Consider the following 57058-nt stretch of genomic DNA (forward strand, 5'->3'; position numbering starts at 1 on the left):
CGCTGACGACTGTGCAGGCACGGTTGCTCGAGCATTCGCAGGTGGAGGACGCTGCGGTGCTGGGGGTTCCGGACGCGGAGTGGGGGACGCGGGTGGTGGCGTTCGTGGTCGCCAAGCCCGGCGGTCCAGGTCGGGACGAGGTACGGGATTTCGTGGCGGAGGTGCTGCCGCGGACCTGGGCGCCGCGGGACGTGATCCGGCTGGACGCGTTGCCGATGCTTGCCTCGGGCAAGGTTGATCGCCAGGCGCTGCTGGAGGGCGTGCGGTGATCACGTACTCGATCGGGCTGAAGAACAAGTTCCGGGGCATCACCGTCCGCGAGGGCATGCTGTTCGAGGGACCCGCGGGCTGGGCCGAGTGGAGCCCGTTCCTGGACTACGACGACGCGACCTGCGTGGCCTGGTTGCGGGCGGCGCGGGAGGCGGCTGTCGACGGGTGGCCGGCACCGGTGCGGGACGTCGTACCGGTGAACTGCACTGTGCCGGCGGTCGGCCCGGTGAAGGCGGCGGAGATCGTGAGAGCGTCCGGCTGTGGCACTGCGAAGGTGAAGGTGGCCGAGCCGGGCCAGACCCTCGCGGACGATGTGGAGCGCCTCGAAGCGGTCCGGGACGCCATCGGATCGGGTCGGGTGCGGATCGACGCCAATGGTGCGTGGTCGGTCGACGAGGCCGTGCGGTGCCTCAAGGAACTCAAGCGCTTCGACCTGGAGTACGTCGAGCAGCCGTGCGCGACCGTGGAGGAGTTGGCTGCGGTCCGGCGACGCACCGACGTGCCGGTTGCTGCGGACGAGTCGATCCGCCGAGCCGAAGACCCCTTGCTGGTAAAGAAGCTGGACGCGGCGGACATCGCTGTTCTGAAGGTGCAGCCCATCGGTGGAGTCCGTGCGTGTTTGGAGATCGCTGAGCAGATCGGACTGCCCGTCGTGGTGTCGTCCGCGCTGGAGACCTCGGTAGGGATCGCTGCCGGCGTCGCCCTCGCCGCTGCGCTGCCGGAACTGCCCTACGCCTGCGGTCTGGCCACAGTGTCGATGTTCACCCAAGAGGTCGTGGCTGAGCCGATGCTGCCGGTGGACGGCTTGCTGTCGGTCAAACGGGTGCAGCCAGACCCGGCACTGCTGGAAGCGGCCCGCGCATCAGAGTCCAGGACCGCGGTGTGGGAAGAGCGCATGACCCGAGTGCAGAAGAGGAGTGCTGGATGAACCCGTCCACAGCGTTCGCGACGGTGGTCGTCGACGAGCTGATCCGGAACGGCGTCCGCGAGGCCGTGGTGGCTCCGGGCTCGCGGAGCGCCCCCCTGGCGTTGGCCTTCGCCGCTGCGGACCGGGACGGCAGGCTCCGGCTACACGTCCGGATCGACGAGCGTACGGCGGGATTCCTTGCCATCGGCCTGATCCGGGGGACCGGACTGCCAGTGCCTGTGGTGACAACGTCCGGTACTGCGGTGGCCAACCTGCACCCGGCTGTGCTGGAGGCGTCGCACAGTGGACTGCCGTTGATCGTGCTGAGCGCAGACCGCCCGCCGGCGTTGCGGGGGAGCGGTGCCAACCAGACGACAGACCAGCTGAAGGTGTTCGGCTCCGCGGTCCGGCTGTTCCACGAGATGGGTACGCCGGTCCGCGAGATCGGTCAGGTCGCATACTGGCGCTCACAGGTTGCACGGGCCGTGGCCAACGCGGTGGGCGCACGGTCCGCCGATCCAGGGCCGGTGCAGCTCAACTGCCCGTTGTCGGAGCCACTGGTGCCGACGGACGGTCCTGAGTGGCCGGAGTCGCTGTCTGGACGCAGTACCGGGCCGTGGACCGCCGTACATGCCGCAGCCGGGCCGCCGTCGGCGGTGGCGCCGGGCCCGAAGACCGTGGTGGTCGCGGGGGACGGCGCGTCGCAGGCCGCGCGGTTGGTGGCCGAGGCGGGTCACTGGCCGCTGTTCGCGGAGCCGTCCAGCCGGGCCCGGATCGGCCCGTCGGTGATCTCGGCGTACCGCTTGTTGCTGCAGGCAAGCTCTATGGCGGACGAGATCGAGCGGGTGCTGGTGTTCGGGCACCCGACGCTGTCGCGGCCGATCTCCAAGTTGCTGGCCCGGCCGGACGTCGAGGTGGTGGTGGTCTCGCCGACCGGGCTGTGGCCGGATCCGGCCCGCCGGGCGAAGGCCGTCGTCACCGGGCTGGAGGTCACCGCGGCCGATGCAACCAACTGGTTGGATAGGTGGCAGCAGGCGGATCAGTTGGCGCGTCCGACGATCGACAAGGTGCTCGCCGACACCCTGAGCGGACCGCGCGTCGCGGCGATCGTCGGCGAGGCGGTCGGTGCCGACGGCATGCTCGTGGTCGCCTCGTCGAACCCGGTGCGCGACCTCGATCTCGCCCCGGTCGTCCCGATCCGGACCATCGCCAACCGCGGCCTGGCCGGGATCGACGGCACCATCTCGACCGCGATCGGCGCCGCGCTGGCGAACGCCGGCCCGACGCACGCGCTGATCGGCGACCTGGCGTTCCTGCACGACAGCAACGGGCTCGTCATCGGTCCCGACGAAGCCCGGCCCGACCTGCGCATCGTGGTCGTGAACGACAACGGCGGCGGCATCTTCTCCACCCTCGAGCAGGGCGACCCGACCCACTCGACCCATTTCGAGCGCGTCTTCGGCACTCCGCACAACGTGGACCTCGCCGCGCTCTGCGCCGCCACGGGTACGCCATACCAGTTGGTGGAGACGCCCGACGCACTCCGGGCTGCGCTCACGCCAACGGTCGCCGGTCTGGACGTTGTGGAAGCGCGCATTCCGCGCAGCAGTCATCGGCCTCTGAACGAGGCGCTCGTGGCCGCACTCAGCCAGTCGTAACCGGGCTGCTGGGCGGCACCTCCGCCGTCGCCACTTTCCGCGCCGGATGCAGCGTGCGGAGGTGGTTGAGCAATGGCAGGACCGAGGCGATCACCAGCGCTGTCGTGGTGAGGATCGGGATCGTCGCGCCGCGCAAGGACGAGTTGAGTGGCGCGGCGATGGTGAAGATGAGGCTGACCGCGGTCATCGTCGTGATCAGCCGGCGGCCCGGCCGGGCGACGGCCAGGAACGGCAGACACCACAGGAAGTACCAGTCGTGCGCGCTCGGACCCAGCAGGACCACGGCCAGCAATGCGATGCCCACAGCCCGGGCGGCGTGGTGGATGGACGAGCGCAAACTCAGTACGGCGATCAGGCTGACCGCCACGACCATTCCGACCAGGCGGACGACCTGCAGCGCCTGCTGAGCCGCCGAGTCGTCGCCCAACCACTGCAGTACGCCGGAAGCCGCCATGCCGATCAGGTTGGCGATGGAGAACGGCGAACGGACCAGTCCGGGTACGTCGAGCGCACCCATCCAGCCCGAGCCCACGCCGGTCAGTTCGCCGATGGTGACGAGGGTGACCACCGAGACTGCTCCCGCGATCACCAGACTGGCGAACCGCAATGCTCGTCCGGCCAGCGGGCTCATCACTGCGGCGATAGCGATCACCACCAGCCCGCCCGGCAGTTTCACCGCAGCCGCAGCACCCGCTACGACCGCCGCCGTACCCCATCTGCCCGTGAGGGCCAGAGCGAACGCGCTGCAGGCCAGTCCGAGCATCAGTACGTCGTTGTGGGCGGCGCCAATGCCATGGGTGATCAGCATCGGGTTCAACACCACCAGCCAGGTCGCGAAGGTCGGATCCACGCGGCAGGCGGTCGCGAGCCGGGGTACGGCCCAGGCGATCAGCACGATGCCCAGTACGGCGAGGAGCCGGTGGGCCAGCATCAGGAGGTACGGGTCCATGGTCAGATGCGCGACCAGACCGCCGTACGCGAGTGGCAGTGGGCCGTACGGCGCGGGTGTCTGCATCCACATCGGGTCGACGGCCTCGACGATGTGGCCGGACAGTACGCCGGGGCCTACGTCGTACGGGTTGTAGCCCTCGGCGACCAGCGCGCCTTGTGCCGCGTAGCTCCAGGCGTCGCGGCTGAACAGTGGCGGAATGAGGAGCAGCGGTGCACTCCAGTACGCCGCCATCCGCAGCAGCGGCGTCCGTTGCCCGGTCATCATCTGGCGGCCCACGGTCAGCCAGGCCCAGGCCATCAAGCCGAGTCCTGCCACCATGAACGTCAGTCCGACCATCCGGCCTGGCAAGGAGTGCCGTAGGTCGCCGGTGATCGGCAGGGCGGCGACCCATGAGGAAGGCGGCACCACCGACGTCACCAGACTCGCGAGGGCGACTACGACGGAGCCGACGAGCCCACGGACCATCGGCGAGCGCATGGCCGGACGTTAACCCGGCCATGCAACCCGCCGATGAACAACGGCTTACCTAAGCGGATTCCTTCCGGAAGGTTCGCGCACCGACCGCCAGGCCGATGACTGTCAGCAGGACCACCCAGAAGAGGCCCCACAGCGATGCGCTGCTGCTGATGTCGCCGCGGAACAGTGCCCGGACACCGGTCACGACGTGCTTGAGCGGGCTGATGTCGGACAGCCGCTGCAACCAGGTCGGCCCGATCTGCATCGGCAGCAGGATGCCGGACAGCAGCAGCAACGGCATGGCGATCCCGTTCAGCAGCGGCGCCAATGCGTCCTCGCTCTTGGTGATGAGCGCGACCGAGTACGACAGCGAGGCGAACGTCGCGCCGAGCAGGGCCACGATCACCAGCGACAGCAGTACGCCGTCCCACGGGGCGCGCAGGCCGAGCGGGAGAGCGGCGAGCAGCAGCAGGATCGACTGGACCACGAGTACGACGACATCGCGCAGTACTCGCCCGGCCATCAGGGCGATCCGGGACGCCGGGGTGACGCGGTCGGCCTCGATCACGCCGGCCCGGTACTCCGCGATCAGGCCGAAGCCGACGAACATCGCGCCGAACATGCCGAGCTGGACGATCAGGCCCGGGATGAACACCTGGTAGGCGTTCGTGGTCGTGCCCTGGCTGATCTGTGCGGTGATCGGCTTCAGCAGCGGGCCGAACAGGAACAGGTACATCAGCGGCTGGCTGAGCATCAGGATGGACCACATCGGGTTGCGCAGCGACAACCGCATCGCCCGGTGGAACACGATCCAGGTCTCGCGGAGCACGTTGCCGGGGTAGTGGGGTCGGGTCAGGGCTTGCGCGGTCATGCCACGGCCTCCTTCTCGGCGTCCTTCTCAGCTGCGGGCGCGGGGGCGTCCTCGTCCCGCAGGGAGCGACCGGTCATGGTCAGGAACACGTCGTCCAGGGTCGGGCGGTGCACCTCGACGCCGTGCAGTTCGATGCCCTGGGCATCGATCGAGCGGAGCAGCCCGGGCAGCACCGAACCGCCCTGCGGGATCCGGAAGCCGACCACGTCGCCGTCGGTCTCGACCTCGACCGCGCCCTGGAGATCGGCCGCGATCTTGCTCACCGCGGGAGCCTGGCTGGCATCGGCCAGGCTGAGCCGGACCGCGTCGCCGGAGACCTGCTGCTTCAGTGTCTCCGGGGTGCCGGAGGCAACGATCTTGCCGTGGTCGATGACCAGGATCCGGTCGCAGAGCGCGTCCGCCTCGTCCAGGTAGTGGGTGGTGAGGAAGATCGTCGCGCCGCGGTCGCGCAGGCCGCGGATGTGTTCCCACAGGTTCGCCCGCGCCTGCGGGTCGAGGCCGGTGGTCGGCTCGTCCAGGAAGATCAGCTTCGGATCGTGGACCAAGCCCATCACGATGTCCAGCCGTCGTCGCTGGCCGCCGGACAGCGTCTTGCACTGCCGCCGCCACAGGCCGGGCAGGTCGAGCTCGTCGAACAGCCGTTGCCCGTCCGCGATCGCCTTGGCCTTCGGTACGCCGTACAGGCGGGCGTGGTCGACGACCTCGTCGCCGGCGACCGCCTCGGGCAGCGTCGACCCGCTCTGCGGCACGTAACCGATGCCGCGGCGGACGCCGACCGGATCCCTGGCCAGGTCGCAGCCCGCCACCGTCGCGGACCCGCTGGTCGGCTTGATCAGGGTTGCCAGCATCCGCAGCGTGGTGGTCTTGCCGGCCCCGTTCGGGCCGAGAAAGCCGACGATCTCCCCGTCGGCGACATCCAGGTCTACCCCCTGCACGGCCTGCACCGGCCCGCGCTTGGTCTTGAAGGTGCGGACAAGTCCGCGAGCTTCGATCATCATGCCGCCAGTCTGGAATACTCAACCTTGACTAGTCAATGTTGATTAATTCCTCCCCCAGCCTGCTACGGATGCGGCCAGAGGCTGGCTCCCACTGCTCTCCCGTGGATCCGGGGCGGCTGTGGATATGCGCCGGCCGAGTGGTCGACTGCACGCGGGGGAAGAACCTCATTCAGGTGGTGGGTCGGGGATTTCGCCCCAGTGGGTGACCATGCCGGGGTAGGGTTTCCAGTCGGCTGGTTCGCCGGCGAAGGCGTAGGCGCCGTCGAGGACGCGGCGGCGGAAGCTGCGGGTCCATTCGAGTTCGCCGTTGTCGCGGGCGGTGCTGATGCGGAACATCTCCACCACGTGGTTCGGCGTACCGGGGTCCTCCTGGATCTGGCGTTCCGCGAACGGCTCGGCCTTCAGGCGTTGCTCCATCTGCACGATCCGCGCCTCGAGCGCGGCCAGCACCTCGTCCCGCCGCAGCGACCACAGGAAGCTCAGCGCCGCCTGCATCCGGTCCGGGTGGAAGCCGTCCACGGTCCACAGCATCTGCCGCAGCAGCGAGAAGTACTCCGTCTCACCGTCGGTCGTCAGCTTGTACGACGTACGCCCGGGCCGGTGGGCGCCGTCCTGCTCGAGCTCCTGCAGGTACCCGTGCTTGGCCAGGGTGCGGAGGCCGGTGTAGACCGAGCCGGGGTTGATGTTCGCCCAGTCCTGTACGTTCCAGGTGAGCAGCTCGCGGCGCAGCTGGTAGCCGTAGGCGGGCTGGAAGATCCGCACGACCCCGAGCAGCAGCAACCGCGTGGTGGACATGTTCGCAGTGTAAATCCGGGCGACGGCTCAAGCTCGAAGGCGTACTCTCCGGGGGCATGGACGTGCGTGTGACGAGCGACCCGCGGGCTTTCGAGCGGACGGTGTTTCCTTTCCTGCAACAGGATCCGGTGCTGCACACGATCATCATGAGCAACGTCCATGAGCGCGCGAACGGGACCGCCCGCGCCGAGGACGAGCCGTCGTACTTCGTTTCTGTCCACGACGGCGACGTGGTCGGCGTCGCGATGCGGACCCCGGGCCGCGGGGTGTACCTCGGCGCTCTGCGGGAGGACCTCGCGGAGGTGGTCGCCGATGCGTACGTCGACGTACTGCCGCAGCTGAGCGGTGTCGCGGGGGATCGCCCGGCCGCCCGGCGGTTCGCGGCGCGGTGGTGCGAGCGGCGGGGTGGCCAGGCGACCGAGACGAAGGGGACCCGGCTGCACAAGCTGGGCGAACTCACGCCGCTGCCGGCGGACGGGGGCAGTCCACGGCCGATGCGCGCGGACGAGGTCGACCTGGTCAGCAGGTGGGGGATCGACGGGTTCGCCGAGGAGCTGGGGTCCGGCTACCGGGAATGGGCGGAGCGGCAGCTGCGGCAGCAGACCATGTGGATCTGGGCGGCGGACGGTGAGCCGGTGAGCATGGTCGGGTACCACCTACCGATCTTCGGGGTCTGCCGGGTCGGGCCGGTCTACACCCCGCCCGAGCGGCGGCGGCACGGGTACGCCGGAGCCCTGACCAGTCACGTCTCCGCCGAGATCCTTGCGCAGGGCAACCAAGCCTGCCTCTACACCGACCTCGCCAACCCGACCTCGAACAAGATCTACCACCAGGCCGGTTACCGCCCGCTGGCCGACTTCGTCGATGTGGAGTTCACCGCATGATCGTCCGCACCACCAGTGATCCGGCTGTGTTCAAGGACCTCGCTTTCCCTTTCCTGCAACGCGATCCGGTGCTCAACACCGCCATCCTGAGCAACACCGCCGACCGGATCCGCGGCATCCTGAACGATCCCGAGCCGCCGGTGTTCGTCTCGGTGCAGGACGGTGACGAGGTCGTCGGCACGGCCCTGAGTACGGCGTTGCGCGGTGTCAACCTGGGCAGTCTGCCGACCGCGCTGGTGCCGCTCGTGGTCGATGTGCTGGCCGAGGCCGCGCCGCGAGCCGACGGTGTGGCCGGCTCGGCGGACGCGGCGCGCTCGTTCGCCGAGCTGTACTCGGCGCGGACGGCCCGAAGCTTCCGCGAGGCCCAGCGCGTTCGCCTGCACAAGCTCGAGGAGTTCGTCGAGCAGAAGGCCGAAGGCTCGCCACGGCCGGCGACGGACGCGGACCTGGCCGTCCTCACGCCGATGGTCGGCGCCTACCTGGCCGACGTCGGCCACCCTGGCGGAGGTGGCGCGGAAGACCGCCGCTGGCTGGAGCAACGGATCGCGCGGGAACGCCAGTGGGTGTGGGAGGACAACGACCGCATCGTCAGCATGGTCGCCCACCAAAGCCCCGTCTTCGGCGCGGTCCGCGTCGGTCCGGTCTACACCCCACCGGACTTCCGCGGCCACGGCTACGCCAGCGCCCTGACCGCCGAGGTGACTCGTCGCCTCCACGAAGCAGGCAATCAGGTCTGCCTCCACACCGACCTCGCCAACCCCACCTCGAACAAGATCTACGCGGCGATCGGCTACCGCCCCGTCCAGGACTTCGTCGGCTACGCCTTCGCCTGATCGCCTGCGGCACGACCATCAGGTATGCGGGTGGAGTCCGTGGCGGGAGGTGATGCCGAGCTTGGTGTAGACGTTGCCGAGGTGGTACTCGACGGTGCGTGGGCTGAGGAACAGCCGGCTGCCGATCTCGGGATTGGAGAATCCGTCGCCGGCCAGGCGGGCGATCTGGCTCTCGCGGGCGGTGAGTTGGGTGGTTGCGGCCGGAGTGCGCTTGCGGGCGGTTTCGCCGGTGGCGAGGAGTTCCCGGCGGGCGCGTTCGGCGAAGGCTTCGGCTCCGATCTCGGTGAACAGGTCGTGGGCGGTGTGGAGTTGTTCGCGGGCGTCGTGGCGGCGGCGTCGCCGGCGGAGCCATTCGCCGTACAGGAGGACCGCACGGGCGAGTTCGGTGCGGATCCGGGTCCTGGCGAGTCGGTCGATCGCTTCACGGTAGAGAGGTTCGGCCGTACGGTCGTCGCTGACCAGGGCGCGTGAGCGGGCCTCGATTCCGAGTGCCCAGTCCGTACCGCTCGCGCTGGTCATCGCGGTGATCCAGCCCAGGGTTTCCTTCGCCGCCTCGATCTTCCCGCTGCGTACGGCCGCCTCGACGAACTCGGTTGCCGCCCAGTTCACCGCGCCCGGGGTCCGCACCTCGGGCGCGTTCACGTCGCCGAGTGCGCGGTGGGCAGCCGCCATCGCCTCGCGGTAGCGGCCGAGGCCGTTGTTGAGCACCGCGTTCGCTCGTTCGGCGACGACGACGCCGATGCCCTCGCCCCGGTGGGTGGCGTCCGCGATGGTGGCCTCGATCCGGGCGGACGCCTCAGCGTGCTCACCGCGCAGAGCGGCGACGGCGAGTACGCCGTACGGCGCCGGATTGCTTCCCGTCGCCTCGGTCACGGCCTGGATCTCGTCGACGAGTGCTCCCGCAGCGCCGAGATCGCCGCCGAACAGCAGCAGATAGGCGCGCATGCTGAGCGCGAGCGGTAGCTCACTCAAGGCGCCGGTCGTGCGGGCGAGCTCGAGGTACCGGGCGGACAGACCGTCCCAGCACTCGTCGGCCCACAAATGCAGGGCCGCGACGCAGGCCAGCCACGACCAGCGCAGCTCCTCCGCCGCAGACATGTCCTCGCCGAACGAGGTGACCGCTCGCCGCAGCAGCGGTACGCCGGCCGCGTAGCCCTCGGTGAAGTTGGCGGCCAGGCCGGCCAGGAGGAGGTCCGGCGGGGTAGGCGCAGGCGGCCGGGGCGTCGTACTGGCGGCGCGCGCCACGGCCAGCGAGTTGCCGTCCGGACCGGCCAGCCGGTCCGCGAACATGGCTGCCGTCAGTGCGTCCAGGTACGTCTCCCGGGACAGCGCAGTGTCGATCGGCTCGAGGCGCTTCGCGGCCTTGAGCAGCAGCGGCGCGGCGTCCCGGCCCCGGTTGGTGGCGAAGGCGACCTGCGCGCGTACGAGGTCGACGCGAGCCTGTTGCAGTTCGCTGAGCGGTCCGGCTTCGGCCATCGCCACCAGGTCGAGCGCCGCCTCGAACGCCCCGGCCAGGCTCTTGGTCTGCGCCGCCGCCAGCGCCCGGGTGGCCCGCTGCGCCGGATCGAGGGTCAGCCGTGCGGAGCGTTCGAGGAATGCGGCTGCCGCGGCCAGGCCGCCGCGGGCCTGGGCACGGTCGGCGGACTGTTCCAGTTCCGCGGCGACGGTGTCGTCGGGGCCACTCGCCGCGTGGGCGAGGTGCCAGGCGCGGCGGTCGGCGTCGCGTGCTGGATCGGTGACCTCGGCCAGTGCGCGGTGCGCCTCCCAGCGTTCCTCGGGCGTCGCCTCCCGATGGATCGCCGAGCGCACCAGCGGATGCCGGAAGGTGACCCGCTCGTGGAACCGCACCAGGCCGGCGAACTCCGCTGGATCGACGGTGTCGATGGCAATGCCCAGTCGTTGCGCGGCACGACGGACCAGGGCCGCGTCCCCGGCCGGTTCGACCGCGGCGACAAGGAGCAGCCGGCGGGTGTCGGACGGCAAGGGTGCGAGCCGGCGCTGGAAGGTGTCTTCGATCCGATGGGTGAGTTGCTGTGCGTCGGGCAAGCCGAAGCCACCGGCGAGTTCGGCGTAGCTGAAGTCCTGAGGGAGTTCCAGCAGTGCGAGTGGGTTTCCGCGAGTCTCGGCGATGATGCGGTCGCGGACCCGCTCGTCGAGGGGTCCGGGGATCGCCGCGCTGAGGAGCTCTCGTGCGTGTTGCGGCGGGAGGCCGCCGAGGTCGAGCCGGCTCATGCCGGAGAAGGGCCCGTCGTCGGCCGAGTCGCGGAGGGCGAAGACCAGGGCGACGGATTCGGCCATCAGCCTGCGCGCCACGAACGTGAGAGTTCGTGCGGAGGTGTCGTCGAGCCATTGCGCGTCGTCCACGGTGCAGAGCAGTGGTTCGTCGGCCGCGGCGTCGGCCACCAGGCTGAGGACGGCCAGGCCGACCAGGAAGCGATCCGGTGGCGGACCGGTCCGAAGGCCGAAGGCGGTGCCGAGCGCGTCACGTTGCGGGGACGGAATGTGGTCGAGCCGTTCCAGCAGTGGTGAGCACAGCTGGTGCAGGCCGGCGAAGGCGAGTTCGGCTTCGGCCTGCACGCCCGCCGCGCGGATGACTCGGCACCCGGACGCCTCGGTCACCAGGTACTCGAGCAACGCCGACTTGCCGATCCCCGCCTCCCCGCGGATCACCAGGGCCTGGCTCAGACCGCTTCGGACGTGATCGAGAAGCTCGTCGAGCTGCCGGCGCTCGGCGAACCGATCAACCAGCCGATCAACCAGCATGGTCCGAAACTAACCCGGTTCGATCCCAGGGACCAGGCTGCCTGAGTGTCCCGGGCCAGGTAGTCCGGCCCCGGGACTCACGGATACGAACAGCGCTACGACGCGGGAAGCTTCGGCACACCACCAGGCAGGGAGGTACGTCGCGCCATGACGAGTGTCGAAGAAGCAGTGACGAGAGTACCGGTGCCGCTCCAGATCAACGGCCGACAGCACGTCGTCGTACTCGAGCCACGCGTCAGCCTGCTGGACGCCCTGCGTGAGCACCTGGATCTGACCGGCAGCAAGAAGGGTTGCGACCAGGGCACGTGCGGGTCGTGCACCGTGTGGATCGACGGCCGGCGGGTGCTCGCCTGCCTGACGCTGGCGGTCGCCGCCTCGGGCCACGAGATCGTCACGATCGAGGGGCTCGCCGACGGCGACCAGCTGCATCCGATGCAGCGCGCGTTCATCGAGTACGACGCCTTCCAGTGCGGCTACTGCACGTCCGGCCAGATCATGTCCGCGATCAAGGTGATCGAGGAGGGCAATGCCGGCACCGATGAGGACATCGGCGAGTTCATGAGCGGCAACATCTGCCGGTGTGCGGCCTATCCGAACATCCGGGCGGCCATCCGGCACGTCCGCGACGAAGCGGGAGGAAGGTCATGAGGCCGCTGACCTACAGCCGGGCCGCGGATGTGCAGGACGCGATCGCGCTGGCGACGGCGAACCCGGCGAGCGCGTTCCTCGCGGGCGGAACCACCGAGGTGGACCTGATCCGGGCCGGCATCTCCCGCTCCGAGCACCTCGTGGACATCAACGAGCTGCCGCTGCGCGGTGTCGAGGACCTGCCTGACGGCGGCTTGCGCATCGGTGCCCTCGCGCGGATGAGCGACGTCGCGCGAACGCCCGGTGTCGTCGAGCGTTACCCGGCGATCTCCCGGGCCTTGCTGCTGGGCGCCTCGGAGCAACTGCGCAACATGGCGTCGATGGGAGGCAACCTCCGCCAGCGCACCCGCTGTGCCTACCTGCGCGACGGCGTCTCGCCGTGCAACAAGCGCGAGCCGGGGTCCGGCTGCGCGGCGCTCGACGGGCTCAACCGCGGCCACGCGATCCTCGGCACCAGTGCGCACTGTATCGCCACGCATCCGTCCGATGTCGCCGTCGCGCTGGTGGCGTTCGACGCCGTCATCCGGACGGTCGGGCCGGCCGGCGAGCGCACGATCCCGTTCGACGACTTCTTCCTGCTCCCCGGCGACACGCCGGAGCTCGAGCATCCGATCGCCCCGGGCGAGCTGATCGTCGGCATCGACGTTCCCGGAGCGCCGATCGCCCGCGGTTCGGTCTACCTCAAGTTCCGCGACCGGCAGTCGTACGAGTTCGCCCTGGTATCGGTCGCGGCCGCGATCGAGGTGGACGACGACAGGGTCGCGGGCGTGCGGATCGCCATGGGCGGTGTCGGTACCAAGCCCTGGCGGGCGCGCCGGGCCGAGACCGCTCTCGTCGGAAGCCCGGCGAACGAGACGTCGTTCCGGCACGCCGCCGCGGTCGAGCTGGCGGAGGCCGTCGTACGGGAGCACAACGCGTTCAAGGTCGAGCTCGCCCAGCGAGCCATGGTGCGCGGTCTCGTCCGCAGCTTGAACGGGCGGCAGTCATGAGCGCCGTCGGTACGCCGGTCACCCGGGTGGACGGCCCGGCCAAAGTCACCGGCGCGGCGCGCTACTCCGCCGAGATCAGCCTGCCCGGTATGACCTATCTGGCCGTGGTCGGGGCCACTATCGCCAGCGGGCGGGTGACGGCGATCGAGGCCGGCGCCGCGCGCGCTGCCGAAGGCGTGCTGGCCGTGCTCACCCCGGAGGATCTGCCGAAGATCGCCGCCGAGCCACACCTGCTGCCCTCGCTGGTCGGCGGCCCGGCTCCGGGCGAGAGCTTCTTCCCGATGCAGGACGACGTCGTCCAGTACGCCGGACAGCCCGTCGCCCTGGTGATCGCGGAGGAGTACGAACAGGCGCACCACGCGGCGTCGTTGGTGCGGATCTCGTACCAACCGGCCAAGTCGATCACCACGATCGAGGAGGGCCGCGACCAGGCTTACGAAGCGCAGCGGCTCTTCGGCGGCCTGATGCCGGCGCGCAACGAGCGGGGCGATGTCGAGGCCGCCCTGGCCGGAGCGGATGTGCGGGTCGAGGTCGCCTACACGATGGCGGCCAACCATCACAATCCGATCGAGGCCCCGTCGACGGTGGCGACCTGGGACGGCGGCAACCTGACGCTGTACGAGTCGACCCAGGGCATTCGCGCCACCCAGCAGACCGTGGCCCTCCTGCTCGGTCTGCCGATCGCCCGCGTCCGCGTGATCACCCGGTTCGTCGGCGGCGGTTTCGGCGCCAAGGCGATGGTGTGGCCGAACGTGACGCTCACCGCGATGGCCGCGCGGTACGTCGGCCGGCCGGTGAAGCTGATGCTCACCCGGCCGCAGATGTTCACGTCGAACGGTCACCGTGAGGAGCAGGAGCAGCGGATCGCGATCGGTGCCGCGCGGGACGGGCGGCTGACCGCGATCCGGCACGAGAAGTTGTCGATCACCTCGCCCTTCGACGACTGGGCCGAGCCGGCGACCGGTGTCTCGTCGCAGCTCTACGGCTGCGAGAACTTCCTCGGCGTCCACCGGCTGATCAAGGGCAACACGATGACGCCCACGTTCACCCGCGGCCCGGGCGAGTCGCTCGGCGTGTTCACCCTCGAGACGGCGATGGACGAGCTCGCCTACGAGTTGGCGATCGACCCGGTCGAGTTGCGGGTGCGCAACCACACTCCGGTCGACCCGTTCGGCAATCCCTGGTCCAGCGACGGGCTGGTGGAGTGTCTTCGCCTCGGCGCCGAGCGGTTCGGGTGGTCCGAACGGAACCCCGCTCCACGGACGACCCGCGACGGCGAGTGGCTGGTCGGCACCGGCGTGGCGGCCGCGGCGTACCCGATCGCGTTCTTCATGCCACCGCAACGTGCGCGGGCCCGGATCTTCGCCGACGGCAGCGCGATCGTGCAGACCTCGACGCAGGAGTTCGGCACCGGCGTACTCACCATGGCCACCCAGGTCGGCGCCGACGCCCTCGGCGTCGCCCTCCGCGAGATGGAGTTCCAGGCCGGCGACAGCGACCTGCCGAACAGTACGGCCGCCGTCGGCTCGGCCGGTGCCGGCATGGTCAGCTCCGCGGTCCACGCGGCCGGTACGGCGCTGCGCGAGCAGCTGATCGCGTTGGCCGTCAGCGATGAACAGTCACCGCTGCACGGAGCCGGACCAGGCTCGGTGAAAGTGGCGGAGGGGCACCTCACGTCCGCCGAACGTCCGGGCGCTGTCGACACGTACCGTGAGCTGCTGTCGCGCAATCACCTGTCCGACGCCGAGGCGCTCGGCATGTGGCGGCCGCCACCCCTGGACACGCCGCACGGGCTGCTCACGTTCGGCGCGCAGTTCGCCGAGGTCGCCGTCGATCCCGAGCTCGGCCTGGTCCGCGTGCGCCGGCTGAACGGCGCGTTCGCGCCTGGGCGGGTGCTCAACCCGCTGCTGGCCCACAGCCAGCTGATGGGCGGCATGCTGTGGGGGATGAGCCAGGCGCTCCTCGAGGGCAACCACATGGATCCTCGCTACGGCCGGTGGGCGGAGACGAACCTGGCGGAGTACCTCGTGCCGGTCAACGCCGACGCCCCCGAGGTCCGCGTCGACTTCGTCGATGTCGACGACGAACTGGTCGGCCCACTCGGCGCCAAGGGCGTGGGCGAGATCGGTCAGGTCGGTGTCGCGGCGGCCATCGCGAACGCGGTCTTCCATGCGACCGGCCGACGGATCCGCAGCCTGCCGATGGCGCCGGAGCTCGTGATGGATCCGCCCGTCGGCGGGCGATGAGTGACCTCGGGCCGGCGGGCTCCGCCTTGCCCGCCGGCCGGTCCCGGCTCCCCGAACGACCGCCACTCTCGCAACCACGCCGTACCGGAGCGCGATCGTCCCACCAACCCGCACTCGGGCTGCTCGGCCTGCTGCTCGTCATCCCGGTCGCGGTGGCGCTGGCGATCGGCGCGGGCGGCGACGGGTCGATCCGCGTCCTCGCACCACTCGTCACGTTCTCCCTGCCAATCGTCGTGATGATCGCGTTCTGGTGGGAGGACTGGCCGGGCACCCGGCTGCGAAGTAGCTGGGCCGGCTGGGCCGACACCGTGCTGATCGCTGTGGGCGCGATCGTCCTGACCGGTGCCGGCCAGATCCTGGCCGGTGGTCTCGATCCCGGGGCCCTGTTCGATCCCGCACCCGGTCCAGGCCACGTACCGACGTTTCCCGCGACCATGCCGCTCGCCGGCCTGGCTTTCGTCGCCACGCTCGAGATCACGCTGGTCGGTGAGGGATGGCCGTTTCGGCGCCTTCACCCGCTGGTCGCCGGTCCGATCGTGGTCGCGATCGCCTGGGCCATCGCCATCGCCGGCTATCTGACCGTCGTACAGGTCGAGTCACCGGCTGGGTCGGACGTGATCGCGCGGGACGGGCCGGTGCCAGGCGCCGTACTCGGGGCGACGCTGGTGCTGATCGGCGCCTGGCAGGTGCTTTGTTTCGTCGTCTGGCGCGGTTGGCCGTTCGTGACTGTTACGCGCCGAGCGGCTCGCCTCACCATCGCCCACGTGACGGTGATCGGGGGCGGGATCGTCAGCTACCTCTTCCTGCGTGAACTGCTGGGGCTGGCTCCTTCGCGAATCGCAGCGCTCAGCGGCTGCTTCATCGCCGCGGGCTTGTTGTTCGGCATGCTGCTCGAGGGCTGGCTCGGCAACCTCGGTGCCACCGCCGAACGCATCACACTCCTGCTGGCCACCGTCGCCCTCGCGGCCCTGCTGGCGGTCGCGTTGCAGGCGATCGCCAGCAGAGCCCTGCACCTGACGCCGAGCAGAGCGGACGATTGGGTGGGCCACGCCACCCTCAACGCCCTCGCCCTCTCGATCATCCTTCACGTCGCCGTCGGACGCCGCTGGCCCTTCCCGAACCCGCCGACTAGCGACGGGTCAGCGTCAGTTGATGTCTAGCGTGTCGCCAGGCGCGAGGCCCTTGTACGGACGGTCGTCGGAGTTGAGGAAACGAGAGAACATGCTCAGGCCGATCTGGCTGAGCAGGGCGTCGTGGATGCCGACGAGTTGCTCGGACTTCACCGAGCGGGCGTACTCGACCGCCGGCGGGAGCGAGAACCACGGGCCGGAAATCGGGACCAGGTTGGTGTGGACGGCGCGATCGGGCTGGGTGAAGGAATCACCGGGGTGGTAGACGGCGTCGTCGATCAGGAATCCGATGTTCTCGCACGGAACACCCCACTCGGGCAGGATCACCGCGTGGTCCTTGCCGTAGGCACTGATCGAGAAGCCGGCCGTCTCGAACGACTGGCCGCCGGCGATCACGTGCACCCGGTCGCCCAGCTCGGTCAGCTGCGCGGCGACACCGGCGTTCGTGTAGACGGGGACGTCGAGCGCCTGGACCCGCTCGATGTCCAGGTGGTCCTGGTGCTCGTGCGTGACCAGGATCGCGTCGGCGCGCTCGAACGCGGCCGCCTCGCTGAACGTGCCCGGATCGACCAGCAGGACCTTGCCGTCCTTCTCCAGCCGGACACAGGCATGTGCGAACTTCGTGAGCTTCACTGTCAGTCTCCCAACGCATCTCTCATCGGAACCAGCTTGGCATTCGTCTCGGCCAGCTCAGCCTCAGGGTTGGAGCCCGCCACGATCCCGGCGCCGGCGAAGAGCCGCATCCGGCGTGGGTCGTCGGGGTCGGCCTGACCGCAGCGGAGCGCGATGCACCACTCGCCGTCCCCGGCCGCGTCCATCCAGCCGACCGGTCCGCTGAACCGGCCGCGCTGCATGCCCTCGACCTCACCGATCAGGTCGCGCGCGACGGATGTCGGCGTACCGCAGATCGCGGCGGACGGGTGCAGCGCGGCGGCCAGGCCGAGCGCGTTCGCGCCGTTCGCGGCGACGCCGGCGACGTCGGTGGCCAGATGCATCACGTTCGGCAGGTGCAGCACGAACGGCGTCTCGGGCACGTTCATCGACTTGCAGTGCGGCTTGAGCGCGTCGGCCACCGACCGTACGGCGTACTCGTGCTCCTCCAGGTCCTTGCTCGACCGGGCCAGCGACGCGGCCAGCGCCAGGTCGTGCGCGTCGTCGCCGGTACGGCGGATGGTCCCGGCCAGCACGCGGGACGTGATCAGGCCCTTCTCCCGCCGGACCAGCAGCTCCGGGGTGGCGCCGATCAGCCCGTCGACGGAGAACGTCCAGCAGTTCGGGTACGACGTCGACAGCCGGCGCAACGGCCAGCGCAGGTCGATCGGCTGCTCGGCGATCGCGATCAGGTCGCGGGCCAGCACCACCTTGTCCAGCTCGCCGGCGGTGATCCGCTGCACCGCGTCCGCGACGATGCTCGACCAGTCCGTGCCGGACCGGGCCCCGTCCGCGAACGTCACGTCGTACACCGGGGACGGCTCGTTGATGACCAGATCGGGAAGGGCGGGCAACGAGCTGGCGAGCGAGATCGTGGTCACCCAGGTGGTGCCGCCGCGGCGGCCGACGATCACCTCCGGGACGACCAGCTCACTCGGGTCCTGATCGGTGAAGCCGAAGGACCCGAAGCAGACCAGTCCCGAACCTGGTACGCCGACCTCGTCGCGGATCACCGCGGCCGCGGTCAGCTCGTTCCACCAGTCCACCGCCTCCTGGAAGCGGTTGCCACCGGCAACGTCGAGCCGGGCGGCGACGCCCCAGCCGACCTGACCGTCGCCACGTCGTACCCAGGCCAGTCCGCCGTCCGGCGGAAGGTGGTCCATCAGCTGCGCCGACACTCCGTCGGCGGGCTGGCTGCGGATCACTAGATGGGGAGCGGGCTGATGACCGGATCGGACCGGGTCAGACAAGGCCACGACACCCCTCCTCGCTCGCGCTCCGGCCCCGGGTCACGATGGCCGGCCGACACCCTGGAGATGCACTCACGAGATGCAAGCGTATGCCTGTCCGATGTCCAGCGAATTTCGGTGCCTCTCGGCCCCGTGATGAACTAGACATGTGACCCGCGCAGATCTCAGCAAGGAACCGCATGCCGTGGCGGCCATGTTCGACAACGTGGCCGAGGGGTACGACCGGACCAACGCGGTGGCCACGATGGGGCTGGAGAAGCTGCACTGGCGGCCGGAGACCTTCAAGGAGATCGCGCCGCGCAAGGGGCTGAAGATCCTCGACCTGGCCGCCGGGACCGGCGCCTCCAGCATCAAGTTGCGGGAGGCCGGCGCCGAGGTGGTGTCGTGCGACTTCTCGGTCGGCATGCTCCGGGTCGGCAAGCGCCGCTACCCCGAGCTCGACCTGATCGCGGGGGACGCGCTGCGGCTCCCGTTCGCCGACGCCACGTTCGACGTGGTGACGATCTCGTGGGCGCTGCGGAACGTGAACGACGTCACGGTCGCGCTGCGCGAGATGCTCCGGGTGACCCGGCCCGGCGGGCGGCTCGTCGTCCTGGAGAACTCGCATCCGACCTGGAAGCCGTTCCGGGTCGCCTACCTGGAGTACATGATGCGTGCCGTGCCGGTAGTCGCGAAGGCGGTGTCGACGAACCCCGAGGCCTACGAGTACCTGGCCGAGTCGGTCCGTGCCTGGCCGGGCCAGGAACCGCTGGCCCGCACCATCGAGGACGCCGGCTGGACCCGCGTCCAGTGGCGCAACCTGACCGGTGGTCTGGTGGCCATCCACCGCGCGGTGAAGCCGGTCTAAATTTCGCAAGGAAAACCGCGCGTAAATCGGTTGCTACCAAGGGATTCCGGGCCGGTTTCGTGTCCAAGTCAGGCAGTTCTAGACTGTCGGGTGACGAGCATTCGTGAATCGCTTCACGAGCGCGTCGGAAGGTACAGCCCCCAACTTCCAGGCCGGGATCGAGATGAGCCAGAGCGTGCCGAACGGGCAGCAGGCGGAGACCGCTGATGTGATCGTCGTCGGCGCCGGACCCGCAGGCTCGGCCGCGGCGTACCACCTGGCCAACGCCGGACTCGACGTCCTGTTGCTGGAGAAGACCGCGTTCCCGCGGGAGAAGGTCTGCGGCGACGGGCTCACGCCGCGGGGCACCAAGCAACTCATCAACATGGGCATCGACATCTCCGAAGAGGCGGGCTGGATCCGCAACTACGGTCTGCGGATCCAGGGCGCCGGGCACGTCCTGCAGCTCGACTGGCCGGACCTGGCCAGCCACCCGAACTACGGCCTGACCCGGAACCGGATGGACTTCGACGACATGCTCGCCCGGCAGGCCGTGAAGGCCGGGGCGCGGCTGCGCGAGCGGACCAACGTGAGCGGCCCGATCCTGGACGACCGGGGCCACATCGTCGGCGTCACCGCGAAGCCGGTCGACGACAACGGCCGCCGGGCCGGGGCCGACGTGGAGTTCCGGGCGCCATTGGTGATGGCCGCCGACGGCAACTCGTCGCGGCTCAGCATCGCGATGGGCCTGCACAAGCGCGACGACCGGCCGATGGGTGTCGCCGTACGGACGTACTTCACCAGCCCGCGGACCGACGACGACTACCTCGAGTCCTGGCTCGAGCTGTGGGCCGACGACCCCAAGCAGCCGGGCCAGCGGGTGCTGCTGCCCGGGTACGGCTGGATCTTCGGGATGGGCGACGGCACCGTCAACGTCGGGCTCGGCATCCTGAACACCTCCGACGCGTTCGGCAAGGTCGACTACGCCGACCTGCTCAAGCAGTGGCTGAAGAACACGCCGGAGGAGTGGCAGTTCCGCGACGAGTTCCAGACCATCCCGATCCGTGGGGCGGCGCTGCCGATGGGCTTCAACCGGCAGCCGCATTACACCCGCGGACTCATGCTGCTGGGTGATGCCGGCGGCATGGTCAACCCGTTCAATGGCGAAGGCATCCCGTACGCGATGGAGTCCGGGGCGTTCGCCGCCGAGGTCGCCGCCCAGGCCCTGCACCGGCAGCCGAACCAGCGGGAGCGCGCGTTGTCGGCGTACCCGAAGGCGCTGAAGCAGGAGTACGGCGGTTATTACACGCTCGGCCGGATCTTCGTGAAGCTGATCGGAAATCCGGAGGTGATGCGGCTGTGCACGAAGTACGGTCTGCCGCGCACCACTTTGATGAAGTTCACCTTGAAGTTGCTGGCCAACCTCACCGACCCGCGCGACGGCGACGTGATGGACAAGATCATCAACGGTCTCACCAAGCTCGCACCGGCGGCCTGACCGGCGGGGCGAGTGAGCTGACCCACAGCGGTACTGATAACACAGTGCTGTTCCGAAACACAGACAGACAAGACCACCGGCTGAAGGAGAGGGAGCACGAGAACGATGCACCCTTACGTACCGATCCTCGTTCTCGGTGTGCTCGCGGCGATCTTCGTGGCGGGCACTCTGGTGACGAGCGCGCTGGTCGGACCCAAGCGCTACAACCGGGCCAAGCTCGACTCCTACGAGTGTGGGATCGAGCCGACCCCGCAGCCGGTCGGTGGCGGGCGGTTCCCGGTCAAGTACTACATCACCGCGATGCTCTTCATCGTGTTCGACATCGAGATCATCTTCCTCTACCCCTGGGCGGTCGCCTTCGACCAGATGGCGCTGTTCGGGCTGATCGAGATGGTCATCTTCATCGTCACCGTCTTCGTCGCGTACGCCTACGTGTGGCGTCGTGGCGGACTGGAGTGGGACTGAACTATGGGTGTTGAGGAACAGCTTCCGGCCGGCGTCCTGCTGACCACCATCGAGGGCCTGTCCGGCTACATGCGGAAGGCGTCGTTGTGGCCGGCAACCTTCGGGCTCGCCTGCTGCGCGATCGAGATGATGACGACCGGCGCGCCGCGGTACGACGCCGCCCGGTTCGGCATGGAGGTCTTCCGGGCGTCGCCCCGGCAGGCCGACCTGATGATCGTGGCCGGCCGGGTGAGCCAGAAGATGGCCCCGGTACTGCGCCAGATCTACGACCAGATGCCGAACCCGAAGTGGGTGCTGGCGATGGGTGTCTGCGCGTCGTCCGGCGGCATGTTCAACAACTACGCGATCGTGCAGGGCGTGGACCACGTCGTACCGGTCGACATGTACCTGCCCGGTTGCCCGCCGCGGCCGGAGATGCTGCTGGACGCGTTCCTGAAGCTGCACGACAACATCCAGCACAGCAAGCTCGGCGCCAACAAGCGCGCGGAGCTGCAGGAGCGGGAGGTCGCCGCACTGGCGGCCGCGCCCACGATCGAGATGAAGGGGCTTCTCCGGTGAGCGACACGCAACCCGAGAACCTGCCGGCGACGTCGGCGGCCGGTGACGCTCAGACCCCGGCGGCCGAGGTGGTGGACCAGCGCGAGGGCATGTTCGGTGTCCGCGGCACCGGTGACACCTCCGGCTTCGGCGGCCTGCGCCGCCAGGTCGCACTGCCCGGCGGTACGCCGAAGCCGTACGGCTCCTGGTTCGACGGCGCGACCGAGCGGCTCGAGGGCCTGACCGGCGACGGCGCGATCGAGAAGGTCGTGGTCGACCGCACCGAGCTGACCCTGCACATCAAGCGCGAGCATCTGGTCGATGTCTGCCGGCACCTGCGCGACGACGAGGCGCTGCGGTTCGAGTTCTGCTCCGGTGTCAGTGGGGTGCACTACCCGCACGAGACCGACCGCGAACTGCACGCCGTCTACCACTTGCTGTCGATCACCCACAACCGCCGGATCCGGCTCGAGGTGTCGGTGCCCGACAGCGACCCGCACATCCCGTCCATCGTCTCGGTCTACCCGGCCAACGACTGGCACGAGCGCGAGACCTGGGACTTCTTCGGCATCGTCTTCGACGGTCACCCGGCGCTGACCCGGATCCAGATGCCCGACGACTGGCCGGGTCACCCGCAACGCAAGGACTACCCGCTCGGCGGGATCGACGTCGAGTACAAGGGCGCCGTCATCCCACCGCCCGACACGCGGAGGTCGTACAACTGATGACCACTACAGACCCGTACGCGACCACTCGCGACACCACCGAGGGCAAGGTCTTCACCGTCACCGGTCAGGACTGGGACGCGGTCGTGGCCGGCCTCGGCGACGAGCCCGAAGAGCGCATCGTCGTCAACATGGGCCCGCAGCACCCGTCCACCCACGGCGTACTCCGGCTGATCCTCGAGATCGAGGGCGAGACGGTGACCGAGGCCCGCTGCGGCATCGGCTACCTGCACACCGGTATCGAGAAGAACATGGAGTTCCGCTCCTGGGTGCAGGGCGTCACGTTCTGCACCCGGATGGACTACCTGTCGCCGTTCTACAACGAGGCGGCGTACAGCCTCGCGGTCGAGCGGCTGCTCGGGATCGAGGACCAGATCCCCGAGAAGGCGAACGTGATGCGGGTGCTCCTGATGGAGCTCAACCGGATCAGCAGCCACCTGGTCTGCATCGCCACCGGTGGGATGGAGATCGGCGCGCTGACCGTGATGACGATCGGCTTCCGCGAGCGGGAGATGACGCTCGACCTGTTCGAGCTGATCACCGGCCTGCGGATGAACCACGCGTTCATCCGGCCGGGCGGCGTCGCCCAGGACCTGCCGCCGGGTGCGCTGGACAAGATCCGCGAGTACATCACCTGGATGAACAAGCACCTGCCCGAGTACGCCGAGCTCTGCAACGCGAACCCGATCTTCAAGGCCCGGCTGCAGAACGTCGGCTACCTGGATCTGGCCGGCTGCATGGCGCTGGGCATCAGCGGCCCGCCGCTGCGCTCGACCGGCTACGCGATGGACCTGCGCAAGTCCCAGCCGTACTGCGGCTACGAGACGTACGACTTCGACGTACCGACCTGGGACTCCGCGGACTCCTACGGGCGGTTCCGGGTCCGGCTGCAGGAGATGCACGAGTCGCTGAAGATCGTCGAGCAGTGCGCCGACCGGCTGGCGAAGATGGAAGGCGAGCCGGTGATGGTGGCCGACAAGAAGATCGGCTGGCCGAGCCAGCTGGCGGTCGGCTCCGACGGGATGGGCAACTCCCTCGACCACATCAAGCACATCATGGGCGAGTCGATGGAAGCGCTGATCCATCACTTCAAGCTGGTCACCGAGGGCTTCCGGGTGCCGGCCGGCCAGGCGTACGTCGCCCTCGAGTCGCCGCGCGGTGAGCTCGGCTGCCACCTGGTCTCCGACGGCGGCACCAAGCCGTACCGGGCGCACTTCCGTGACCCGTCCTTCGCAAACCTGCAGGCGATGCCGATCATGTGCGAGGGCGCACAGGTCGCCGACGTGATCGTCGCCGTCGCCAGCCTTGACCCGGTGATGGGTGGAGTGGACCGATAGATGGCCGAGAACCACGCGACCGCAACCGACAAGCCGGTGCCGTACAGCACCGGTGACTCGAAGATCACCGACGCGACGATCGCAGAGATGCGCGAGATCATGGCGCGGTACCCGCAGGCCCGGTCGGCGCTGCTACCGATGCTGCACCTGGTGCAGTCGGTGGAGGGCCGGGTCACCCCGGAGGGCATCGAGATCTGCGCCGACCTGCTCGAGCTGACCGGCGCCGAGGTGTCCGCGGTGGCGACCTTCTACACGATGTACAAGCGCCGCCCGGTCGGCGACTACCACGTCGGGGTCTGCACCAACACGCTCTGCGCCGTGATGGGTGGCGACCTGATCTTCGACCGGCTCAAGCAGCACCTCGACGTCGGCAACGACGAGACCACCGAGGACGGCAAGATCACCCTCGAGCACCTGGAGTGCAACGCCGCCTGCGACTACGCGCCGGTGATGATGGTGAACTGGGAGTTCTTCGACGACATGACGCCGGAGTCGGCCACCCAGCTGGTCGACGACCTGCGCGAGGGCAACGAGGTGAAGTCGCCGCGCGGTGCGACGATCTGCACCTGGCGCGAGGCCGAGCGAGTGCTGGCCGGCTTCCCCGACGGCCGGGCCGACGAGGGTCCGACCGGCGGCAAGGCGACGCTGGCCGGCCTCCGGCTGGCCCGCGAGCGCAACTGGACCGCTCCCGGCGGCCGCGCCAGCGGTTCCCGGGCTCCGCTCGACGCGGCTCCTGGCCCGCGGCCGGAAGACCAGCCGGGCAAGGAATCCCAGGCCGTCCACACCGACGACTCCCGGAAGGAGGACTGACCATGCTGACCCCGGTACTGTCCGACAACTGGGACCAGATCCGTTCCTGGCAGCTCTCGTCGTACCAGCGGTCCGGCGGGTACGAGGCCCTCCGTACGGCGCTGCAGATGCAGCCGGCCGACGTGGTCACCGCCGTCAAGGACTCCGGTCTGCGCGGCCGTGGTGGCGCGGGCTTCCCGACCGGGATGAAGTGGTCGTTCATCCCGCAGGACAACCCGAAGCCGAAGTACCTGGTGGTGAACGCGGACGAGTCCGAGCCGGGCACCTGCAAGGACATCCCGCTGATGCTCGCCTCGCCGCACACGCTGGTCGAAGGCGTCATCATCGCGTCCTACGCGATCCGCGCGAGTGCCGCGTTCATCTACGTCCGCGGCGAGGTCCTGCACGTTGTCCGCCGGCTGCAGCAGGCGGTCGCCGAGGCCAAGGAAGCCGGCTTCATCGGCCAGAACATCCTCGGCAGCGGCTACGACCTGGACGTGATCGTGCACGCCGGCGCCGGCGCCTACATCTGCGGCGAGGAGACGGCGCTGCTGGACTCGCTGGAAGGACGTCGCGGTCAACCTCGGCTGCGTCCTCCGTTCCCGGCGGTGGCGGGTCTCTACGGCTCGCCCACTGTTATCAACAACGTCGAGTCGATCGCGTCGGTTCCCGTCATCCTCAAGAACGGCGCCGACTGGTTCTCCTCGATGGGCACCGAGAAGTCCAAGGGCATGACGCTGTACTCGCTGTCCGGGCACGTCACCCGCCCGGGGCAGTACGAGGCGCCGATGGGCATCACGCTGCGGGAGCTGATCGACCTGGCCGGAGGTGTCCGTCAGGGCCATCAGCTGAAGTTCTGGACGCCGGGTGGTTCGTCCACGCCGCTGCTGACCTCGGAGCACCTCGACGTCCCGCTGGACTACGAGGGCGTCGGCTCGGTCGGCTCGATGCTGGGCACCAAGGCGCTGCAGATCTTCGACGACAGCACCTGCGTGGTCCGCTCGGTGCTGCGCTGGACCGAGTTCTATAAGCACGAGTCCTGCGGCAAGTGCACGCCGTGCCGCGAGGGCACCTGGTGGCTGGTGCAGATCCTCGAGCGGCTGGAGCACGGCAAGGGCACCGAGGAGGACCTGGTCACCCTGCTCGACCTGTGCGAGAACATCACCGGCCGTTCGTTCTGCGCGCTGGCCGACGGTGCGACCGCGCCGATCACCAGCTCGATCCAGTACTTCAAGGACGAGTACCTGGCGCACTTCGAGAACGGCGGCTGCCCGTTCGACCCGATGGCAAGCACTGTCTTCGCTACCGCTGGAGCAAGCGCATGACGATCCAAGCGAACCCGCCGGCCGGGTCGGAGGTGGAGCGCACCGATCTGGTGACGGTCACCATCGACGACATCGAGGTGAAGGTTCCGAAGAACACCCTGCTGATCCGGGCCGCGGAGCAGATCGGGATCCAGATCCCGCGGTTCTGCGACCACCCGCTGCTCGACCCGGTCGGGGCCTGCCGGCAATGTCTGGTCGAGATCACCGACGCCGGGAACGGCCGGGGGATGCCGAAGCCGCAGGCCTCCTGCACGATCACCGTCGCCGACGGCATGGTGGTCCGGACCCAGGTGTCCTCGCCGGTGGCGGACAAGGCCCAGCACGGGAACATGGAGTTCCTGCTGATCAACCACCCGCTGGACTGCCCGGTCTGCGACAAGGGCGGCGAGTGCCCGCTGCAGAACCAGGCGATGAGCAACGGCCGCGGCGAAAGCCGGTTCCACGAGATCAAGCGGACCTACCCGAAGCCGATCAACATTTCCGCCGAGGTGCTGCTGGACCGCGAGCGCTGCATCCTCTGCGCGCGCTGCACCCGGTTCTCCGAGCAGATCGCCGGTGACCCGTTCATCGCGCTGATCGAGCGCGGCGCACTGCAGCAGGTCGGCATCTACGAGAAGGAGCCGTTCGAGAGCTACTTCTCCGGCAACACGATCCAGATCTGCCCGGTCGGTGCGCTGACGAGTGCGGCGTACCGGTTCCGGTCCCGGCCGTTCGACCTGGTGTCGGTGCCGTCGGTGGCGGAGCACGACTCCTCCGGTGCGGCGATCCGGGTCGACTACCGGCGCGGCAAGGTGATGCGCCGGCTCGCCGGCGACGACCCGCAGGTCAACGAGGAGTGGATCTCCGACAAGGACCGGTTCGCGTTCAACTACGCGATCACCGGCGACCGGCTGACCCACCCGATGATCCGCGAGGACGGCGAGCTGCGGCCGGCGTCCTGGCCGGAGGCACTGTCCTTCGCGGCGGAGAACCTGACCGCGGCCCGCGGCAACGCGGCCGTGCTGACCGGCGGCCGGCTGACCGTCGAGGACGCCTACGCGTACTCGAAGTTCGCCCGGGTCGCCCTCGGCACCAACGACATCGACTTCCGGGCCCGGCCGCACTCCGCGGAGGAGGCGGACTTCCTCGCCGCCGCGGTGGCCGGCACCGGTCTCGGTACGACGTTCCGAGACCTGGAGCAGGCCGGATCCGTGCTGCTCGTCGGGTTCGAGCCGGAAGAGGAAGCGCCGTCGGTGTTCCTCCGGCTGCGCAAGGGCGTCCGTGCCCACGGCACCAAGGTCTTCACGGTCGCGGCCTACGGGTCCCGCGGCATCGAGAAGCTGGACGGCGTCGTCGTACCGGCATCGCCGGGCACCGAGGCCGCCGTACTGGCCGACCTCAATGCCGCCGGTGCGGCCGGGGCCGCGGCGCGGGCCGCGCTCGGTGCGGACTCGATCATCGTCGTGGGTGAGCGGCTCGCGAGCGCGCCGGGTGGTTACTCGGCCGCGCTGCGGCTGGCGCTCGACACGGGTGCGCAGCTGGCCTGGATCCCGCGGCGTGCGGGTGACCGCAGCGCGCTCGAGGCCGGCTGCCTGCCGGGGCTGCTGCCCGGTGGCCGGCTGGTGTCCGACCCGCAGGCGCGCGTCGACATGCAGGCCGCGTGGGGTGTGGAGCACCTGCCGGCGAACGTCGGCAAGGACCTGACCGAGATCCTGGCTTCGGCCGGGTCCCTGGCCGCCCTGGTGGTCGCCGGGGTCGAGATCGACGATCTGCCCGACCCGGCGGCGGCCCTGGCCGCGCTCGAGGCCGCGCCGTTCGTGGTCAGCTTCGAGGTCCGCAACTCGCAGGTGACCGAGCACGCCGACGTCGTCTTCCCGGTGGTTCCGCCGGCGGAGAAGGACGGCACCTTCGTCAACTGGGAAGGCCGCGAGCGGTCGTTCCCGGTGGTGCTGCCGGTCCCGGCCGCGATGCCCGACGTCCGGGCGCTGGCCGCGCTGGCGCAGGAGATGGACCGGTCGCTCGGGTTCGCCACTCCGGCCGGGGCGAAGAAGGAGTACGACGAGCTCGGCCGCTGGGACGGGGATCGCGCGCAGGAGCCGACGTACCAGGCCGGTCCGTCGCTCGGCGCGTTCGACTCCACCCGGCTGGCGACCTGGCGGATGCTGATCGACGACAGCCGGGCGAACGACGGTGAGCCGCACCTGACCGCCACCGCGCGTACGCCGGTCGCGCGGATCTCGCTCACCACCGCGCGGCGGCTCGGAGTCGCCGACGGGGACGAGTTGGCGGTCAGCACCGACGCCGGCTCGATCCGGCTGCCGGTGGTGATCACCACGATGACCGACAACGTGGTCTGGCTGCCGACGAACTCGGCCGACTCCCATGTCCGCCGGTCTCTGCACGCCGACCATGGCTCGATCGTCACGATCGCCGGAGGGAACGCATGATCAACATCCCGCTCGCGGTGCCGGACGCAGGGGTCGGGAACGACGACTGGTGGGTCGTCGGCCTCAAGGTGCTGCTGGTCTTCGTCTTCCTGATCGTGCTGACGCTGTTCAACATCTGGTGGGAGCGCCGGGTCGTGGCCCGGATGCAGCAGCGGATCGGCCCGAACGTGCACGGTCCGCAGGGCCTGCTGCAGTCGCTCGCCGACGGTATGAAGCTGATGTTCAAGGAAGACCTGATGCCGAAGGGCGTGGACAAGCTCGTCTACGTCCTGGCGCCGGTGGTCGTGTCGATCCCGGCCTTCCTGACCTTCGCGGTGATCCCGTTCGGACCGACGGTGAAGATCCCGTTCACCGACACCTACACCCGGCTGCAGATCACCGACCTGCCGGTCTCGGTGCTGTACGTGATGGCGGTCGCCTCGATCGGCATCTACGGCATCGTGCTCGGCGGCTGGTCGTCCAACTCGACGTACTCGCTGCTCGGTGGCCTGCGGTCCAGCGCGCAGATGATCTCGTACGAGGTCGCCATGGGCCTGGCGCTGGTGACCGTGTTCCTGTTCGCCGGCTCGATGTCCACCTCGGAGATCGTCGCGGCGCAGTCGCACCAGACCGTGCACCTGTTCGGTACGGCGATCTCGCTGCCCGGGTGGTACGCGTTCCTGCTGTTCCCGTCGTTCGTGATCTACGTGATCTCGATGGTCGGCGAGACGAACCGGGCGCCGTTCGACCTGCCGGAGGCCGAGGGCGAGCTGGTGGCCGGCTTCCTGACCGAGTACTCGTCGATGAAGTACGCGATGTTCTTCCTGGCCGAGTACATCAACATGGCGACCGTGTCGGCGCTGGCCACCACGCTGTTCCTGGGCGGCTGGCGGGCCCCGTGGCCGATCTCGATCTGGGACGGCGCGAACTCCGGCTTCTGGCCGGTGCTGTGGTTCGTCGGCAAGATGATGTGCTTCATCTTCTTCTACATCTGGCTGCGCGGCACGCTGCCGCGGCTGCGCTACGACCAGTTCATGCGGCTCGGCTGGAAGATCCTGATCCCGATCTCGCTGGCCTGGATCCTGCTGGTCGCGACCGTCCGCGCGGTCGGCCGGGAGACCACCTTCAGCCGCAGCACGCTGCTGGTCGCCGCCGCCGTCGTGCTGGTGATCGCGGTGGTCACCCTGTTCGTGCCGGCCAAGCCCAAGGAAGACAAGACCGAGGTCGACGACGGCGAGGACTTCGATGCCTTCGCCGGCGGCTTCCCGGTGCCACCACCGCTCGTCAAGACTCCGAGCCGAAATGAGGCGGACGTCAGCCGTGGCTGAGAAAAAGACAGTCAAAGAGTCCCTCTGGGATCCGGTAGCCGGGTTCGGGGTCACCTTCCGGACGATGTTCCGGAAGGTGTTCACCGAGGAGTACCCGTTCGAGAAGAAGCCGACCGCCCCACGCTTCCACGGCCGGCACCAGCTGAACCGCTGGCCGGACGGGCTGGAGAAGTGCATCGGTTGCGAGCTGTGCGCGTGGGCCTGTCCCGCGGACGCGATCTACGTCGAGGGTGCCGACAACACCGATGGCGGCCGGTTCTCCCCTGGTGAGCGGTACGGCCGGGTGTACCAGATCAACTACCTGCGCTGCATCCTCTGCGGTCTGTGCATCGAGGCCTGCCCGACCCGGGCGCTCACGATGACCAACGAGTACGAGCTCGCCGACAGCAGCCGCGCGTCCCTCATCTACGAGAAGAAGGATCTGCTGGCGCCGCTGCTCCCGGGCATGCAGGAGCCGCCGCACGACATGCAGCTCGGCAGCACCGAGAAGGACTACTACCTCGGTCTGACCGGTGCGGCCGTACCGGCCGAGGGTGGTGACGCCAAATGATCGGCATGGTCACCGGCGCGCACTTCGCGTTCTGGCTGCTGGCTCCGGTCATGATCCTGGCCGCGATCGCGATGGTCCTGGTCCGCAAGGCGGTGCACTCGGCACTGCTGCTGGCGACGGTGATGATCTGCCTCGCGGTGCAGTACGCCGCTCTGGACGCGCCGTTCCTGTTCGCCGTACAGATCATCGTCTACACCGGCGCGATCCTGATGCTGTTCCTGTTCGTGCTGATGCTGGTCGGCGTGGACGCCTCTGACTCCCTGGTCGAGACGATCCGCGGCCAGCGGCTGCTGGCCGCGGTGGCGTTCCTCGGCTTCGGGATCCTGCTGGTCGCCGCCGTCGGCAACGCGATCTGGGCGCACCCGACCGGGCTGGCCGACGCGCAGCCGGAGGGGAACGTCAGAGGCCTCGCACAGCTGTTGTTCGGCAAGTACGTGTTCGCCTTCGAGGTGACCTCGGCGCTGCTGATCACGGCGGCGCTGGGCGCGATGATGCTGGCGCACCGTGAGCGGCTGACCAAGAAGAGGACCCAGCGCGACCACGCCGAGGAGCGGCTCCGCAAGTACGCCGAGCAGGGGATCCACCCGGGTCCGCTGCCGACTCCCGGCGTACTGGCCCGGCACAACGCCGTCGACACGCCGGCGCTGCTGCCGGACGGGTCGATCGCACCGACCTCGGTTTCGCGTGTGCTGCAGGCACGTGGCACCGTGTTCCCCGAAACCGAGGAGCGGGCCGACATCGACGAGGTCCGCAAGCTCGACGCGGGCGACGACTACGACGCCTCCGAAGACTCCGACGAGGGAGAGAAGGCATGACGACCGAGCCGTACATCGTGCTCGCGGCGATCCTTTTCAGTATCGGCGCCCTCGGCGTGCTGGTGCGCCGCAACGCCATCGTCGTCTTCATGTGCGTCGAACTGATGCTGAACGCAACGAACCTCGCGTTCGTCACCTTCGCCCGCCAGCACGGCAACCTCGACGGCCAGATCGCCGCCTTCTTCGTGATGGTGGTGGCCGCGGCCGAGGTGGTCGTCGGGCTGGCGATCATCATGGCCATCTTCCGCACCCGTCGCTCGGCCTCGGTCGACGACGCCAACCTGCTCAAGTACTGAGGTAAGCACCGATGAGTCATGAGCTGACGTGGCTGCTGGTCGCGGTCCCGGCCGTGTCCGCGGCGATCCTCCTGCTCGGTGGCAGGGCCACCAACGCGTGGGGTCACCTGCTGGGCACGCTGGCGCCGCTGATCTCCTTCGCCTTCGGCGTCGTGCTGTTCGTCCAGATGCAGGCCAAGCCCAGCGACGACCGGGCCGAGACGGTCCGGCTGTTCGAGTGGTTCTCGGTCGGCAACATCAAGGTGGAGTTCAGCCTGCTGATCGACCCGCTGTCGATCCTGTTCGTGCTGCTGATCACCGGTGTGGGTTCGCTGATCCACATCTACTCGATCGGCTACATGGAGCACGACGAGCGCCGGCGCCGGTTCTTCGGTTACCTGAACCTGTTCATCGCGTCGATGTTGCTGCTGGTCCTCGCGGCCGACTACCTGGTGGTCTTCGTCGGCTGGGAGGGTGTCGGCCTGGCGTCGTACCTGCTGATCGGGTTCTGGCAGTACAAGACCACGGCCGCGGTCGCCGCGAAGAAGGCCTTCGTGGTGAACCGGGTCGGTGACATGGGCCTGTCGCTCGCGGTGATGAGCATGTGGGCGCTGTTCGGCTCCTCGGCCTTCGCGACCGTGAACGCCGGCGCGGACAAACTGTCGGGCACCTGGGCCACGCTGCTCGGGCTGATGCTGCTGCTGGCGGCCTGCGGCAAGTCCGCGCAGGTGCCACTGCAGTCCTGGCTGCTGGACGCGATGGAGGGCCCGACCCCGGTGTCGGCCCTCATTCACGCGGCGACCATGGTCACCGCGGGCGTCTACCTGGTGGTCCGTTCGAGCGCGATCTACGAGCAGACCGATGCGGCGTCCACCGCAGTGGTGGTGGTCGGTACCGTGACCGTCCTGGTCGGTGCGATCATCGGTTGCGCCAAGGACGACATCAAGAAGGTCCTGGCCGGTTCCACGATGAGCCAGATCGGCTACATGATGCTTGCCGCCGGCCTCGGTCCGGTGGGCTACGTCTTCGCGATCTTCCACCTGCTCACGCACGGTTTCTTCAAGGCCGACATGTTCCTCGGTGCCGGTTCGGTGATGCACGGCATGAACGACGACGTGAACATGCGGCGTTACGGCGCCCTGCGGAAGTACATGCGGGTCACCTACGTGACGTTCGCCTTCGGCTACCTGGCGATCCTGGGCATCCCGCCGTTCTCGGGCTTCTTCAGCAAGGACCACATCATCGAGGTCGCCTTCGCGGAGAACACGGTGGTCGGTCTGTGTGCGCTGCTGGGCGCCGGGATCACCGCGTTCTACATGACCCGGCTGATGATGATGACCTTCTTCGGCGAGAAGCGCTGGGAGGAGGACGTGCATCCGCACGAGTCGCCCAAGGTGATGACCGGTCCGTTGATCGTCCTGGCGATCCTCTCGCTCGTCGGCGGTGCGCTCTACTTCGTCGGCCACTGGATCGTGAAGTGGCTGGAGCCGGTCACCGGGTTCGAGGAGGCTGAACCGCCGATCGGGGCGCTGGCGATGACGCTGATCATCCTCGCGGTCGTGATCGTCGGCGCTGCCACCGGTGTCGTGCTGTTCCGGCGGGACATCCCGCGCCTGGCACCCGTGAAGGTCTCGCCGGTCACCACCTTCGCCCGCCGTGACCTGTACGGCGACGCGCTGAACGAGGCGGTCCTGATGCGTCCGGGGCAGTACCTCACCCGCACGCTGGTCTGGTTCGACAACCGCGTTGTGGACGGCCTGGTGAACGGGCTGTCCGCTCTGTTCGGTGGACTGTCCGGCCGGCTCCGCCGGGTCCAGACGGGCTTCGTCCGTTCCTACGCACTCAGCATGGTCTTCGGCGCCGCACTCGTGGTCGTCGCCCTCCTCGCGGTGAGGTTGTCGTGAACATCGGTTGGTTGACCCTCCTACTGCTCCTGCCGTTCGTCGGGGCCATCGCGACGATGCTGGTGCCCAAGGCGAAGGCGCTGCTGGCCAAGCAGATCGCGCTCGGGTTCTCGCTCGTCACGCTGGTGCTGACCGCGGTGATCGCGATCGGCTTCCAGCGCAACGGTCCCGGGGACTACGACGAGGTCCACAACTGGATCAAGCCGTTCGGTGCGCACTTCGCGCTCGGCCTCGACGGGGTCGGGGTGGTGCTGCTGGTGCTGACCGCGCTGCTCACCCCGGTCGTGCTGATCGCGTCCTGGAACGACGCACAGAACGGCCGCTGGTCGGAGAAGGCCTTCTTCGCCTGGATCCTCGGCCTGGAGGCGCTGTCGCTCGGCGTGTTCGCCGCCACCGACGTGTTCCTCTTCTATGTGCTGTTCGAGGCCACGCTGATCCCGATGTACTTCCTGATCGGTGGCTTCGGCGGCCCGCAGCGCTCGTACGCCGCGGTGAAGTTCCTGCTCTACTCGCTGCTCGGCGGTCTGCTCATGCTGGCGTCGGTGGTCGGCCTGTTCGTCGTCTCGGCGCGCCAGGGCGATCCGTCGTACCTGCTGTCCGACATGATCAAGCTCGACATGAGCCAGAACACGGAACGCTGGCTGTTCCTCGGCTTCTTCTTCGCCTTCGCGGTGAAGGCGCCGATGGTGCCGTTCCACACCTGGCTGCCGGACGCCGCCGGTGAGGCGACGCCGGGTACGTCGGTGCTCCTGGTCGGCATCCTGGACAAGATCGGCACCTTCGGGATGATCCGGTACTGCCTGGGCCTGTTCCCGAACGCGTCCGAGTGGGCCACCCCGGTCGTCCTCGTGCTGGCGCTGATCTCGGTCCTGTACGGCGCGCTGCTGGCGATCGGGCAGACCGACATCAAGCGGCTGATCGCGTACACCTCGATCTCGCACTTCGGCTTCATCGTGATGGGCATCTTCGCGCTGACGTCACAGGGCCTGACCGGATCGACGCTGTACATGTTCAACCACGGTCTCTCCACCGCGGCACTGTTCCTGATCGCCGGATATCTGATATCCCGGCGCGGATCCGCCCGGATCGCCGACTACGGCGGGGTGGAGAAGGTGGCCCCGGTACTGGCCGGCACGTTCCTGTTCGCCGGCCTGGCCAGCCTGGCCCTGCCCGGCCTGTCGCCGTTCATCTCCGAGTTCATGGTGCTGGCCGGGACATTCAGCCGGCACAAGACGATCGCGGTGATCGCGGTGTTCGGTATCGTGCTGGCCGCGCTGTACATCCTGCTGATGTACCAACGCACGATGACCGGACCGGTCCGGGACGGGATCGAGAAGCTGAAGGACCTGAACACGCGTGAGGTACTGGCGATCGCGCCGCTCGTGATCCTGATCATCGGCTTCGGCATCTACCCGAAGCCGGTGGTCGACATCATCAAGCCCGCGGTCGAGTCGACCATGCAGCGGGTGGGCGTGACCGACAAGGCTCCGCAGATCCCCGTGACGGAGGGACAGAAGTGATCGCGCACATCCTGCCGCTGGCGGATTTCACGGCGCCCAAGATCGAGTACACCGAGCTGGCTCCGCTGCTCGTGGTCTTCGGTGCGGCGTGTGTCGGCGTACTGGCCGAGGCGTTCCTGCCCCGGCAGTTGCGGCACCTGGTGCAGCTGGCGATCACGGTGGTCGCCGTCGTCGTCGCGGGCGTTTTGACCGCCATCCTGATGGGCGGCGACAAGGAGCTGATCGCGGCCCAGGGCGAGATCTCGGTCGACGGCCCGGCGCTGTTCACCTGGATCCTCCTGCTGGGGCTGACGCTGATCAGCGTGCTGCTGTTCGCCGAGCGGTCGGTCGACGGTGGACTGTCCGCGTTCGCCGGCCAGGCGGCCGCCGTACCGGGGTCCGAGGCCGAGCGCGAGGGCACCGCGGCGAGGGTCGAGCACACCGAGGTCTTCCCGCTGACGCTGTTCGCGGTCGGCGGCATGATGCTGTTCGCCTCGGCCAACGACCTGCTGGTGCTGTTCGTCGCGCTCGAGGTCTTCTCGCTGCCGCTGTACCTGCTGTGCGGGCTGGCGCGCCGTCGCCGGCTGATCTCGCAGGAAGCCGCGATGAAGTACTTCCTGCTCGGTGCGTTCTCCTCGGCGTTCCTGCTGTTCGGCATCGCGCTGCTCTACGGGTACGCCGGGACGATGTCGCTCGGCGGGATCTCGGACGTCCTGGCCACCCAGACCGGCGGTGACGTGATCCTGCTGGCCGGGACGGGGCTGCTGGCGGTCGGCCTGCTGTTCAAGGTCGGCGCCGTACCGTTCCACTCCTGGACGCCGGACGTCTACCAGGGCGCCCCGACGCCGGTCACCGGGTTCATGGCGGCCTGCACCAAGATCGCCGCGTTCATCGGGTTGATGCGGGTCTTCTACGTCGCCCTCGGCGGGACGCGCTGGGACTGGGCGCCGATGATGTGGATCGTCGCGATCCTCACCATGGTGGTCGGCTCGATCGTCGCGATCACCCAGTCCGACGTGAAGCGGATGCTGGCGTACTCGTCGATCGCGCACGCCGGCTTCCTGCTGACCGCGTTCGTCGGGCTCTCGCAGGCAAGTAGCGGTGTCCACAACGGGATCACCTCGACCCAGGCGGTGCTGTTCTACCTGGTCTGCTACGGCTTCCCGACCGTCGGCGCCTTCGCCGTCGTGACGCTGGTGCGGGACGCGGGTGGCGAGGCGACGCACCTGTCGCGCTGGGCCGGACTGGGCAAGAAGTCGCCGCTGCTGGCCGGCATCTTCGCGTTCTTCCTGATCTCCTTCGCCGGGATCCCGCTGACCGCCGGCTTCACCGGCAAGTGGGCGGTGTTCACCGCGGCGTGGTCCGGTGGCGCGTGGCCGCTGGTCGTGGTCGCCGTACTGTGCAGCCTGATCGCCGCCTTCTTCTACGTCCGCGTGATCGTGCTGATGTTCTTCTCCGACCTCCCGGCCGACGCACCGGACGTGGCCCTGCCCGGCTGGCAGACCACGACCGCCGTCGCCCTCGGTCTCGCCGCCACCGTGGTCCTCGGCCTGGTCCCCGGACCGGTGCTCGACCTGGCGGCCCGCGCAGGTGAGTTCATCCGTTGAGCCCGACCCCGCTGCCGGCCGAGAGCCTGGGATTCGCGTTCGCCGACGAGGCGCTCGAATCCCGGGTTCGGGCCGGCCTGGAAACCGTCGAGCAGGCGCTGCGCGACGCGACCCAGTCCGAGGCGCCGTTCGTCACCGCGGCCGCGCAGCACGTCATGGTTGCCGGTGGCAAGCGGTTCCGGCCGCTGCTGGTCCTGCTGGCGGCAGAGTTCGGGTCCACTCCGGACGCCTCGGAGGTCGTCAAGGCGGCCGTGGTGGTCGAGCTCACCCATGTCGCGACCCTGCACCACGACGACGTGATGGACGAGGCCGCGCTGCGGCGGGGCTCGTCCACCGCGAACGCCCGCTGGGACAACTCGGTCGCCATCCTGTCCGGTGACTGGCTGTTCGCCCGGGCGTCCTACCTGCTTGCCGACCTCGGGCCGGAGGCGGTCCGGATCCAGGCCCGCACCTTCGGCCGGCTGGTCGAAGGCCAGATCCGTGAAACCCTGGGGGTCGGCGAGGGCCAGGACCCGCTGAAGCACTACCTGTCGGTGGTCGCCGACAAGACCGGCTCGCTGATTGCGACGTCGGTGCTCTTCGGCGCCCGGTACGCCGGTGCCTCCGAGCAGATCCAGGAATCGCTGCGCGCCTTCGGCGAGGAGATCGGCGTCGCCTTCCAGCTCGCCGACGACATCCTCGACATCGCCTCGGAGTCCGGCCAGTCCGGCAAGACTCCCGGCACCGACCTGCGCGAGGGCGTCCCGACCCTCCCGGTCCTGATCTTCCGTGCTCAGGCCGACCCGTCGGACCCGACGGACGCACGCCTGCTCGAGCTGCTCGACTCGGACCTGTCCGACGACACCCGCCTGGCCGAGACCCTCGACCTCCTCCGGGCCCATCCGTCCTTCCGGCAGGCGGAGGACGACGTACGCCGCCGCGCCGCCGACGCCCGCAAACTGCTCGCCGACCTCCCCGAAGGCACCGCCAGGGACGCGCTCGACTCGCTCTGCGACCTGGTCGCCACCCGCTCGGTCTAGAAGGCGTTCCGGCGCCGCATGGCGCGCGGCCGCCCGTCCGGGTCGTAGACGTGACGGGCCAGCCGGCTTGCCCAGGCCGTCTGCAGGCGGGACACGGGTTGCGGGCTGTGCCGGCGGATCCGGCCGGGAGGTCGTGGCCCGAGGCAACCATTCGCGATCCACTCGTCGAGAGCGGCGGCCTGCTCCTGCCAGAGCTTGAAGCCGCTGATCGGGTCGAGGTCCGGGGCGTCGGTGGCGAGATGTTCGGACCACAGCTCCGAGCGGAGCGACTGGGCCAGGTCCGCGGACTCGATCGCGCAGGTCAATTCGCTGTCGTTGGTCCAGGACCTGCGATTGAAGTTGTCCGAGCCGCAGGTCAGCCACTGGTCGTCGACGATGCAGACCTTCGCGTGCACATAGATCGGTACGCCGTACTCGTTCTCGAGGTTGTACACGGCGACGCGATCCGACTCCAGCAATCTCAGTGCCTCGAGCTGGGCGTAGCGGGCCGGCGGGCCGCTAATCCGGCCGTCCTGGTCCGGATACCGTGGCACGACCGCGATGATCCGCAGCTCGGGCGACCGGTCCAGCGCCTCCCGCAGGCAATGCGTCACCTCCGCTGACCACAGGTACTGATCCTCGACGTAGACCAGGGTCTTCGCTCGCGCGAACGCCTTCAGATAGCCGCGGGCCACGCTGTATTCACCGTGCGGCGCGAACGGGAAACCGGGATGCTTGTGCGCGTAGGTCCGCAGTACCTGCACCGCATGCGGCCCGGCCGGCGGCGGATCCGGGAACGCCTCCGGCAACTTCGACGGGTGTCGCGGCATCCGCGCCAGCCGCTGGACCACCATCCGGTACGGCGTCCGCCGGTCGAGCGGATGTGGATCGTCCCAGCGTTCGACGAAGCAGCGGAGGAGCTCGCCCACCGCGGGACCGTGGACCTCGAGCATGACGTCGTGCCAGGGAGCCCGGGACCCGTAGCGCGGGTCCATCGGTGCCGTCTGCGGATCGCCCAGGTGCCGTGCATCGTCGCGTCGTCCGTGACATAGGTCGATACCGCCGACGAACGCGACATCGGCGTCCGGATCGCCGCGATGCCGGATCACGAACAGCTTCTGGTGGTGCGATGCCAGCCGGCGCACCCGCTGGTCGAGCAACACCTCGGCGCCGGCCTCGTTCAACTCGGTCCCGAGCCGCTGGTTCTGCTGCGAGTTGAAGTTCATCCGGTCGGAGTGGGACCGCCACAACAGCGCCCGGATCTCCACCCCGGTACGCGCGAGGTCGCAGAGGACCGACCCGATGCTCGGACCGTCCTCGAACAGCACCTCATCCGGATCCCCGCGCCAGTCGGTGAAGTACACCCGGTCACCGGGCCGCAGTGCACACAGCTCGTCGTACAACCGCCGGAAGTACGTCGCCCCATGCACCAACGGCCGCACCAGATTCCCCTCGGTCCACGCCCCACCCTCGTCGATACAAGTGGCAGCATTCCCACGCTCGCCCGCCCTGAGGAACCAGTCGTACGTCATACCCACCCAGTGCCCTCCCAGCCCCACCACACACCCGGCTCCACCTCACGACCGGCGCGTTTGGTCAGACTGCGGAGGCGGTCATGGCGGCGCGTTCGAGGGCTATGGAGCGGCGGCGGCGGTTCATGCTGTCCCAGGTGAAGATGACGAGGGCGAGCCAGACCAGGCCGAAGCCGGCCCAGCGCATCGTGGACATGGCCTCGTGGAAGACCAGGACGCCGACGGTGAACTGCATGATCGGCGCGATGTAGTTCAGCAGGCCGAGCGTCGTCATCGAGACCCGCGTCGCGGCGGCTCCGAAGAGCAGGAGGGGTACGGCGGTGATCGGGCCGGTCAGCAACACCAGCACCAGGTAACCGGCGCCCTGGTGGGTGACCGTCGAATCGCCTTGGAGTCCGAGTACGGCGACCGCCGCGAGCGCGAGCGGGAACACGGTGCCGGACTCGATTGCCATCCCCTCGATGGCACCGGCGCCGGCCTGCTTCTTCGCCAGCCCGTAGAACCCGAACGAGAACGTCAGGATGATCGCCACCCACGGCGGCCGCCCGTTCTCGATCGTCAGCCCGACGACGGCCACGAACGCGATCGCCAGCGCGACCCACTGCGCCGTACGCAGCCGTTCCTTCAGGACGAAGACGCCGAGCAGCACCGTGAACAGCGGGGTGATGAAGTATCCCAGCGACGTCTCGACCACCCGGCCGTGGTTCACCGCCCAGATGTACGTGCCCCAGTTCGCCGAGATCAGGAACGCCGCGGCGATCAGCGGCCACCGCCGCCGCGGCTCCCGCAGCAACGCCTTCACCTGGCCGAACTTCCGCAGTACGACGACCAGGATCGCGATCGTCACCAGCGACCAGAGGACCCGGTGGGCGAGCAGTTCGATCGCGCCGGAGTGGTCCAGCAGCTTCCAGTACAGCGGAAAGAGGCCCCAGATCAGGTACGCGGCGAAGCCGTAGGTGAACCCTTTTCGCTGTTCTGGCACGGCGTCAGCCTAAGCCCGCGCGACAGTGGCATCCAATTGCTTTGCTCATGACGTGAGACGGGCTGGTGCGATGCGGTTGGATAGAGAGGTGGAGACGAGGAGGCACCAGTGGGTGTGAGGACCGGTCTGGTCTCGGTGACGTTTCGCCAGTTGCCGGCCGACGAGGTGGCGGAGATGGCGGCGAAGGCCGGTCTCGCGGCGATCGAGTGGGGCGGTGACGTGCACGTCCCGCTCGGCAATCTGGTCGCCGCCCAGCGGGTGAAGGCGCTGTCGGAGGTCCACGGCCTCGAGATCGCGGCGTACGGCTCGTACCTGCGGGCCGGCAGTGTCGACCGCGAGGAGATGCGCTCGGCGGTCGCCACCGCCGAGGCTCTCGGCGCGCCCCGGATCCGGGTCTGGGCCGGCAACGTCGGTACGGCGGAAGCCGGCGTGGGGGACCGGATGGCGGTGACCCGTGGGCTGGCCGAGTTGGCCGACGTTGCCGCGACCGCGGGGATCGAGGTCGCGATGGAGTTTCACCGCAACACGCTCACCGACGAGGTCGACTCGACGATCACGCTGCTGCTCGACGTCGGCGCGCCCAACCTCAAGACCTACTGGCAACCGCCGGTCGACCTGGACGACGCCCAGTGCCTCGAGCAACTCGAGGCCCTGATGCCGTGGCTCAGCACTGTCCACGTCTTCTCGTGGTGGCCGTCCAACACCCGCCTGCCACTAGCGGCCCGAGCATCCCTCTGGCGCCCCGTCCTGGACCGCCTCGCCGCCGAACCCCGCGAAATCAACGCCCTCCTCGAGTTCGTGGCCGACGACTCCCAGGACCAGTTCGCCAAGGACGCCGCCGACCTGCACAGCTGGGTCTGATCAGCCGGTTGTGTAGACGCCGACACCGATCGTCCCCTTGGGCTCGGGCCTCGGACGGTTCGTGATGCGGACCCGGGACCAGTGGAACCGTTGTCGATGCTCAGATCGTGATCGACCGGCTATCCGGATGGTTGCCCGGATTGGTCGGAAAGTTCCGCTGAGCACTGGTCAAGCGGTGGATTCTTCCGCAACGCTGACGGGTAACAGATTCCTTCCCCGCCCCGGAGGTGTCCGATGTCCTTCATCAGGCCGTTGCCCAGGCTGCTCGCCGTACTGCTGCTGTTCGCGGCGACACTCACCACCAGTCAGGTCGTGACCGCGACCGAAGCGCGAGCGGATGGTTGCTACACCTGGGGCCGCACGCTCAGTCAGGGGATGGCCGGCGAGGACGTGCGGCAGTTGCAGATCCGGGTCGCGGGATATCCCGGGTACGGCGCGCATCTGGCCGTCGACGGTGATTTCGGGCCGGCCACGAAGGCGGCGGTGCAGCGGTTCCAGTCGGCGTACGGGCTGGGGGCGGACGGGGTCGCCGGGCCCGCCACGTTCAGCAAGATCTACGCGCTGCAGGACGATGACTGCACACCGATCCACTTCACCTACGCGGAGCTCGACGACGGTTGCGGCGGATCCGGGTACGACGGTGGGCCGCTGTCCGAGGCGGCGACGAAGGCGAACGCGTTGCAGACCATGTGGCAGCTGGAGGCGATGCGGCACGCGCTCGGTGACCAGCCGCTGAACATCACCAGCGGGTTCCGCAGCATCCCGTGCAACAACTCGGTCGGCGGTGCGAGCAACAGCCAGCACCTCTACGGCCGGTCCGCCGATCTGGTCGGCGTCCATTCGCTGTGCACGCTCGCCAAACAAGCCCGCAACCACGGCTTCGGCGGCATCTTCGGCCCTGGCTACCCGGACCACAACGACCACACCCACGTCGACATCCGCACAAGCAACGCGTGGAGCGCGCCGAACTGCGGGATCTAGAGCAGCTGGCTGAAGGTGTGGATCAGGAGGCCGACCAGGGCGCCGACGACGGTTCCGTTGATCCGGATGAACTGCAGGTCGCGGCCGACGTGCAGTTCGATCCGGGCGGCGGCCTCGCGGCCGTCCCAGCGTTCGATCGTGTCGGAGATGATCGAGACGATCTCGTTGCCATAGGTGCGCACGACGTACCCGACCGCCTCGGCGGCGCGGGCGTCGACCTTGCCGCGGAGGCCGGCGTCGTCCTGCAGCCGTTTGCCCAGCTCCTGCAGGGCCGTCGTCGCGCGCACCTGCAACGTGCTGGCCGGATCGTTGACCGCCTCGATCAGCGCCGTCCGTACGGCGTCCCACACAGCGGTCAGGCTCGAGCCCATGTCGGGGTGGTTGAGCATCCGGGCCTTGAACGCCTCGAAGCGGCCCATCATGTCGGGGTCGTTCTGCAGATCGTCGGCGAGCTGGCCGAGCAGCCGGTCGAGCGCCTGGCGGGTCGGGTGCGAGGGGTTGTCCCGTACGTCGGCCAGCCAGGCCAGCGCCTCCCGGTGGATCCGGTCGATCACTATCCGGTCCACCCACAGTGGCGACCAGCGCGGCGCCCGCGAACCGACGATGTCGGCGACCACTTCCCGGTTGTCCCGCAGCCAGTCGTGCGCCTCGACCAGGACCAGGTCGAACAACGCGTGGTGCGCGCCGTCCTCGACCACCGACTGCAGGAAATGCCCGGCGATCGGGCTCAACGGCTCTCGCACGAACCGCGGTAGCAACGATCCCCGCACGAACGCGGTCACGTCCTCGTCGCCCAGCCTCGGCAGCGCCGCGCCGATCGTCCGGGCCCCCTCGGCCACGATCCGCTCGGCGTGGGTGCCGGCGGCAAGCCACTCGCCGGCCCGGCGGCTCACCTCGGCGGTGCGCATCTTCTCCGCCACCACCTCTTCGGAGAGGAAGTTCTCGGTGACGAACTGCTCCAGGCTGTCGGCGAGGCTGTCCTTGCGGGTCGGCACGATCGCGGTGTGCGGGATCGGCAGCCCGAGTGGATGCCGGAACAGTGCGGTGACCGCGAACCAGTCCGCCAGCGCACCCACCATCGCCGCCTCGGCCGCGGTGTTCACGTAACCCCATCCGCCCTCGAGGTGCAGAGTGGCCACGTAGATCACGACCGCGAGCAGCAACAACCCCAACGCGACCGATCGCATCTGCCGCAACCCGCGCCGCCGAACCTGGTCAGCGGCGCTCAACGTCATTGTCGCCATACAACGATCTAACCAAGTGGGCGGTGATGAGGTGGTCAGGCTACGGCCTGGTCGACCCCTGAATTCCGCACGATCCGTCGATCCATTAGGCCGGAGATGAGCGCGAGCGCCAACCCCGCGACGGCCAGTACGGCGCCGAACCGGCTCGGCCACTCATACCCGAAGCCGGCGGCCAGTACGACGCTGCCGAGCCAGGCACCGAGTGCGTTCGCGAGGTTGAGCGTCGAGTGGTTGAGTGAGGCGGCCAAGGACTGGCCTCCGTGCGCGACATCCATCAAGCGGGTCTGCAGCGCCGGAACCAGGATGCTCGCCGAGAAGCCCATCGCGAACACTCCGATCAGCGCACCCGGCCGGGTCTGCGCCAGCCAGCCGAACGTTCCGAGGACGACGGCCACCGCGATCAGGCCGCCGTACAGGCTCGGCATCAGGGCGCGGTCGGCCAGGCGGCCGCCGACCACGGTGCCGCAGGTCATGCCCACGCCGTACGCGGCCAGCACGACGGTGACCGCGGACTCGGAGAAACCGGCCAGTTCCGTCATCGTCGGGGTGATGTAGGAGTAGGTGGCGAACATGCCGCCGAAGCCGACCATGCCGACCAGCAGGGCCATCCACACCTGCGGCCGGGCCAGTGCGCTGAGCTCGCTGCGGATGTTGACGTCGCTGCCGACCGGCTGCGGCGCGACCCAGAACCACACCGCCACCAGCGTGAGCAGTCCGAGCCCGCCGACCGCGAGGAACGGCGCCTGCCAGCCGAGCCGCTGGCCCATCAGGGTGGTGAGCGGTACGCCGATGATGTTGGCGACCGGGAGTCCGACCATCGTCATCGAGACCGCCCAGGCCCGCCGGTTGGCCGGCACCAGCGTCGTGCCGACGACCGCGCCGATCCCGAAGAACGCGCCGTGCGGCAGGCCGGTCAGGAAGCGCGCGGCCATCAGGAACTCGTAGCTCGAGGCAACGGCCGAGAGCACGTTGCCGAGCACGAACACCGCCATCAGTCCCAGCAGCAACCGCTTCCGCCCGGTTCGCGCGCCCAAGGCCGCGATCACCGGCGCGCCGACCACGACCCCCAGCGCGTACGCCGAGATGACGTGACCGGCGGTCGGGATCGAGATGTGCACGCCGTCCGCGATCTGCGGCAGCAACCCCATCGTGACGAACTCGGTGGTTCCGATCGCGAAACCACCGGTCGCCAGCGCGAACAACGCCAGGCCGACGTGGCGCCTGGTAGTCGTGCGAGTGTCAGGAGTCACCGAGTTTTTCACGCCTGATTGTTGCACCCACGAGCAGGCCCACCGCGAGCAGGGAGAAGACCGCGTTGCCGACCAGGATCACCGCCAGCAAGCCGGCATCAAGCCAGCCGTTGTGGAACAGGTCGTCCACCACCGCAGGCTTCGCCTCATCGCTCCCACACCTCTCTCATCGGTCACGCCCATCACTCTCGTCTTCGACGGGCGTGCACACAGACGCGATCCGTCCCGATCCCGCGCTGACGGATGTCATGGCGTTGTGGGAGCATCCGGCATGGCCAACTATGGGGACTACCAGTTGCAGATCTACCTGCAGGGGATGTTGCAGGGGATCCGGCCGGAGATCACGACCGACCTGGCCCGGCTGGAGTCGCAGGCGGCCGGGAAGCTGCCGGTGGAGGCGATGGGGTACATCGTTCCGAGCGCGGGGAGTGGCGCGACGGCACGAGCCAACCAGGTGGCGTTCGAGCGGTGGCGCCTGGTGCCCCGGATGCTTCGCGGCAGCACCGAACGCGACCTGTCCTGCACCATCCTCGGTACGACGATGCCCGCCCCGGTGGTGGTCGCACCGATCGGCGTCCAGACGCTGGCGCATCCGGACGGCGAACTCGCGACGGCCCGGGCCGCCGACACCCTCGGCCTGACCTACACGCACTCGACCCAGGCGAGTCACGCGATCGAGCAGATCGAGGCCGGCAGCAAGTGGTTCCAGCTCTACTACCCGACCGACCGGGACGTCTGCCTCAGCTTCCTCCAGCGTGCGAAGGCCGGCGGGTACGGCGTACTCGTCGTCACGCTCGACACCGGAACGATCGGGTGGCGGCCGTCCGACCTGGACCGCGGGTTCCTGCCGTTCCTCAAGGGTGAAGGGCTGGCGAACTACTTCAGCGACCCGGCCTTCCAGGCGAAGCTGGTCAAGCCGGTCGCCGAGGACCCGGGTGCCGCGGTGATGCACTGGGCGCAGATGTTCCCGAACGTCGGCCTGGCCTGGGACGACCTGTCGTTCCTGCGCGACAACTGGGACGGCCCGATCGTGCTGAAGGGGATCACCGCGGTCGAGGACGCCAAGCTCGCGGCCGAGCACGGCGTGGACGGCATCGTGGTCTCGAACCACGGCGGCCGCCAGGTGGACGGCGCGATCGCGTCGCTGGATGCGTTGCCCGCGATCGCGGATGCGGTGGGCGAGCAACTGACGGTCCTGTTCGACTCCGGCGTACGCACTGGCGCCGATGCCGCCAAGGCGCTAGCGCTCGGTGCCAAAGCGGTGCTGCTCGGACGTCCGCTGCTCTACGGCCTGGCGCTGGCCGGGCAGGCGGGTGTCGAGCATGTGCTGCGGTGCTTCCTGGCCGAGCTCGACCTGACGCTGGCGCTGGCCGGGTACGCCAATCATCGTGAGCTCAACCGCGACTCGGTGGTCCGGGCGTGAAGGCGGTCATCTTCGACCTGGACAACACGCTGTTCGACCACACCGCGTCGGCGACGTACGCGATCCGCACGTGGATCCCCGAGCTCGGTGGCACGCCGTCGGAGGAACTGGTCGCCCAGTGGTTCGTGATCGAGGACCGCCACTACGAGCGGTGGCTGGCCGGTGAGCTCACCCACCAGGGCCAGCGCCGAGCCCGGCTGCGCGACTTCCTGCCGGTGCTCGGCCACCCGGTGCCACCGACCGATGCGGAGCTGGATCAACTGTTCACGGGCTACCTGCGTCACTACCGGGGCAGCTGGACCGCGTTCCCGGACGCCCGCCCCGCGCTGGAAGTTGCTCGGGGCAACGGTTGGCGGATCGGCGTGCTGACCAACGGGAGTACGACGCAGCAGAACGCGAAGCTGGCCGCGATCGGGCTGGCCGAGCTGGTGGATGTGGTCAGTACGTCGGAGTCGCTCGGCGTCAGCAAGCCGGCGCCGGAGGCATACCTGCGGACCTGCGAGGCCCTCGGCACCGAGCCCGCGGACACTCTGATGATCGGCGACAACCTCGAGCTCGATGTCGTGGCGGCGCGGGCCGTGGGGCTGGCCGCGCGGCATCTCGATCGGCCTGCCGGGATCACTCTCCTGCAGTTACTTTGACGCCGTCCACGAGCAGACGGATCAGGCGGTTGGCGCGGTCCTGTGAGCCAGGGGTGCCGACGGACAGGCTGAAGCCGCTCAGCGCTCCGGCGAGGTCGTCGACGGTCACATCGGTGCGGAACAGGCCGGCCTCGACGCCCGCGTTGAGGAGCTCCTCCAGCGCCGAGTAGACCTTGGCGTGGCTGAGTGCCACCGCATCGTGGTCGGTCGCCAGCACGACCGTCTTCAACGCCTGTGCCATTCCGGGTCGGCCGGCGACCTGGCCGACGAAGTTCTGCATCCAGATGATCAGGGCCTCGTCGGGTGGCAGCACCCCCAGCAGTTCTTCCACGCCGTCGCAGAGCACGCCGATCTGCTGGACGTACGCGCCGGTGATCAGCGCCTCGCGGGTCGGGAAGTGCCGGTAGAGCGTCGCGATCCCGACCCCGGCCCGCCGCGCGACCTCGTCCAGCGCGGTGTCGACGCCGCGCTCGGTGAACACGTCCACCGCCGCGGTGAGGACCGCCGCCCGCTTGGCTCGCGCGTCCGCTCGCATCCCCGGATCTCCTCACTTGTCAACTGGAGGAATCCTCCGTATAAAGGATCTGGAAGATTCCTCCACTTAGCTTAGCAAGGAGCGGGCCATGCCCGAGCGTGTGCTGGTCACCGGCGGGACCGGATATGTCGCGGGGTGGTGCATCGTCGAACTGCTCCGGCGCGGCTACGACGTGCGTACGACGGTCCGCAGCCTGGCGAAGGCGGACACCATCAGGGCAGCCGTCGAGGCCGAGCTCGCCGCCGGATCGACCGCGCCGGCTGGGACGGCTGCGCCGGCTGGGATGGGGGCGGCTGCCGGGATCGGGGTAGCTGCCGGGATGGGGTCGGCTGCCGGGGCGATGGCTGATCCGGGTCGTGTGGGTGATCGGCTGTCGTTCCAGGTTGCCGACCTGACGTCGGATGGTGGCTGGGGCGAGGCGCTCGCGGGGGTTGATTACGTGCTGCACGTTGCGTCGCCGCTCGGCACTGGCTCGACCAAGAACCCCGACGACCTGATCGTCCCGGCGCGCGACGGCGCCGTCCGCGTCCTGCGGGCGGCGACCGACGCCGGCGTCAAGCGGGTCGTGATGACGTCAGCGTGTGCGGCCGCGAGTCCCGCGCTCTACACCGACGACAGCGTCACCGACGAGACGTTGTGGACGGATCCGGCCGACTCGCGGCTGACGACGTACCGGAAGTCCAAGACGCTGGCCGAGCGCGCCGCGTGGGACTTCATGGCGGCGTACGACGGACCGACCACGCTGACCACGATCCTGCCGGGTGCTGTCTTCGGGCCGGTACTGACGCCGTCGAACGTCGGCTCGGTCGAGGTGATCGGCCGGCTGCTCCAAGGGCGGATGCCCGGAACGCCGCGGCTCGGCTTCGAGCTCGTCGACGTGCGGGACCTGGCCGACATCCACATCCGCGCGATGACCTCGGATGCCGCCGCGGGGCAGCGGTTCATCGCCGTCGGCGACTTCCTGTGGGTGGCGGACATGGCAACATCGCTGCGTTCCCGGGTGGGTGAGTCCGCTCGCAAAGTCCCGACCCGTCGGTTGCCTGACTTCGCGCTGAAGGCGATGTCCGTCTTCGACGCCTCGCTGCGCGACATCACGCCGGCGCTGGGCCGCCGGCATCGCCACAGTCCGGCCAAGGCCGAGCGTCTGCTCGGCTGGCGGGCTCGGACGGGCGCGGAGACGGTCGCCGATTGTGGCGAGAGTCTGCTGGCGAAGAAGGCGGTTGTCGTGTAGCGACCATTTCAGATACCTTCTTCTCTGAAGTAGGCGTTACAAGGAGGTTCGATGGAGCGCGTCAGAGCGGTGGCCCGGCGGTACGTCGACGCGGGCCGGTACCCGGGGACGATCACGGTGGTCGCCCGGCGGGACGAGGTGGTCTGCTTCAACGCGTACGGGCGCTCCGACGTCGAGCGGGACCGGCCGATGCGAGCGGACACGATCTTCCGGATCTACTCGATGACCAAGCCGATCGTGAGTCTCGGTCTGATGCAGTTGTACGAGGAAGGGCTGTTCCAGCTCGACGATCCGGTGGTGAAGTTCCTACCCGCGCTCGGTCGCCCGAAGGTGTACGACGAGGGTGGTCTGCGGGAGTCGGGTCGCGAGATGACGGTGCGGGATCTGTTGATGCACACGTCGGGGCTCGCGGCGTCGAACGGCAAGCATCCGGTCAGCCTGCTGTATCAGGAGGCCGGCCTGACCGGGATGGATTCGGACGCGGCGCTGTCGGAGCTGCCGGCCCGGCTGGCCGGGCTGCCGCTGCAGGCGGATCCGGGGTCGCGCTGGATCTACGGGATCTCCACCGATCTGGTCGGACTGTTGTGCGAGGTGATCAGCGGGCTGCCGCTGGATCGCTATCTGCAGACCAGGATCTTCGATCCGCTCGGAATGACGGACACCGGGTTTTCGGTGCCTGAGGCAAGCATCTCCCGGTTCGCCGCGAGCTATGCGTACGACGTCGGTGGCTTCAAGCTCGCCGATGATCCGCTGACGAGTGCCTACACCCGGCCACGGTCGTTCCTGTCCGGGGTCGCCGGGCTGGTGTCGACGGCGGGCGACTACCTGCGGTTCGCCCGGATGCTGGCCGGCGGCGGTTCGCTCGACGGGGTCCGGATCATCGGGCCGCGGACGCTGCGCTTCATGACCATGAACCATCTGCCGGGCGGTCAGGATCTCGCGGCGTTCGCCGACTTCGGCGGCGAGACGAAGCGGGCGGGCCAGGGGTTCGGGCTCGGTTTCGGGGTGTTGCTCGATCCGGTGGTGGCGCAGACGATCGGCACACCCGGCGAGTACTTCTGGGGCGGCGCGGCCTCGACCGCGTTCTTCGTGTCACCCGCGGATGAGCTGATCGTCATCTTCCTCACCCAGTTGCGGCCCTCTGCGAGTTATCCAATTCGCCGTGAACTGAGAGCCGCCGTCTATGCCTCACTTGTTGACTGACGACGGCTGTCGGCTCTGGTCCGAGGTGAGCGGCGACGGTCCACCCGTTGTCCTCGTCCACGGCGGTCCCGGTTGGTGGGACGTGTTCCACGACCTCGTACTTCCCGGGTTCACTCTTCACCGCTGGGACCAGCGCGGTGCCGGCCGCTCAGACCGCCGCGGTCCCTACACCCTGACCCGCTTCGTCGAAGACCTCGAGACGATCCGCCACACCACCGGCCACGAGCAGGTCACCCTCATCGGCCACTCCTGGGGAGCAGCCCTCGCCCTCCAGTACGCCGCAGTGCACCTCGACCACCTCACCCATCTGATCCTGGTCTCGAGCACCGGCCTCGACGGCACACCGCCGACGTACCGCGACCGCGTCGCCGACATCCTCGCGCACACCCCACCCGACGACCCCTGGATCGCTCGTATTTCAACGGGTTTCGCCGACCGCGAGACCGCTCTCGACTACGCCCGCCAACTCAACACGCCCCGCTTCGAGCCCAACCAGGAGTGCGCCGACGCCCTACTCGCCGAGCTCCGCGCACTACCCGACAGAGCAGCCGCCTGCCGGCGGATCGCCGTACCCACACTGCTGATCCACGGTGCCGAGGACCTCCGCCCGCCGTACGTCACGGACAGCCTCCTCGAAGCACTGCCGAACGCAGAACGGGTAGTGCTCGACGGTGTCGCGCACTACCCGTGGGTGGAAGACCCGGACGCCTTCGAGAAGGTCGTCCGGGCCTATCTGAGCTGAAAACTCAGCCTCAGTTGACGGTCCAGGTGTCGGCGCCGGTGACCAGAGCCTGCAGATCGCCGGTGCCCTGGGCTTCCTGGGCGGTGGTGATCTGCTGGCGGACCATGTCGTCGTACGCCGGGCGCTCGACCGAGCGGAAGACGCCGATCGGCGCGCGGTGCAGGACGCCGGCGTCGGTCAGCCGGGACAGGGCGAACGCGTACGCCGGGTCCTCGGTGTGGGCGTCGTGGATGACGAGATCCGCCTCGCCACCGGGCAGGTCCGCGACCTCGCGGACGGCCAGTGAGGCGAAGCCGTCGCGGACCACGCCGAGCCGCCCGTCCTTGCCGAACCGGATCGGCTCACCGTGCACGAGCGGGATGATCGCGTCGTCCCGGGTCTCCGGGTCCTTGAACGCCTCGAACGCGTTGTCATTGAAGATCGGGCAGTTCTGGTAGATCTCCACGAACGACGTCCCGCGGTGTTCGGCGGCCGCCCGCAGCACCGACGTCAGGTGCTTGCGGTCGGAGTCGACCGTACGCGCCACGAACGTCGCTTCCGCGCCGAGCGCCAGCGAGACCGGGTTGAACGGGTTGTCCACCGAACCCATCGGCGTCGACTTCGTCACCTTGCCCGGCTCCGACGTCGGCGAGTACTGGCCCTTGGTCAGGCCGTAGATCCGGTTGTTGAAGAGCAGGATCTTCATGTTCACGTTACGGCGCAGTGTGTGGATCAGATGGTTCCCGCCGATCGACAGGGCGTCACCGTCACCGGTGACGACCCACACGCTGAGGTCTGGCCGCGACACCGCCAGCCCAGTCGCGATCGCCGGCGCGCGGCCGTGGATCGAGTGCATGCCGTACGTCGACAGGTAGTACGGGAACCGGGACGAGCAGCCGATGCCGGACACCATCGCCACGTTCTCGCGCTTGATCCCCAGCTCGGGCAGGAAGCCCTGGAAGGCCGCGAGTACGGCGTAGTCCCCGCAGCCCGGGCACCAGCGGACCTCCTGGTCCGACACGTACTCCTTGCGGTTCTGCGGCTCGGTCGCGGCCGGGACGCCCTTCAGACCTCCGGGCAGACCCGGCAGGCCGAGATCGACCGTGCTCATCGTGCTCCCTCCGGGTGGTGCAGCTGGCCGTTGGAGCGGCCGTTCGGCTCGGTGTGCAGCGCTTCGCCATGGGTCAGGCTGGCCGCGGCCTCGCCCATGTGCCGCGCGTCGTCGTCGATGCCCTCGGTCTCCTCGACCAGGTTGCCGATCACCTCGGCAAGCTCAGCCGCGCCGAGCGGCATACCCCGGACCTGTGCGTATGAGACGACGTCGACCAGGAACTTCGCCCGCAGCAGCATCGCCAGCTGGCCCAGGTTCATCTCCGGGACCAGGACCTTCTCGTACGACTTCAGCAGGTCGCCGAGGTTCGACGGGAACGGGTTCAGGTGCCGCAGGTGGGCCTGCGCGACCTTGCCGCCGACCCTGCGGACCCGACGGACACCGGCACCGATCGGGCCGTACGTCGAACCCCACCCGAGCACCAGCACCTTCGCCGTACCGTCCGGGTCGTCGACCTCGAGCGGCGGGATGGAGCGGGCGATGCCGTCCACCTTCGCCTGCCGGGTGCGGATCATCAGGTCGTGGTTGGCCGGGTCGTAGGAGATGTTGCCGGTCTTGTCCTCCTTCTCCAGACCGCCGATCCGGTGGTCCAGCCCCGCCGTCCCCGGGATCGCCCAGGCGCGGGCCAGGGTCTCTGGGTCGCGCAGGTAGGGGAGGTACTCCGGCTCGCCCTTGGCGTCGGTCGAGTTCGGCTCGAGGGTGAAGTTCGGGTCGATCGTCGGCAGGTCCTCGATCACCGGGACCTTCCACGGCTCGGAACCGTTGGCCAGATAGCCGTCGGACAGCACGATCACCGGCGTGCGGTAGGTGACCGCGATCCGGGCCGCCTCGATCGCGATCGCGAAGCAGTCCGCGGGGGACTGGGCCGCGACCACCGGCAGCGGCGCCTCGCCATTGCGGCCGAACATCACCTGCAGCAGGTCGGCCTGCTCGGTCTTGGTCGGCATCCCGGTCGAGGGACCGGCGCGCTGGATGTCGCAGACGACCAGCGGCAGTTCGAGCATCACGCCGAGACCGATCGTCTCGGACTTCAGGCTGATGCCCGGGCCGGACGACGTGGTCACGCCGAGCCCGCCACCGAACGACGCGCCCAGGGCGGCGCCGACGCCGGCGATCTCGTCCTCGGCCTGGATCGTGGTGACGTTGAACCGCTTGAGCTTGGACAGCTCGTGCAGCACGTCGGAGGCCGGGGTGATCGGGTAGGCGCCGAGCACCAGCGGCAGACCGGCCCGCTGGGCGCCCGCCACCAGGCCGTACGCCAGCGCGAGGTTGCCGGAGATGTTCCGGTAGGTGCCGGTGGCCATGTGGGCCGGCTTCACCTCGTACCGGACCGAGAACTCCTCGGCGGTCTCGCCGAAGTTGTAGCCGGCGCGGAAGGCCGCGATGTTCGCGTCCCGGATGGCCGGCTTCGACGCGAACTTGGTCTCCAGGAACGTGATCGTCGACTCGACCGGCCGCTGGAACAGCCAGGACACCAGGCCGAGGGCGTACATGTTCTTCGCCCGGGACGCGTCCTTGCGGGTCAGGCCGAACTCCTTGACCGACTCCACGGTCATGCCGGTCAGGTTCAGCGGTACGACGTGGTAGCCGTCGAGCTCGCCGGTCTCCAGCGGGTTCTCGTCGTACCCGATCCGCTTCAGGTTGCGGGCGGTGAAGTCGGCGGTGTCGACGATCAGGGTGGCGCCGCGCGGGACGTCGCGCAGGTTCGCCTTGAGGGCCGCGGGGTTCATCGCGATCAGCACATCGGGCGCATCACCAGGCGTCAGGATGTCGTGGTCGGCGAAGTGGAGCTGGAACGACGACACGCCCGGCAGGGTTCCGGCTGGTGCCCGGATCTCTGCTGGGAAGTTGGGCAACGTCGACAGGTCATTGCCGAACGACGCCGTCTCCGCTGTGAACCTGTCCCCCGTGAGCTGCATCCCGTCGCCGGAGTCGCCGGCGAAGCGGATCACCACGCGGTCGAGCTGCTTGACCTCGATGGTCACTGTTCTGTTCATCTCCAAGTCGAAGCTTGGGTCGGCCTACCGCTTCGTGGGCGGCACGTCGATCCCCCCGTCCAGGGCGATAACCCCAATATTAGTTCGCCCTTAGAACAGAACCATGCAGAAGCCCCGGTGGTCCACAGCCTGGGACGCAGTGTTAGGGGTCTGCAGCCGTCGGGTGAGGCGAAATCCTCCAGTGTCACACTGCGGAGCCGCTCGTTTGCGATCCGCAGTGAGAACCGGCAGGGTGTCGTCATCAAGTTGTGATCCACCCGCTGGGAGTTTCCATGGGCCGTCGCCCTTTCCGTGTTCTCGCCGGACTGCTGACCGTCGCGCTGGCCGGCTGTGCCGCTCCGATCGCACCCGCGGACAGCGCGCTGAGTCTCGGCAGTACGGCGTCCGCGGTGGCCCCGGCGTCCGTGACCGCCTCCGCGCGGACAGCGAAGATCTCCAGCATCCGGACGACGGACGCGACCAAGGGCGTGATCACGGTGATCGGCACGCTGTCGCCGGCGCCGAAGACGGGCACGCGGATCCCGCTGCACCAGTGGATCCCGTCCGCTCGGCGGTGGCAGGAGATTGCGCATGGGTACTCGTCCGGCGGCAGCGTGACGATCAAGACCGTGCGGCCCGGGTCGATCCGGACGTATCGCATCGCGATCGGGGCACAGGCGCCGTACCAGGCGGCTCTGTCACCGATGATCAGCTTCAAGCACTACGTGTGGCGCGGGATCTTCAAGAAGGGGTTGCTGGCCACGGGCGGGCAGGGGCAGCCGCAGTTCACCGTCATCCCGCCGAACGAAGGGCCGCGGCGGGCCGAGGCCGAGGTGCTCGCGGACAAGGGTGGCTACGTCTGGGGCGACGTGGACTCGACCGGTTGCAGCTACGTGCGGAACTGGCTGGGCAACCTGACCGACGGCACCGCGCGGGTGTCGCTGCACAACGGGACGAAGGCGATGACCTCGGTGCTGATGAAGCAGGAGACCGAGACCTGGCTCAACTACCAGATCCTCGGCGTGACCCGGCTGCGCCTGCAGGTCACGGACGTCCACTCGGGCTACGGCCCGTACGTCGCGGTCGACTCGATCATGCTTTGCACCAACTAAGCTGCTGCCTGTGTCGGAGAGCTATGGCGTCATCGTCGCGGTGGTCGCGCTCGGCCTGGTTGGGCTGATCGGCGCCTTCGCGCTGAACAGGGCGCTCACCGTCACCTATCCGACCGAGGGCAAACTCAAGACCTACGAGTCGGGCGTCGACCCGGTCGGCGAGGGCTGGGCGCAGGTCCACATCCGCTACTACCTCTTCGCCTACCTCTACGTGATCTTCGCCGTCGACGCCGTCTACCTCTTCCCCTGGGCCACCATCTTCGTCACCCTCGGCTTCGCCACGCTGATCGAGATGTTCGTCTTCATCGCCTTCGTCGCGGTCGGCCTCCTCTACGCCTACCGCAAGGGCGTCCTCCGCTGGACCTGAGCCCGAATCCATGAACGATTCGGCGCCTGCCCAGATGTCGCCCGACATCTGGTGGGTTGACCCCTGCGCTGGCGGGTTGCCCACTCAGATTCTCAGGGGCCAACCCTCCAGCTCAGGGGTCAACCTCCAGCTCAGGGCCAACCCTCGAGCTCAGGGGTCAACCCCGCACGTGGGGCAGTGATTGTCGAGGAACGGGTGCGTGCGGGCGGCCGCGGTGCAGCTCGACAGGATGTCTCCGGGGGGCGAGCCGGTTTCCCGACCTGCTGAGGCGTGGTGTAGCCGGCAGTGGGCGTATACGTCCTGTCGATCTGCACGCAGCCGCGGATTGGGCTAATCCCGGGCGAGGGCTGCGGCGATGGCCCAGTCCTGCGGGCCGACGCCTACGGACTTGAAGACTGTGCGGCCGGTTGAGACCGGCGGATTGGCGAGGGCCGGCCCCAGCTCGACCAGGTCTGTGGTTTGCAAGGCGCCTGAGGTGACCGCGTCGATGATCTCGCCGGACTCTTCCAGGGCGGCTTCGCGTTGGTCGACGAGGACTGTGGACGCGGTGGTGAGGAGGTCGCGGGGGAGTTCGCGCATGGTGGGCCGGAAGGCGCCGATCGCGTTGACGTGCACGCGGTCGGGGAGGGCGTCCGCGGTGAAGAGTGGAGTGGCTGACGACGTGGCACAGCAGACGATGTCGGTGTCCGCGATCGCGTCGTCGATGCTCGTGCTCGGGGTGAACTTGACGTCCGGGAACTCGGCGGCCAACTCCCGGCTGAGAGCGGCGGCACGGTCGGCTGACCGTCCGGTGACGGTGACGGCGGCGATCCGTCGTACGGCGAGAACCGCGCGGACCTGGTCGGGGGCCTGAGCGCCAGTTCCGATCAGCGTGAGGCGGGTTGCGTCCGCGGGCGCGAGGAGGTCGGTGGCGACACCGACGACAGCGCCGGTCCGCAGCGTGGTGATCGAGCTGCCATCGGCGACCAGCTGCTCACCGGCGCCGGTCCAGATCACGGTCGCCCGGATCGCCGGCACCTGGTCGAGCGCGATGCCGATCTTCTTCACCACCGCTGTCCCGGTCGGCGAGTGGTAGGCCGACATCACCAGCACCGCCCCGTCACCGAAGATCTGCCGCGCCGGCAACACGAAGTTCCCCGCCGCGAGCTCCCGGAACGCGTCCCGTACGGCGTCGATCGCCGTACTCATCGAGACGCTACGACGGACATCCTCAGCGGACAGAACTCTCATCGGCCCGAGGCTACCCTGGGTCGCGCCACGGGGATCGACGAACGACCACTCGAGGAGTGACATCGTGCAGAGCTGGCTCGACGAGAATCTCGCCCGGTTGATCGACAAGCATGGCGTCCCGGCCGCCTCGATCGCCGTCCTGGCCGACGGCGAGGTGAGTGCGACGGCCGCGGGGATCCTGAACCTGAACACCGGCGTCGAGGCGACCACGGACGCGATCTTCCAGGTCGGCTCGATCACCAAGCTGTGGACGACCACGCTGATCATGCAATTGGTTGCCGAGGGCAAGATCGACCTGGACCGCCCGGTCCGGGACTACCTGCCGGAGTTCGAACTCGCCGACGAGGCCGCGGCCGCGGCGATCACGCCGCGGCACCTGCTGACGCACACGGCCGGCTTCTCGGGCGACGCGTTCACGCCGACGTCCCGCGGCGACGACGCTGTCGAGCTGTTCGTCCGCGACGTGCTGCCCGGCCTGGCCCAGGAGGTTCCGCCAGGTGCCGGATTCTCCTACAACAACTCGGGCTTCGTCGTTCTCGGGCGGATCGCCGAGGTGCTGCACGAGAAGCCGTACCACGAGTTGGTCCGCGAATACATCGGCGTACCTCTGGAGTTGCAGCGCCTGGCCACGATCCCGGACGAGGCGCTGCTGTACCGCGCCGCGCTCGGACATGTCAGGCCGACTCCGGATGCGCCGCTGCAGGCCGCGCCGGTGTGGAGTCTTGTGCATGCGATGGCTCCGGCCGGTTCGCTGCTGGCGATGAGCGCGCGCGACCTGATCACGTTCGGCCGTGCCTATCTGGATGCGACGCTGCTCGACAAGGCTGCCATCGATCGCCTGTGGGAACCGCAGGTCGACGTGCCGCCGACCGGCGAGATGGCCGATCAGTGGGGCCTCGGCTGGATGATTTTCACGCTCGAGGGCGGACCGGTCTACGGTCACGACGGCGGCACCGTCGGCCAGTCCGCGTTCTTCCGTCTGGTTCCGGACAAGGGCGTGGCCATCGCGCTGCTCACCAACGGCGGCAACACCGCGGCCCTGTACGACGAACTGGTCGGTCACGTCCTGCGGGAGACCGCGGGGATCGAGTTGCCGGCCCGGCCGGTGCCGCCCACCGAGGCGGTCGAGATCTCGGCCGACCTCGTGACCGGTCGGTATGACGGCGTCCTGGCCAGGGCTACCGTCAGCGTCGAGGACGGTGAGTTCTGGGTGTTGGACGAGGCCGTCAGCGACGCGGCGAAGGTCCTGCTGCCGGAACCCCGGCGGACCCGGCTCGTGCCGCTGGACGCATCGCGGTTGATCACCGCCGAACCCGGGAATGGAGTACATGAAGTGCTGGCGTTCATGGAACCAAAGGACGGTCGCGCGGCGTATCTGTTTCGCGGCGGCCGCCTCACGCCGCGTGGTGACTGAGGGTAGTTGCGGCCGCTCTCCCGAACTTGTTGCTCGATCACCCTTTGTGATTGGAATTGG

52 protein-coding genes (1 of these 52 cut by a window edge) are annotated in these 57058 nt (G+C 68.9%); 36 read left to right on the forward strand and 16 right to left on the reverse strand.

Going from position 1 to position 57058, the window contains the following annotated elements; genetic code table 11:
• The 3 genes in view from menE to menD are tightly spaced (each overlapping or abutting the next) and all read left to right on the forward strand, a layout consistent with a single transcriptional unit that may run on beyond the window.
• On the forward strand, nt 1-269 hold the end of the coding sequence (menE, locus tag OG876_RS17495; protein WP_328525936.1) for an o-succinylbenzoate--CoA ligase. 832 nt of this gene lie to the left of the window's left edge; only the last 269 of its 1101 coding nucleotides appear in the window; its start codon lies beyond the left edge, outside the window; the stop codon is at nt 267-269.
• On the forward strand, nt 266-1198 hold the full coding sequence (locus OG876_RS17500; RefSeq protein WP_328525937.1) for an o-succinylbenzoate synthase: 933 nt from the start codon (nt 266-268) through the stop codon (nt 1196-1198). The genes menE and OG876_RS17500 overlap by 4 nt, the downstream gene beginning before the upstream one ends.
• On the forward strand, nt 1195-2835 hold the full coding sequence (gene menD, locus OG876_RS17505; protein WP_328525938.1) for a 2-succinyl-5-enolpyruvyl-6-hydroxy-3-cyclohexene-1-carboxylic-acid synthase: 1641 nt from the start codon (nt 1195-1197) through the stop codon (nt 2833-2835). The genes OG876_RS17500 and menD overlap by 4 nt, the downstream gene beginning before the upstream one ends.
• On the opposite strand, the gene mptB is transcribed toward menD, so the two are convergent.
• The 4 genes from mptB to OG876_RS17525 all read right to left on the reverse strand — a co-directional run bounded on the left by mptB (nt 2822) and on the right by OG876_RS17525 (nt 6907).
• Complete coding sequence (gene mptB, locus OG876_RS17510) at nt 2822-4264, reverse strand: polyprenol phosphomannose-dependent alpha 1,6 mannosyltransferase MptB (RefSeq protein WP_328525939.1); 1443 nt, start codon at nt 4262-4264, stop codon at nt 2822-2824. The two genes, menD and mptB, sit on opposite strands and share 14 nt — an antisense overlap.
• Nucleotides 4265-4313: 49 nt before the next feature.
• The gene (locus tag OG876_RS17515) at nt 4314-5114 is read right to left on the reverse strand and encodes an ABC transporter permease (RefSeq protein WP_328525940.1); all 801 of its coding nucleotides are present in this window, start codon (nt 5112-5114) and stop codon (nt 4314-4316) included.
• Nucleotides 5111-6112, reverse strand: a complete 1002-nt coding sequence (locus OG876_RS17520; protein ID WP_328525941.1) for an ATP-binding cassette domain-containing protein — start codon at nt 6110-6112, stop codon at nt 5111-5113. Before OG876_RS17520 ends, OG876_RS17515 begins: the two co-directional genes overlap by 4 nt.
• A gap of 165 nt (nt 6113-6277) precedes the next feature.
• Complete coding sequence (locus OG876_RS17525) at nt 6278-6907, reverse strand: PadR family transcriptional regulator (protein WP_328525942.1); 630 nt, start codon at nt 6905-6907, stop codon at nt 6278-6280.
• Between the two features lie 56 nt (nt 6908-6963).
• Between OG876_RS17525 and OG876_RS17530 the strand changes: the two genes are divergently transcribed.
• Both OG876_RS17530 and OG876_RS17535 read left to right on the forward strand, forming a co-directional pair.
• Nucleotides 6964-7791, forward strand: coding sequence for a GNAT family N-acetyltransferase (locus OG876_RS17530; RefSeq protein WP_328525943.1), 828 nt, complete (start codon nt 6964-6966; stop codon nt 7789-7791).
• Nucleotides 7788-8624 carry a GNAT family N-acetyltransferase gene (locus OG876_RS17535; RefSeq protein ID WP_328525944.1) on the forward strand — a complete coding sequence of 279 codons (837 nt, stop codon included), beginning with the start codon at nt 7788-7790 and terminating at the stop codon, nt 8622-8624. Before OG876_RS17530 ends, OG876_RS17535 begins: the two co-directional genes overlap by 4 nt.
• Before the next feature lie 18 nt (nt 8625-8642).
• On the opposite strand, the gene OG876_RS17540 is transcribed toward OG876_RS17535, so the two are convergent.
• Nucleotides 8643-11387, reverse strand: coding sequence for a helix-turn-helix transcriptional regulator (locus OG876_RS17540; protein ID WP_328525945.1), 2745 nt, complete (start codon nt 11385-11387; stop codon nt 8643-8645).
• Nucleotides 11388-11555: 168 nt separating this feature from the next.
• Here OG876_RS17540 and OG876_RS17545 point away from each other — a divergent pair, with 168 nt between their 5' ends.
• The 4 genes from OG876_RS17545 to OG876_RS17560 are packed head-to-tail and all read left to right on the forward strand — an operon-like array spanning nt 11556 to nt 16430.
• A complete protein-coding gene (locus tag OG876_RS17545) occupies nt 11556-12035 on the forward strand; it encodes a (2Fe-2S)-binding protein (protein WP_328525946.1) in 480 nt (159 codons plus the stop codon).
• Nucleotides 12032-13024, forward strand: coding sequence for an FAD binding domain-containing protein (locus tag OG876_RS17550; RefSeq protein WP_328525947.1), 993 nt, complete (start codon nt 12032-12034; stop codon nt 13022-13024). Before OG876_RS17545 ends, OG876_RS17550 begins: the two co-directional genes overlap by 4 nt.
• Nucleotides 13021-15270 (forward strand): xanthine dehydrogenase family protein molybdopterin-binding subunit, encoded by a 2250-nt coding sequence (locus OG876_RS17555; RefSeq protein ID WP_328525948.1) that lies wholly within the window; start codon nt 13021-13023, stop codon nt 15268-15270. The genes OG876_RS17550 and OG876_RS17555 overlap by 4 nt, the downstream gene beginning before the upstream one ends.
• Nucleotides 15267-16430, forward strand: a complete 1164-nt coding sequence (locus tag OG876_RS17560) for a hypothetical protein (RefSeq protein WP_328525949.1) — start codon at nt 15267-15269, stop codon at nt 16428-16430. The genes OG876_RS17555 and OG876_RS17560 overlap by 4 nt, the downstream gene beginning before the upstream one ends.
• Here OG876_RS17560 and OG876_RS17565 read toward each other — a convergent pair.
• A complete protein-coding gene (locus OG876_RS17565) occupies nt 16416-17033 on the reverse strand; it encodes an MBL fold metallo-hydrolase (RefSeq protein ID WP_328525950.1) in 618 nt (205 codons plus the stop codon). The genes OG876_RS17560 and OG876_RS17565 overlap by 15 nt on opposite strands.
• A 2-nt stretch (nt 17034-17035) precedes the next feature.
• On the reverse strand, nt 17036-18307 hold the full coding sequence (locus OG876_RS17570; RefSeq protein ID WP_328525951.1) for an isochorismate synthase: 1272 nt from the start codon (nt 18305-18307) through the stop codon (nt 17036-17038).
• Nucleotides 18308-18449: 142 nt separating this feature from the next.
• Between OG876_RS17570 and OG876_RS17575 the strand changes: the two genes are divergently transcribed.
• The 17 genes from OG876_RS17575 (at nt 18450) to OG876_RS17655 (ending at nt 37205) form a co-directional block, all read left to right on the forward strand.
• On the forward strand, nt 18450-19148 hold the full coding sequence (locus OG876_RS17575) for a demethylmenaquinone methyltransferase (protein WP_328525952.1): 699 nt from the start codon (nt 18450-18452) through the stop codon (nt 19146-19148).
• A 163-nt stretch (nt 19149-19311) separates the two neighbouring features.
• Nucleotides 19312-20625 carry a geranylgeranyl reductase family protein gene (locus tag OG876_RS17580; RefSeq protein WP_328526922.1) on the forward strand — a complete coding sequence of 438 codons (1314 nt, stop codon included), beginning with the start codon at nt 19312-19314 and terminating at the stop codon, nt 20623-20625.
• 105 nt (nt 20626-20730) lie between these two features.
• A complete protein-coding gene (locus OG876_RS17585; RefSeq protein ID WP_132147066.1) occupies nt 20731-21090 on the forward strand; it encodes an NADH-quinone oxidoreductase subunit A in 360 nt (119 codons plus the stop codon).
• A gap of 3 nt (nt 21091-21093) precedes the next feature.
• A complete protein-coding gene (locus OG876_RS17590) occupies nt 21094-21648 on the forward strand; it encodes a NuoB/complex I 20 kDa subunit family protein (RefSeq protein WP_328525953.1) in 555 nt (184 codons plus the stop codon).
• Nucleotides 21645-22352 carry an NADH-quinone oxidoreductase subunit C gene (locus tag OG876_RS17595; RefSeq protein ID WP_328525954.1) on the forward strand — a complete coding sequence of 236 codons (708 nt, stop codon included), beginning with the start codon at nt 21645-21647 and terminating at the stop codon, nt 22350-22352. The genes OG876_RS17590 and OG876_RS17595 overlap by 4 nt, the downstream gene beginning before the upstream one ends.
• Nucleotides 22352-23689 carry an NADH-quinone oxidoreductase subunit D gene (locus OG876_RS17600; protein ID WP_328525955.1) on the forward strand — a complete coding sequence of 446 codons (1338 nt, stop codon included), beginning with the start codon at nt 22352-22354 and terminating at the stop codon, nt 23687-23689. The genes OG876_RS17595 and OG876_RS17600 overlap by 1 nt, the downstream gene beginning before the upstream one ends.
• Complete coding sequence (nuoE, locus tag OG876_RS17605; RefSeq protein WP_328525956.1) at nt 23690-24499, forward strand: NADH-quinone oxidoreductase subunit NuoE; 810 nt, start codon at nt 23690-23692, stop codon at nt 24497-24499. It begins immediately after the preceding gene.
• Nucleotides 24500-24501: 2 nt separating this feature from the next.
• Nucleotides 24502-25803 (forward strand): NADH-quinone oxidoreductase subunit NuoF, encoded by a 1302-nt coding sequence (gene nuoF / locus OG876_RS17610; protein ID WP_328525957.1) that lies wholly within the window; start codon nt 24502-24504, stop codon nt 25801-25803.
• Nucleotides 25800-28229, forward strand: coding sequence for an NADH-quinone oxidoreductase subunit G (locus OG876_RS17615; protein WP_328525958.1), 2430 nt, complete (start codon nt 25800-25802; stop codon nt 28227-28229). Before nuoF ends, OG876_RS17615 begins: the two co-directional genes overlap by 4 nt.
• Nucleotides 28226-29536, forward strand: a complete 1311-nt coding sequence (gene nuoH / locus OG876_RS17620) for an NADH-quinone oxidoreductase subunit NuoH (protein WP_328525959.1) — start codon at nt 28226-28228, stop codon at nt 29534-29536. The genes OG876_RS17615 and nuoH overlap by 4 nt, the downstream gene beginning before the upstream one ends.
• Nucleotides 29529-30086: an NADH-quinone oxidoreductase subunit NuoI gene (gene nuoI, locus OG876_RS17625; RefSeq protein WP_442914138.1), complete on the forward strand. Its 558-nt coding sequence runs from the start codon at nt 29529-29531 to the stop codon at nt 30084-30086. The genes nuoH and nuoI overlap by 8 nt, the downstream gene beginning before the upstream one ends.
• Entirely contained in the window at nt 30083-30901 is an 819-nt protein-coding gene (locus OG876_RS17630; protein ID WP_328525961.1) for an NADH-quinone oxidoreductase subunit J, read from the forward strand. The genes nuoI and OG876_RS17630 overlap by 4 nt, the downstream gene beginning before the upstream one ends.
• Complete coding sequence (nuoK, locus tag OG876_RS17635) at nt 30898-31197, forward strand: NADH-quinone oxidoreductase subunit NuoK (RefSeq protein ID WP_328525962.1); 300 nt, start codon at nt 30898-30900, stop codon at nt 31195-31197. Before OG876_RS17630 ends, nuoK begins: the two co-directional genes overlap by 4 nt.
• 11 nt (nt 31198-31208) lie before the next feature.
• Nucleotides 31209-33080 (forward strand): NADH-quinone oxidoreductase subunit L, encoded by a 1872-nt coding sequence (gene nuoL, locus OG876_RS17640; protein WP_328525963.1) that lies wholly within the window; start codon nt 31209-31211, stop codon nt 33078-33080.
• Nucleotides 33077-34600 (forward strand): NADH-quinone oxidoreductase subunit M, encoded by a 1524-nt coding sequence (locus tag OG876_RS17645; protein WP_328525964.1) that lies wholly within the window; start codon nt 33077-33079, stop codon nt 34598-34600. The genes nuoL and OG876_RS17645 overlap by 4 nt, the downstream gene beginning before the upstream one ends.
• Nucleotides 34600-36186 carry an NADH-quinone oxidoreductase subunit NuoN gene (nuoN, locus tag OG876_RS17650; protein ID WP_442914178.1) on the forward strand — a complete coding sequence of 529 codons (1587 nt, stop codon included), beginning with the start codon at nt 34600-34602 and terminating at the stop codon, nt 36184-36186. The genes OG876_RS17645 and nuoN overlap by 1 nt, the downstream gene beginning before the upstream one ends.
• Nucleotides 36183-37205, forward strand: a complete 1023-nt coding sequence (locus OG876_RS17655) for a polyprenyl synthetase family protein (RefSeq protein ID WP_328525966.1) — start codon at nt 36183-36185, stop codon at nt 37203-37205. The genes nuoN and OG876_RS17655 overlap by 4 nt, the downstream gene beginning before the upstream one ends.
• Here OG876_RS17655 and OG876_RS17660 read toward each other — a convergent pair.
• Together OG876_RS17660 and rarD are read right to left on the reverse strand one after the other, a co-directional pair.
• A complete protein-coding gene (locus tag OG876_RS17660) occupies nt 37202-38716 on the reverse strand; it encodes a phospholipase D-like domain-containing protein (protein WP_328525967.1) in 1515 nt (504 codons plus the stop codon). The genes OG876_RS17655 and OG876_RS17660 overlap by 4 nt on opposite strands.
• Before the next feature lie 64 nt (nt 38717-38780).
• A complete protein-coding gene (gene rarD / locus OG876_RS17665; protein ID WP_328525968.1) occupies nt 38781-39698 on the reverse strand; it encodes an EamA family transporter RarD in 918 nt (305 codons plus the stop codon).
• Between the two features lie 108 nt (nt 39699-39806).
• On the opposite strand from rarD, the gene OG876_RS17670 reads away from it, so the two are divergent.
• On the forward strand, nt 39807-40559 hold the full coding sequence (locus tag OG876_RS17670) for a sugar phosphate isomerase/epimerase family protein (RefSeq protein ID WP_328525969.1): 753 nt from the start codon (nt 39807-39809) through the stop codon (nt 40557-40559).
• 234 nt (nt 40560-40793) lie between these two features.
• The gene (locus OG876_RS17675; protein WP_328525970.1) at nt 40794-41540 is read left to right on the forward strand and encodes a D-Ala-D-Ala carboxypeptidase family metallohydrolase; all 747 of its coding nucleotides are present in this window, start codon (nt 40794-40796) and stop codon (nt 41538-41540) included.
• On the opposite strand, the gene OG876_RS17680 is transcribed toward OG876_RS17675, so the two are convergent.
• Genes OG876_RS17680 through OG876_RS17690 form a run of 3 tightly spaced genes read right to left on the reverse strand, consistent with a single transcriptional unit; the run spans nt 41537 to nt 44164 of the window.
• The gene (locus OG876_RS17680) at nt 41537-42784 is read right to left on the reverse strand and encodes a DUF445 domain-containing protein (RefSeq protein ID WP_328525971.1); all 1248 of its coding nucleotides are present in this window, start codon (nt 42782-42784) and stop codon (nt 41537-41539) included. The two genes, OG876_RS17675 and OG876_RS17680, sit on opposite strands and share 4 nt — an antisense overlap.
• Nucleotides 42785-42819: 35 nt before the next feature.
• Complete coding sequence (locus OG876_RS17685; RefSeq protein WP_328525972.1) at nt 42820-44034, reverse strand: MFS transporter; 1215 nt, start codon at nt 44032-44034, stop codon at nt 42820-42822.
• Nucleotides 44024-44164: a hypothetical protein gene (locus tag OG876_RS17690; RefSeq protein WP_328525973.1), complete on the reverse strand. Its 141-nt coding sequence runs from the start codon at nt 44162-44164 to the stop codon at nt 44024-44026. Before OG876_RS17690 ends, OG876_RS17685 begins: the two co-directional genes overlap by 11 nt.
• A 141-nt stretch (nt 44165-44305) precedes the next feature.
• On the opposite strand from OG876_RS17690, the gene OG876_RS17695 reads away from it, so the two are divergent.
• Nucleotides 44306-45457: an alpha-hydroxy-acid oxidizing protein gene (locus tag OG876_RS17695; RefSeq protein WP_328525974.1), complete on the forward strand. Its 1152-nt coding sequence runs from the start codon at nt 44306-44308 to the stop codon at nt 45455-45457.
• Nucleotides 45454-46098: an HAD family hydrolase gene (locus OG876_RS17700; protein ID WP_328525975.1), complete on the forward strand. Its 645-nt coding sequence runs from the start codon at nt 45454-45456 to the stop codon at nt 46096-46098. The genes OG876_RS17695 and OG876_RS17700 overlap by 4 nt, the downstream gene beginning before the upstream one ends.
• On the opposite strand, the gene OG876_RS17705 is transcribed toward OG876_RS17700, so the two are convergent.
• The gene (locus tag OG876_RS17705; RefSeq protein WP_328525976.1) at nt 46076-46633 is read right to left on the reverse strand and encodes a TetR/AcrR family transcriptional regulator; all 558 of its coding nucleotides are present in this window, start codon (nt 46631-46633) and stop codon (nt 46076-46078) included. The two genes, OG876_RS17700 and OG876_RS17705, sit on opposite strands and share 23 nt — an antisense overlap.
• An 88-nt stretch (nt 46634-46721) precedes the next feature.
• On the opposite strand from OG876_RS17705, the gene OG876_RS17710 reads away from it, so the two are divergent.
• From OG876_RS17710 to OG876_RS17720, 3 genes are read left to right on the forward strand one after another with little or no spacing between them, the layout of a single operon-like run.
• On the forward strand, nt 46722-47864 hold the full coding sequence (locus OG876_RS17710) for an NAD-dependent epimerase/dehydratase family protein (protein ID WP_328525977.1): 1143 nt from the start codon (nt 46722-46724) through the stop codon (nt 47862-47864).
• 51 nt (nt 47865-47915) lie between these two features.
• Nucleotides 47916-49067 carry a serine hydrolase domain-containing protein gene (locus tag OG876_RS17715; RefSeq protein ID WP_328525978.1) on the forward strand — a complete coding sequence of 384 codons (1152 nt, stop codon included), beginning with the start codon at nt 47916-47918 and terminating at the stop codon, nt 49065-49067.
• Nucleotides 49060-49809, forward strand: a complete 750-nt coding sequence (locus OG876_RS17720) for an alpha/beta fold hydrolase (protein ID WP_328525979.1) — start codon at nt 49060-49062, stop codon at nt 49807-49809. The genes OG876_RS17715 and OG876_RS17720 overlap by 8 nt, the downstream gene beginning before the upstream one ends.
• Nucleotides 49810-49819: 10 nt before the next feature.
• Here the strand turns inward: OG876_RS17720 and OG876_RS17725 are convergent, their stop codons facing one another.
• Nucleotides 49820-50899 (reverse strand): 2-oxoacid:ferredoxin oxidoreductase subunit beta, encoded by a 1080-nt coding sequence (locus tag OG876_RS17725; protein WP_328525980.1) that lies wholly within the window; start codon nt 50897-50899, stop codon nt 49820-49822.
• Nucleotides 50896-52896: a 2-oxoacid:acceptor oxidoreductase subunit alpha gene (locus OG876_RS17730; protein WP_328525981.1), complete on the reverse strand. Its 2001-nt coding sequence runs from the start codon at nt 52894-52896 to the stop codon at nt 50896-50898. The genes OG876_RS17725 and OG876_RS17730 overlap by 4 nt, the downstream gene beginning before the upstream one ends.
• A 272-nt stretch (nt 52897-53168) precedes the next feature.
• On the opposite strand from OG876_RS17730, the gene OG876_RS17735 reads away from it, so the two are divergent.
• On the forward strand, nt 53169-53987 hold the full coding sequence (locus OG876_RS17735; protein WP_328525982.1) for a hypothetical protein: 819 nt from the start codon (nt 53169-53171) through the stop codon (nt 53985-53987).
• A gap of 10 nt (nt 53988-53997) precedes the next feature.
• Nucleotides 53998-54354, forward strand: coding sequence for an NADH-quinone oxidoreductase subunit A (locus tag OG876_RS17740; RefSeq protein ID WP_328525983.1), 357 nt, complete (start codon nt 53998-54000; stop codon nt 54352-54354).
• A 330-nt stretch (nt 54355-54684) separates the two neighbouring features.
• On the opposite strand, the gene OG876_RS17745 is transcribed toward OG876_RS17740, so the two are convergent.
• Entirely contained in the window at nt 54685-55584 is a 900-nt protein-coding gene (locus OG876_RS17745) for an ornithine cyclodeaminase family protein (RefSeq protein ID WP_328525984.1), read from the reverse strand.
• Nucleotides 55585-55648: 64 nt separating this feature from the next.
• Here OG876_RS17745 and OG876_RS17750 point away from each other — a divergent pair, with 64 nt between their 5' ends.
• Nucleotides 55649-56998: a serine hydrolase domain-containing protein gene (locus OG876_RS17750; protein ID WP_328525985.1), complete on the forward strand. Its 1350-nt coding sequence runs from the start codon at nt 55649-55651 to the stop codon at nt 56996-56998.
• Nucleotides 56999-57058 lie beyond the last annotated feature (60 nt).

Origin of the sequence: Kribbella sp. NBC_00359, from assembly GCF_036097425.1 — a bacterium.
GTDB lineage: Bacteria > Actinomycetota > Actinomycetes > Propionibacteriales > Kribbellaceae > Kribbella.

Excerpts from the sequence above, each read along its gene's own strand:
- menD (WP_328525938.1), top strand. The coding sequence starts at position 1,195 with ATGAACCCGTCCACAGCGTTCGCGACGGTGGTCGTCGACGAGCTGATC.
- mptB (WP_328525939.1), bottom strand. The coding sequence starts at position 4,264 with ATGCGCTCGCCGATGGTCCGTGGGCTCGTCGGCTCCGTCGTAGTCGCC.
- OG876_RS17515 (WP_328525940.1), bottom strand. The coding sequence starts at position 5,114 with ATGACCGCGCAAGCCCTGACCCGACCCCACTACCCCGGCAACGTGCTC.
- OG876_RS17520 (WP_328525941.1), bottom strand. The coding sequence starts at position 6,112 with ATGATGATCGAAGCTCGCGGACTTGTCCGCACCTTCAAGACCAAGCGC.
- OG876_RS17525 (WP_328525942.1), bottom strand. The coding sequence starts at position 6,907 with ATGTCCACCACGCGGTTGCTGCTGCTCGGGGTCGTGCGGATCTTCCAG.
- OG876_RS17530 (WP_328525943.1), top strand. The coding sequence starts at position 6,964 with ATGGACGTGCGTGTGACGAGCGACCCGCGGGCTTTCGAGCGGACGGTG.
- OG876_RS17535 (WP_328525944.1), top strand. The coding sequence starts at position 7,788 with ATGATCGTCCGCACCACCAGTGATCCGGCTGTGTTCAAGGACCTCGCT.
- OG876_RS17540 (WP_328525945.1), bottom strand. The coding sequence starts at position 11,387 with ATGCTGGTTGATCGGCTGGTTGATCGGTTCGCCGAGCGCCGGCAGCTC.
- OG876_RS17550 (WP_328525947.1), top strand. The coding sequence starts at position 12,032 with ATGAGGCCGCTGACCTACAGCCGGGCCGCGGATGTGCAGGACGCGATC.
- OG876_RS17555 (WP_328525948.1), top strand. The coding sequence starts at position 13,021 with ATGAGCGCCGTCGGTACGCCGGTCACCCGGGTGGACGGCCCGGCCAAA.
- OG876_RS17560 (WP_328525949.1), top strand. The coding sequence starts at position 15,267 with ATGAGTGACCTCGGGCCGGCGGGCTCCGCCTTGCCCGCCGGCCGGTCC.
- OG876_RS17580 (WP_328526922.1), top strand. The coding sequence starts at position 19,312 with ATGAGCCAGAGCGTGCCGAACGGGCAGCAGGCGGAGACCGCTGATGTG.
- OG876_RS17585 (WP_132147066.1), top strand. The coding sequence starts at position 20,731 with ATGCACCCTTACGTACCGATCCTCGTTCTCGGTGTGCTCGCGGCGATC.
- OG876_RS17590 (WP_328525953.1), top strand. The coding sequence starts at position 21,094 with ATGGGTGTTGAGGAACAGCTTCCGGCCGGCGTCCTGCTGACCACCATC.
- OG876_RS17600 (WP_328525955.1), top strand. The coding sequence starts at position 22,352 with ATGACCACTACAGACCCGTACGCGACCACTCGCGACACCACCGAGGGC.
- nuoE (WP_328525956.1), top strand. The coding sequence starts at position 23,690 with ATGGCCGAGAACCACGCGACCGCAACCGACAAGCCGGTGCCGTACAGC.
- nuoF (WP_328525957.1), top strand. The coding sequence starts at position 24,502 with ATGCTGACCCCGGTACTGTCCGACAACTGGGACCAGATCCGTTCCTGG.
- OG876_RS17615 (WP_328525958.1), top strand. The coding sequence starts at position 25,800 with ATGACGATCCAAGCGAACCCGCCGGCCGGGTCGGAGGTGGAGCGCACC.
- nuoH (WP_328525959.1), top strand. The coding sequence starts at position 28,226 with ATGATCAACATCCCGCTCGCGGTGCCGGACGCAGGGGTCGGGAACGAC.
- OG876_RS17630 (WP_328525961.1), top strand. The coding sequence starts at position 30,083 with ATGATCGGCATGGTCACCGGCGCGCACTTCGCGTTCTGGCTGCTGGCT.
- nuoK (WP_328525962.1), top strand. The coding sequence starts at position 30,898 with ATGACGACCGAGCCGTACATCGTGCTCGCGGCGATCCTTTTCAGTATC.
- nuoL (WP_328525963.1), top strand. The coding sequence starts at position 31,209 with ATGAGTCATGAGCTGACGTGGCTGCTGGTCGCGGTCCCGGCCGTGTCC.
- OG876_RS17660 (WP_328525967.1), bottom strand. The coding sequence starts at position 38,716 with ATGACGTACGACTGGTTCCTCAGGGCGGGCGAGCGTGGGAATGCTGCC.
- OG876_RS17675 (WP_328525970.1), top strand. The coding sequence starts at position 40,794 with ATGTCCTTCATCAGGCCGTTGCCCAGGCTGCTCGCCGTACTGCTGCTG.
- OG876_RS17680 (WP_328525971.1), bottom strand. The coding sequence starts at position 42,784 with ATGGCGACAATGACGTTGAGCGCCGCTGACCAGGTTCGGCGGCGCGGG.
- OG876_RS17695 (WP_328525974.1), top strand. The coding sequence starts at position 44,306 with ATGGCCAACTATGGGGACTACCAGTTGCAGATCTACCTGCAGGGGATG.
- OG876_RS17705 (WP_328525976.1), bottom strand. The coding sequence starts at position 46,633 with ATGCGAGCGGACGCGCGAGCCAAGCGGGCGGCGGTCCTCACCGCGGCG.
- OG876_RS17710 (WP_328525977.1), top strand. The coding sequence starts at position 46,722 with ATGCCCGAGCGTGTGCTGGTCACCGGCGGGACCGGATATGTCGCGGGG.
- OG876_RS17715 (WP_328525978.1), top strand. The coding sequence starts at position 47,916 with ATGGAGCGCGTCAGAGCGGTGGCCCGGCGGTACGTCGACGCGGGCCGG.
- OG876_RS17725 (WP_328525980.1), bottom strand. The coding sequence starts at position 50,899 with ATGAGCACGGTCGATCTCGGCCTGCCGGGTCTGCCCGGAGGTCTGAAG.
- OG876_RS17730 (WP_328525981.1), bottom strand. The coding sequence starts at position 52,896 with ATGAACAGAACAGTGACCATCGAGGTCAAGCAGCTCGACCGCGTGGTG.
- OG876_RS17735 (WP_328525982.1), top strand. The coding sequence starts at position 53,169 with ATGGGCCGTCGCCCTTTCCGTGTTCTCGCCGGACTGCTGACCGTCGCG.
- OG876_RS17745 (WP_328525984.1), bottom strand. The coding sequence starts at position 55,584 with ATGAGAGTTCTGTCCGCTGAGGATGTCCGTCGTAGCGTCTCGATGAGT.